Raw genomic sequence first — 57,102 nt, 5'->3', positions numbered from 1 at the left:
GTTGAAACGACCCGTGCAGCCGTTGCCGGCGGCGCAACCATCGTGCAGTTGCGCGACAAACATGCTCCGACCGCAGCCATGATCGAGACAGGCCGCGCCCTCAAGCAAATTCTGCACGGAACGAATGTCCGGCTGATCGTCAACGACAATGTCGAGGTTGCCATCGCCATTGGCGCGGATGGCCTCCATATCGGCCAGGAGGATATGAATGCAGCCGATGCCCGCCGGATGATCGGGCCGGACATGATCCTCGGCCTCTCGGTGGAAACGGAAGCCCTCGCCTCCTCCGTAGATGCCGGCATCGTCGACTATGCCGGGATCGGCCCGGTCTTTTCAACGCCCACCAAGCCCGACCACAAGCAACCGATCGGCTTCGACGGACTTGCCCGCATCGTCAGGCGTTGCCCGGTTCCATCAGTCGCGATCGGTGGCCTCAAGGCAGAGCATGCTGCAAACGTCTACTCGGCCGGCGCCGGTGGTCTCGCGGTCGTCTCGGCCATATGCGGCCAACCGGACTCGCAAGCCGCGACAGCCCTCATCGCGAAAGCCATTAAGGAGGCCCGCCAATGATCCGCAACGTTCTATCCATTGCCGGCTCCGATCCCTCGGGTGGCGCCGGTATCCAGGCCGACTTGAAAACCTTCTCCGCCCGCGGCGTTTATGGGATGGCAGCCCTCACCGCCCTGACGGCGCAGAACACGCAGGGCGTCTCCGGCGTCCATCCCGTGCCTCCACATTTCGTCGCGGATCAGATCAATGCGATCTTTGCCGACGTCCATGTGGATGCCGTCAAGATCGGCATGATCGCCAATGCCGCCATCGCCAATGCCGTCGCAGACATTCTGACGCGACATCGCGATGTGCCCGTCGTCCTCGACCCGGTCATGATCGCCAAGGGCGGCGCCGCCCTGCTGGCTGCCGATGCCGTTGACGTGCTGACCACGCGGCTGCTGCCGCTGGCGACGGTCATTACACCGAACCTGCCCGAAGCGGCTGCGCTGTTGCACGACGTGGAGGCGAGAAGCCGCGGAGACATGGCACGTCAGGCACTCGCGCTGGCAGCGCTCGGGCCTTCGGCTGTCCTCGTCAAGGGCGGCCATCTCGAGGGTGACGAAAGCCCGGATGTGCTGGCAAGCGCCGGCCGCGTGGCCTGGTTCGAAGCCGAGCGGCTGCCGACCAAGAATACGCATGGGACAGGTTGCACGCTCTCCAGCGCCATCGCTGCGGAGATCGCCAAGGGCCTGCCGCTTCCCGAAGCTATCGCGGTCGGCAAAACCTATCTTGCTGCCGCGGTTGCTGCCGCAGGCCAGCTTTCCGTTGGGAGCGGCCACGGACCAGTGCAGCATTTCCATGCACTCTGGCCAAACAAATAAGGAGTAGAGAAATGAGTCTTTCACTCAAGGACCAAGTCGTCATCGTTTCCGGCGCCGGGCGTGGTCTCGGCGCCGCCATAGCGAAGGCCTTTGCCCGGGAAGGAGCGAAAGTGGCGATCAATTATCGCGCAAGCCGCGAGAGCGCAGAAGCGCTTGCAGCGGAGCTCGGCGATCATGCAAAAGCTTTTCAAGCCGATATTCGCGACGTGGAAGCCACCAAGCGGCTTGTTTCCGACGTTGCCAAGCATTTCGGAACGCCGACGACCATCGTGCACAATGCGCTGGCCGATTTCAGCTTCAACGGTGATGCGCGCTCGAAACTGGATGCCTTGAGTTGGGCAGAGATGGCTAAGCAGCTGGAAACCGCCCTGCAGGGCGGCTTGAACCTGATACAGGCGGCGCGACCGGCAATGGCTGAGGCAGGCTTCGGCCGGATCGTCACCATCGGCACCAACCTCTTCCAGAATCCGGTGGTGCCCTATCATGATTATACCGCGGCCAAGGCGGCATTGCTGTCGCTGACCCGCACGGCTGCCGCGGAACTCGGCCCGCTAGGAATCACAGTCAACATGGTCTCTGGCGGCCTCTTGCGTACGACGGATGCGAGCAGCGCCACGCCGGAAGCCGTCTTCGATATCATCGCCGCGAATACACCACTGCGCCGTGTCACATCGCCGGAAGAGGCGGCCGACGCAGTGCTCTTCTTCGCAAGCCCCTGGGCACGCGCCGTGACCGGGCAAAATCTGATCGTCGACGGCGGTCTCGTCTTCGGATAACGGCTCGAGAACGAAAAAGGCGCTGCCTTGAAAGGCAGCGCCAATTAAGCCTTCGCAGCCGGTTAGAACCGTCCGCTCACGCCCATCCCATGGTCAGCACGCCGAATATGATGACCGCGCCGAGCACGACGCGGTAGATGACGAAAGGCCAGGTCGAAAAGCGCTCCAGGAAGCGCATCAGTCCCCAGATGGTGATGAAGGACGATATGCTGCCAACAATCAGTCCGACGAGCAGGACCGACCAGGCCTCCATCGGGATGTGAGCTTTGTAGAGTGTGAACAGCTCCTTCAAGCCGGCGAGCGCAATGGCCGGCAAGCCCAACAGGAACGAGAACCGTGCCGCCTCCTCGCGCTTCAGGCCAAGGAACAGCGCACCAGTCAGTGTCGAACCGGAACGCGAGACACCGGGAACAAGCGCACCGACTTGTGTGATGCCGACGAAAAGAGCATCGATCAGCGTCATCTGCTCGATATCTTTCCGGTGGCGGCTGTAGAGTTCCGCGATCGCCAGCAACAAGCCCATGACCAGGCAGGCGATACCGATCACCCAGAGGCTGCGGAACGACGTGCCGCAGGCATTCAAGGAGGATGACAGGAGCAGGCCGGCGATCACGATCGGTACGGTCGCAATCACGATGGCGATCGCAAGGCGGATGGCGGGCGAACGCCAATCCCTTTGCCTGATCGCATCAAGAGATCCAAAGGTAACATAGCGAACGTCGCTCCAGAAATAGGAGACAATCGCGGCTAGGGCGGCAAGCTGCATCGTAGCCGAGAAGGCAGAACCTGGGTCCTGCCAGCCGAGCAAGGCTGGCACCAGGCGCATGTGGGCAGTGGACGAAACCGGCAGCAGCTCCGTCAATCCCTGCACGACGCCTAGAATTGCGATCTTGGCATAGCCCAGGGCGACAAAGCCCGTGTCCACGCCTTGCGTACAAACATCAGCCACGTTTTGATATCCTCAGTTGTTCATGGGGGCTTGCACCGGAGTGGTGCGACGAACTAGCTGTGAAACTGGTTCCAAATTTGAAATTGGCAACACCTGGCGAAGGTGTCGCCGATTTCGCATCGGGACAGGGCGAGGATATAGCCGCGCAGGCTGAACTCTATCTGAAATTGCCGGCTCGAATTTCGGAGTATTTCTAGCCTTCATCATCCGGCAACGACTGCATATAGCGGATCATGGTGTAGAAGCCGGCGAGAAGGACCAACGCACCTGCCGCATGATGCAGATTGTGCAGCATCGCATGATGATGCCTGAGTAGAAGGCAGCTCAGATTATAAAGGGTTATGGCGACTGCCGTCATGATGGAGGCAAGCAAAAGCGCCACGTTTCGCTGAAAGAAATGGATCATCACGCACACCTCATTTGTATGCCAACAGATTCTATAAGGATTGGGGAGGAATTACGACAAAGGCGCTAAGCCGCTATGCCCTCGCAGGGCGAAGACCGACGGGTTCATTTGGTATAAAGCGCCCGCGACCGCTCCAGATGTTTGAGCATCGCCTGCTCGGCTCCATCGGCATCGTTTTCAGCCAGGCGCGCAAGGATTTCCTCGTGTTCGACCAGCGTGAACTTTTCCTTGCCGGTCCAGATCAGCATGTCGGTGTGATAGGCTTTCAGCCATGCGAGCATCGCCTCGCTGACGGCGCCGAAGATCGGATTGCCGGAAATCTGAGCAATACGCGTATGGAACTGCATATCGGCAGAAATGAAGTCCTCCGCATGGCCAAGGGACGCGCGCTGCCGCTCGATGATCTCGTGAAGATCGTCAACATCCTTCTTGCTCGTGCGCTGGGCCGCCTCTCGCGCCATGCCGCGCTCGAAGAAGATGCGCGCACTCTTCAGCTGTTCGAGCGAGTCGGACGATTGCGACAACATGATCTTTGCGGTCAGATCGACCTGCCGGAAGATCGATTTCGCCGTGAGCTGCAGCACCTTCGCACGTTCGCCGTGGGAAATGTTGACCAGCCCCATATTGGCAAGTGCCTGCATGGCTTCGCGGATCGCCGGACGCCCGACACCGAAGCGCTCCATAAGAACGCGCTCGGACGGCATCTCATCCCCAGGCTTGAGCTCGCCCGATGTGATCAACCGTTCCAGCCGGTCGAATACTTCATCTGATAGCTTTCGACGTACAATTTGTTCGACAGGCTGGCTCATGGAATCCCGCTTTCCCAAAGCTTTTCTCCCTTATGCATTTTTGGCCGCCATGGCGGAAGCCCATACGAAACGCCTTATCGGCAACCGGGCAAAAAAATCGTTGCAGAAGTTGGAATACTCATTATACCAGATCACCAGTTTGCGCCACGCGAAAAATCGTCGGCGAGAGGAGCATTCATCCACTCATGACCATCACCATCACCTACCGTATCGAAACGCCCGGCAGCATCGAGGCGATGGCTCGCAAGATCGCCAGCGATCAGTCGACCGGCACCTTCGTCGCCGTGCCGGGCGAGACGGAAGAGCTCAAGGCGCGTGTGGCCGCACAGGTCACCGCGATCCGCACCCTTGCCGACACCGAACGCCCGACCTGGCCGGAAGCGGCGGAGGGCCATGGTCCGATCCATCGCGCCGATGTCGACATTGCCTTTCCGCTGGATGCGATCGGCACCGATCTTGCGGCACTGATGACGATCGCGATCGGCGGCGTCTTCTCGATCAAGGGCATGACCGGCATCCGCATCGTCGACATGAAGCTGCCAAACGCCTTTCGCGACGCGCATCCCGGCCCGCAATTCGGCGTACCCGGCAGCATGCGCCTGACCGGCGTCAGCGGCCGCCCGATCATCGGCACTATCGTCAAGCCGGCTCTCGGCCTTCGACCGAAGGAAACGGCAGCACTCGTCGGTGAATTGATCAGCTCTGGCGTCGATTTCATCAAGGATGACGAGAAGCTGATGAGCCCCGCCTATTCGCCGCTCAAAGAGCGCGTCGAAGCCATCATGCCGCTGATCCTCGATCACGAGCAGAAGACCGGCAAGAAGGTAATGTATGCCTTCGGCATTTCGCATGCCGATCCGGATGAAATGATGCGCAACCATGATCTGGTGTTAAAGGCCGGCGGCAATTGCGCCGTCGTCAACATCAACTCCATCGGCTTCGGCGGCATGAGCTTTCTGCGCAAGCGCTCCGGGCTGGTGCTGCATGCGCATCGCAATGGCTGGGATATCCTGACCCGTCATCCCGGCGCCGGTATGGATTTCAAGGTGTATCAGCAGTTCTGGCGCCTGCTCGGGGTCGACCAGTTCCAGATCAACGGCATCAGGGTCAAATACTGGGAGCCGGACGACAGCTTCGTAGAATCCTTCAAGGCCATCAGCACGCCGCTCTTCGACCCATCCGACTGTCCGCTTCCGGTTGCCGGTTCCGGTCAATGGGGCGGCCAGGCGCCGGAGACCTATCAGCGCACAGGCAGGACGACGGACCTCCTTTATCTCTGCGGCGGCGGCATCGTCAGCCATCCCTTCGGACCGGCGGCTGGCGTTCGCGCCATCCAGCAGGCCTGGCAGGCGGCGGTTTCGGACATTCCGCTTGAACAATATGCCAAGGACCATCCGGAGCTTGCCGCCTCGATCGCAAAATTCAGTGACGGCAAGGATGCCTGACAGCGATGTCCAATCTTCTTCTCAGCTATTACGGCGATGATTTTACCGGCTCGACCGACGTCATGGAGGCCCTTGCCTCGAATGGCGTGCCGACGGCGCTCTTTCTCGGCACTCCGAGCGAGGCCATGCTGGAGCGGTTCAAGGATTGCCGCGCCATCGGCATCGCCGGCACCAGCCGCAGCGAAGCGCCGCAATGGATGGACGAACACCTGACGCCTGCGTTCGAATGGCTGAAGAGCCTCGACGCTGCGATGTGCCACTACAAAGTCTGCTCGACGTTCGATTCCAGTCCCAAGATCGGCAACATCGGCAAGGCGATCGAGATCGGCAAGGCGCTCTTTAAGCAACCTGTCGTGCCTGTCGTGGTCGGAGCACCGCAGCTCAGGCGTTACACCGCCTTTGGCCATCTCTTCGCCGCCTATCAGGGACAGGTGTTCCGCATCGACCGCCACCCCGTCATGAGCCGGCATCCGGTTACGCCGATGGACGAGGCCGATCTGGCCCTGCATCTAAGCAGGCAAACATCCCTCCCCGTCAGCCTTGCAGACCTCGTTGCGATCCGGGCAGCCGATGCCGACGCACGGATCGATGCGCTGACGGGAGGCAAGGAAGGTATCCTGCTGCTTGACGTCGACAGTGCGGAAACCCAGGCTGCCGCAGGTCACCAGCTATGGCGTCTCGCAAACAAGGGCAACGCCTTCGTCGCAGGCTCATCCGGTGTCGAATATGCCCTTCTCAATGCCTGGCGCAACGAAGGATTGATCGGAGAGAAGCCGGATTTCGCTCCTCCGGGTAGGGTCGATCGCCTGGCGGTCGTCTCCGGCAGCGTATCGCCTACGACCGAACGTCAAATCCGCCGGGCTACGGCCGACGGATTTGACGGCATCGATCTCGATCCCTTGGCCCTTGTCGGAGAAAATGCCGAGCAGGCGCTGGACACAGCGGTCGCCGCGGGCGTGGCCAGCCTCAAGGCCGGACGCAGCGTCATCCTTCACACGGCACTCGGCCCTTCCGCCGACCGCGGCGGCGATATCGACCGCATTCCGAGCGCACGCCATCGCCTCGGCCAAGCCCTCGGTACGATCCTGCGACGGCTGATCGAACAGGAAAACCTGAGCCGCGCCGTCATTGCCGGCGGCGACACGTCGAGCCACGCGCTGAAGGAATTGCGCGTCGAGGCCCTGACAACACTTCTCCCTTTACCGCAAACGCCAGGTTCGCCGCTTTGCACGGCCCATGGCAGCTACGCACCCACCAACGGCCTGCAGATCGCGCTGAAGGGCGGACAGGTCGGTACCGATGATTACTTCGCGCAGATCCGCGACGGCAGAGGATCATAGCTGCGTCATTCTTCGGTGAATCAATGGCATGCTCATTGACTCATTATACCACTTACGATACCACACTCTGAAAGTGAACGAGGTACTAACATGACTGCAATTGCTCTTTTCGGCGCCGGCGGCAAAATGGGCTACCGGCTCGCCAAGAACCTGAAAGGCTCGCGCTTCGATGTGCGCCATGTCGAGGTCAGCGACGCCGGCAAGGCTCGCCTGAAGAATGATCTTTCCGTCGATTGCGTACCTGCCGACGCCGCGCTCGATGGCGCAGACGTGGTTATCCTTGCTGTGCCGGACACCGCGATCGGCAAGGTTGCCGCCGGCATCGTCGACAAGCTGAAGCCCGGCACGATGGTCGTCGCTCTCGACGCCGCCGCCCCCTTCGCCGGCCATCTGCCGCACCGTGAAGACCTCACCTATTTCGTCACCCACCCCTGCCATCCGCCGATCTTCAACGACGAGACCGACATGCAGGCCAAGAAGGACCATTTCGGCGGCCTCTTTGCCAAGCAGCATATCGTCTCGGCACTGATGCAAGGCCCGGAAAGCGCCTATGCTCTCGGCGAGGAAATCGCCAAGGTCATCTGGGCGCCCGTCATGCGCTCGCACCGCGTCACCGTCGAGCAGATGGCGATGCTGGAGCCGGGCCTTTCCGAAACCGTCTGCGCCTCGCTGCTCGTCATCATGCGTCAGGCCATGGATGAATGCGTTGCCCGCGGCGTTCCGGCAGAAGCCGCCCGCGACTTCCTACTCGGCCACATGAACGTGCTCGGCGCCGTCATCTTCAAGGAAGTCGACGGCGTGTTCTCCGATGCCTGCAACAAGGCAATCGAATTCGGCATTCCTGCCCTGATGCGCGACGACTGGAAGAAGGTCTTCGAGCCGCAGGAGATCGCAGAAAGCATCCGTCGCATCACCTGATCGACGTCCCCGGGGAGGGCGTCGCCCTCCCCTTGCTGCCCTGACGGGAACAGGGCCTGTTTCATAACTGGGAGGAGACCATGAAACTGACACGCAGACTGACACTTGCAGCGTTTGCCGGTGCGCTTACTCTGGGAACGGCGATGCCGGCCTTCGCGGCCGACCTGATCGCCATCATCACGCCGGCTTTCGACAATCCATTCTTCAAGGCAGAGGCCGTCGGCGCCGAGGCAAAGGCGAAGGAACTGGGTTACGAGACGCTCGTCATGACGCATGACGACGATGCCAACAAGCAATCGGAAGTCATCGACACAGCCATCGGACGCGGTGCCAAGGCCATCATCCTTGACAATGCCGGTGCGGATGCAACGGTCGCCGCTCTGAAGAAGGCCAAGGATGCCGGCATCCCCTCCTTCCTCATCGACCGCGAAATCAACGTCACCGGCATCGCCGTCGCCCAGATCGTTTCCAACAACTATCAGGGCGCGCAGCTCGGTGCGCAGGAATTCGTCAAGCTGATGGGCGAGAAAGGCAATTATGCCGAACTCGTCGGCCGGGAAGCCGACACCAATGCCGGCATCCGCTCGCAGGGCTATCACGACGTCATCGACGACTATCCGGACCTGAAGCTGGTCGCCAAGCAGTCGGCAAACTGGAGCCAGACCGAAGCCTACGCCAAGATGGAAACCATCCTTCAGGCAAATCCTGACATCAAGGGCGTAATTTCGGGCAACGACACCATGGCGATGGGCGCGATCGCCGCCCTGCAGGCCGCCGGCCGCAAGGATGTGATCGTCGTCGGCTTCGACGGTTCCAACGATGTGCGCGACTCCATCAAGGCCGGCGGCATCAAGGCGACGGTCATGCAGCCAGCCTATGCCCAGGCGCAGAAGGCGGTCGAACAGGCCGATGCTTACATCAAGAACAAGACGGCGCCGAAGGATGAGAAGCAATTGATGGATTGCGTCCTCATCAATGCCGACAACGCCGACAAACTTGAGACCTTCGCACTGAAGAACTGATGGCGGACCACTAGAGCCGGATGATTTTAGGTCTGTTCGACCTAAAATCTGAATCCGCTCTAGCATCAAAGAAGTAGAGCGTGATGTCGTCCGAAAACCGCCTACACTTTTCGGCATCACGCTCCGAGCTGGAGGGCGCGGAAGAACCGCGCTCTCCCGATGTCTTTCCTGCGAGATCGAGGTGCATTGCATGTTGAGGACCAGAGGCGCGCTCGTGGCCCTTGTTTTGGCCGCGGCATTGCCCGGCTGCAAGATTATCAAGACACCGACGCCCGAGGAAAAGGCGGCGGAGGCGGCAAAGAGCGCCTTCGACCCTGCAACCAAGGTTGACGCGATCTGGCAGTCCCAGGTACTGCCCGCCATTGATAAACGCGCGGGCGACATCAAGACGGTGTTGCAGGCCATAGCCGCAAATCCGGACGAAGCCGGCGCCAAATACGGAAATCCGCGAAAACAGGCCTCATCGCCCTGGACTTATGCCGTCAAGCTGAACGGCAAGATCGTCGCAGCCGACACCGCCTCGCGCGCCGGAACCCTCGATGTCGATGTGGATGGCGACGGGAAGGCGAACGCGAAGGTGCAGATTGGCCCGGCAATCCGTGGCACGGCGATCCGCGATGCGCTGGATTTCCTGGATTTCAACGAATTCAGGAACCAGATCGAATGGGCTCAGTTCGGCAAGGCCTTCAATGAGAAGGCAAACTCATCCTTTCTCGCCGCCCTGCCTCGCGACGGGCTGATTGGAAAGACAGTCACCGTAACAGGTGCGTTTCCGCTGCCCCCATCCGGTCAGCTTCCTCTGATCACCCCTTCGGCCTTGACCCTGGGGCAATGACCATGAGCGAAACGCCAAGCAACGACATCATCCTGCGCCTGGAGGACGTTTCCAAGGTCTATTCCGGCATCGTCGCCGTCAAGCACGCCAACCTCGAGCTGCATCGCGGCGCGGTCAATGTGCTCGTCGGCGAAAACGGCGCCGGCAAATCCACCTTGATGAAGATCATCGCCGGCGTCGAACGGCCGACCTCGGGCCGCATCCTGCTCGAGGGTGAGGAAGTCTCCTTCAGCAGCCCGGCCGACGCACAGGCTCGCGGGATCGGCATGATCTTCCAGGAACTCAATCTCTTCGCCAACATGACGGTGGCCGAGAACATCTTTGCAACGCGCGAAATCACCCGCGGCATCTTCGGTATCGATCACAAGGCGCAAATCGCAAGGGCCAACGAGTTTCTCGACCGGCTCGATGCCGGCATAGGCGCCGAGACCATGGTGGAGGACCTGCCGATCGGGCAGCAGCAGCTCGTGGAGATCGCCAAGGCCATCTCGCTTAATGCCCGTATCCTGATCATGGACGAGCCGACATCGGCGCTATCTGCGGCGGAAGTCGACATTCTGTTCAAGGTCATCGCAGAACTGAAGGCTCAGGGCGTTGCGATCGTCTATATTTCGCATCGGCTGGAAGAGCTGATGCGGATCGGCGATTACATCACCGTGCTGCGCGACGGGCAGATCACCGGCCAGGCCATGGTTCGCGATATCGACACGAAATGGATCGTCCGCTCGATGATCGGATCCGACGCGAAGGACTTCGCCAAGGACGGCGGCCATGCGATCGGCAAGGAAGCCTTCCGTGCCGAGGAGATCAGCCTGCCGCGACGCACGGGCGGCCTTGCCGTCGACCATGTCTCGCTGTCGGTGCGTGCCGGCGAAATCCTCGGCATCTACGGCCTGATGGGTGCCGGACGCAGCGAATTCTTCGAATGCGTGATGGGCCGGCACATGCATTCGACCGGACGGATCTACATCGATGGCGTGGAAGTGCGCGCACGCGATACCACCAGACGGATCCGGCAGGGTCTTGCACTGATCCCGGAGGACCGTCAGCGCGAGGGATTGGTGCAGGTCCTGTCCATCGCCAGCAATTTGACGCTTGCGAGCCTCGGCCGTTTCGCCCGGCTGTTTTTCCATATCGATCCTGGTGCCGAAAAGAACGCCATTCGCGACATGATCCGCGATCTTTCGATCAAGGCGCCCAATCCTGATTTCGAGGTCACCTCCATGTCAGGCGGCAACCAGCAGAAAGTCGTTATCGGCAAGGCTCTGATGACCGACCCGAAGGTACTTTTGATGGACGAGCCGAGCCGCGGTATCGATGTCGGCGCCAAGGCAGATGTCTTCCGCACCATGCGCAAGCTCGCCGGCAAGGGCCTGGCAATCTTGTTTTCAACCTCCGACCTTGAAGAGGTCATGGCACTTTCAGACCGCATCGCTGTGCTCAGCAACGGCAAACTCGTGGCCGTTCTCGACAGAAGCGAAGCGACGGAAGAAGCCATCATCGCGGCATCCGCCAAGGGACACGGACATACAGGGAAACTCGCGTCATGACCGCAGATACGTCCTCTACCTTTGCGACCAATCGCTCGAACGGTTCCGTTCTCCTAACGCTGATGAAGCTCAGGACCTTCATCGCGCTGTTTGCCGTCGTCATCTTCTTTGCGATCTTCGCACCGAACTTTACTTCGACCGCCAACATCATCCTGATGTCGAAGCATGTCGCGCTTAACGCCTTCCTCGCCATGGGCATGACCTTCGTGATCGTAACCGGCGGCATCGACCTTTCGGTCGGCTCGATCGTCGGCCTGTGCGGCATGGTGGCGGGCGCCCTCATCCTGAACGGTGTCGAACTGCCGATCGGATATACCGTCTACTTCAACATCTATGAGATCATTCTCATTACGCTTGCCGTCGGGCTATTGATCGGGCTCATCAACGGCCTGCTCATCACCAAGCTTAACGTTGCGCCCTTCATCGCTACGCTCGGAACGCTCTATATAGCCCGTGGCCTCGCGCTCCTGTCTTCGGACGGGCAGACATTCCCGAACCTGGTCGGGCGGCCGGAATACGATACGACCGGCTTTGACGTCTTCGGCGCCGGCCGTCTGCTTGGTCTGCCCGTTTCCATCTGGATCCTGATCGTGCTGGCGCTACTCGCCGCTTACGTCGCGCGTTCGACGCCGATCGGCCGGCACATCTTTGCCGTCGGCGGAAACGAGCGCGCCGCGCGCATGTCCGGCATCCGTGTCGATGTAGTCAAGATCTTCGTCTATATGTTCTCAGGCCTTTGCGCTGCCATCGTCGGTATCGTCATATCCTCGGAGCTGATGGCGGCGCATCCGGCGACCGGCGAAAGCTTCGAGCTGAACGCGATTGCGGCAGCGGTGCTCGGCGGCACCTCCATGTCGGGCGGGCGCGGCACCATAGGCGGCACGATCATCGGCGCCTTCGTAATCGGCATCCTTTCGGACGGCCTCGTGATGATGGGCGTCTCATCCTTCTGGCAGATGGTGATCAAGGGATGTGTCATCATCATCGCTGTCGTCGTGGATCAGGCGCAACGGCGCCTCCAGCAGCGCGTAACTCTCATGCAAATGGCAAAGGCAGGCTGAAATGGCAGAACTCAAGGGCGCACTGATCGGTTGCGGCTTCTTCGCAATCAATCAGATGCACGCGTGGCAGGACGTCGAAGGCGCCAGTATCGTTGCGATCTGCGACCGTGACCCGGAACGGCTGAAGCTCGTCGGCGATCAGTTCGGCATTGAGCGTCGCTATGCAGATGCCGCCGCGATGTTTGCCGATGGCGGCTTTGACTTCGTCGATATCGCAACGACGGTCGCAAGCCATCGCGCCCTGGTGGAGATGGCTGCATCCCACAGGATCCCGGCGATCTGCCAGAAGCCGTTCGCGAAAACATTGAGCGACGCCAAGGCAATGGTTGCAGCCTGTGCTACGGCCGGCGTGCCGCTGATGGTGCATGAGAACTTCCGCTGGCAGACACCCATTCAGGCCGTCAAGACTGTTCTGCAGTCGGGCGCGATCGGTGAGCCCTTCTGGGGACGTTTCTCCTTCCGCTCCGGCTACGATGTGTTTTCCGGCCAGCCTTACCTGGCCGAAGGCGAACGGTTCATCATCGAGGATCTCGGCATTCATACGCTCGACATCGCCCGCTTCATCCTCGGTGATGTCGCTTCGCTGACGGCCCGCACCAAGCGGGTCAATCCGAAGATCAAGGGCGAGGATGTCGCCACCATCCTGCTCGACCATGAGAGCGGCGCGACGTCGATTGTCGACGTCAGCTACGCCTCCAAGCTTGCGACGGAGCCTTTCCCCGAGACTCTGATAGAACTCGACGGCACGAAGGGTAGTATTCGGCTGTCGCAGGGATATCGCCTCGAGGTCAGCGGTCCCGATGGCGTGACCATATCCGATGCTTCACCCCGGCTTCTATCCTGGGCCTCGCGTCCCTGGCACAATATTCAGGAAAGCGTCCTGGCGATCCAGCAGCATTGGGCCGACCGCCTTGCCAATGGCGGCGAAACCTCCACGTCAGGCGCTGACAATCTCAAGACTATGGCGCTTGTCGAGGCCGCCTATGAGAGTGCGGCGAGCCTGCGCCCGGTTGACATCGGAGCCATGTTGCGATGATGACCGAGAGCGACCCATTCGAGCTCTATGGCACACGAGAGAGAGAAACACCGCCCGTGCGGTTGACCGCTGGCGGGCTTACCGCCGACTTCAAGGACGGCAATCTGCGGTCGATTTGCTATGACGGCACCGAAGTCTTGCGGGCCGTTTCCTATCTGGTTCGCGATCGCGATTGGGGCACCTATGCGCCTTCTATCGAAGATCTGCGGATCGCTCAGCGTGACGATGGTTTTTTGGTCAGTTACATCGCACGCTGCGCCGGACCTCGAAATACCGAGCTCGCAATTGACGTGCGGATCGCGGCAGAGGCGGGCGAAGCGCTGAGTTTCGAAGCAACAGCGCTTTCGGCCACCGGCTTCGAAACCAACCGCTGCGGCTTCTGCATCCTGCATCCGATCGTCGGCGTTGCCGGCATGCCTGTATCGGTCGAGCATGTCGATGGCAGCCGTAAGAGCACTCATTTTCCCGACCTGATCGAACCATGGCAGCCCTTCAAGGACATGCGGGCGATTACGCATAGCGTAACGTCGAACGTCACGGCCGAGTGCCGCATGGAGGGCGACACATTCGAAATGGAAGACCAGCGCAACTGGTCGGATGCCTCCTACAAGACCTATGTTCGCCCGCTTGCCCTGCCCTGGCCCTATCAAATTCCGGCTGGCGAGCCCATGCGGCAAAGGATCGTTCTTTCAATAGGCGATATGCGGCGCACTACCTCTGCGCCTGCGATGGTCGCGGATAGGCGCCCGATTAAGTTGAGCCTGGGAGAAGCCTCCGGCACCATGCCTGCGATCGGGCTCGTCATGACGCCCGAAGAAGCCGAGGCCACGCTCGCCGCGCGTAGTCGGCTGCGCGAAATCGCGCCGCAGGAATTACTCTTCCACTTCGATCCCGATGCCGGTCACGGGATTGGCGCCCTCAAATCCTTCACTGCCATTGCAGCGCTTCATTCCGGGCGGTCGACTCTGGAAATCGCATTGCCCTGCCGCCTTGCTCCGCTTGCCGAAGCACAGCAAATAGCGGCCTTGATGCGAGACGCCGGCTTCAAACCCGACGCTATCGTCATATCGCCTTCGGTCGATCGGCAGTCGACGCCCCCGGGCAGCAAATGGCCAGAATGCCCACCTCTTGAAGAGGTTTATGCCGCCGCTCACGCCGCCTTCCCCGACATTCGTCTCGGCGGCGGCATGCTGAGCTATTTTACCGAACTCAATCGCAAACGGGTGCCCGCCGATACGCTTGGCTTCGTCACCCATTGCACCAATCCGATCGTACATGCGGCGGACGATCTCAGCGTCATGCAGACCCTGGAAGCATTGCCCTTCATCACGCGCTCGGTGCGCGCCATCTACGGTGACAAGCCTTATCGTATCGGCCCCTCGACCATACCGATGCGGCAGAACCCCTATGGCAGCCGGACCATGGACAATCCCCATGGCGCGCGCATTGCCATGGCCAACACCGATCCGCGGCATAACGCCCGCTTCGGCGAGGCCTTTGCGTTTGGCTATGCCGCCCGCGTCCTCGATGCCGGATTGGAGTGCCTGACGCTTTCGGCACTGACCGGGCCTTTCGGCCTGATCGCCGGAGAAGAGGAGCCATCGGCAACGGGAACCACGCGACCGCTTTTTAACGTCGTCTCCACCTTGTCCCGCCTCGCCGGCAGCCGGTGGCAGGAGTGCCTGTCGTCCGATCAGACCGCCGTGCTCGCCTTCATAACGGTGCAGTCTGGAAAGGCTCGACAGCTTCACTTGGTCAACATCACATCCGCCTCGCAGCAGATCCAGCTGGGAAGATTCCGTCTGCTCGAGCAGCCCGGAAATACGAGGCTCACGCTTGATGCCTATGGCACTGCTTCCGCAACGTTGATGGATTGACCTTCATTCGCAGACGCGCAAGTTAGTCCCAACAATCGCAATGATTTGGGAGTATCGGCGTGAAGACGAAAAAATTGATCAACGAAGGCGCCGCCGCCGTCGATGAGATGCTGACCGGCATTTTGGCAGCTCATCCGCGCCATCTGCGTGCAGTCGACGGATCGCCGCGTTCGATCGTGGCGAACCATGGTCCACGGGCCGGCAAGGTCGGTCTGGTCATCGGCGGCGGGTCCGGGCACGAACCGACATTTCTCGGCTTTGTCGGCAAAGGGCTGGCCGATGCCGCCGCCATCGGCAATGTCTTCGCCTCGCCGCCGCCAGATCCGATCATCGAATGCGCAAAAGCCATCGATGGCGGTGCTGGTGTGCTGTTCATGTACGGCAACTATGCCGGCGACGTCATGAATTTCGACATGGCTGCGGAAATGCTTGCCATGGACGATATCGAGGTGCGTACCGTGCTGACGACGGATGACATCGCCTCTGCGTCCATCGATCAGAAAGAGCGCCGTCGTGGCGTTGCCGGCAACGTCTTCATCTTCAAGGCCGCAGGTGCTGCCTGTGATCTCATGTACGGTTTCGACGATGTTGAACGAGTGGCGCGCTGGGCAAATGAACGCACCTATACGATGGGTGTAGCGCTTTCGCCCTGTTCGCTGCCGCAGACACGCAAGCCGAACTTCGAGATCGGCGCCGATGAAATGGAAATCGGCATGGGCATCCATGGCGAGCCCGGCGTCGCCCGCGGGCCGATGCGATCGGCGGACGAGGTGACGAGCGAACTCGTCGGCAAGATCCTGGAGGAAATGAAGCCGGCTCGCGGTGATCGCGTCGCCGTGCTCGTCAATTCGCTGGGCTCGACGCCGCTCATGGAGCTCTACATCATGATGCGCAAGCTCAAGGCAATGCTCGACGACGCCGGCCTCGTTATCCACCTGTCGCTGGTCGGCAACTACTGCACATCGCTGGAAATGGCCGGCGCTTCGGTCACGCTCATGCATCTCGACGACGAACTGCAGCGGTTGATCGATCATCCCTGCGATTGCGCCATGTTCCGCTCCGGCGAGGGCTTGGCATGACCACGATCGGAACGGAAGAACTGAAGTTGTTTTTCGTGCGGCTCGCCGACGCAATGGCCCGCGAGAAAGATCGCCTCTGCGAGCTGGACGGCGTGATCGGCGATGCCGATCATGGCATCGCCATGGAGCTTGGCTTTGCCGCCGCCGCCAAAGCGGTTTCGGAACTGGATTCGTCGGCAGCCGACCCGACACTGGTCTTCAATACGGCCGCGAAATCCTTCCTCAACGCGGTCGGCGCCTCATCCGGACCGCTTTATGCGACATCGCTCATGCGTGCGGGTGCCGTCGCCAAGGGAAAATCTTCGTTGAGCGACGACGATATGGTCGAGGTATTTTCGGCCTTTGCGAGAGGTATTCAGGATCGAGGCAAGGCAGAGATTGGCGAAAAGACCATGGTCGATGCCTGGGCGCCCGCCGCCGCAGCCTGTCGCGCCGCCCGAGATCAAGGACTTTCACTTGCCGACTGTTTGGCCGCTGCCCTCAAAGCCGGTGAAACGGGTGCGGAAGCCACCAAAAGTATGATCGCGGCGAAAGGCCGGTCATCGCGCCTCGGTGATCGAGCCTTGGGACACATGGACCCCGGAGCGGCGTCGGCCGTCGTCGTCATGGCCTGTTTTCGCGATCACTTCCTGTGATACTGCTGATAAGCTCATCATACCAGTTGACATGTTGACAACGATTTGTCAAAACCGCCCTCAGCTTTGCTCAGAGGAGGACGGGAGATGGCTATCAGCTCGAAATATGCGCGTTGGTTCGGCGCCGCTGCGATGGCAGCGGCGGCTTTTTCGGCAACCAATGTTGCCGCGGAAGACCTGACGCTGTGGACGCTAAACTTCGACAATGGCGCGGCAAACGGCGCATTGAAGAAGGTGGCAAAAGACTTCGAGGCCGCCAATCCCGGCACCCATGTCGAAATCGTCCAGCGCGGCGTTGACGAACACAAGACCGCACTCCGCGTAGCCGCTGGCTCCAGCAAGGGGCCGGACATCTATTTCAGCTGGGCCGGGCTTGGCCTCGGCGGCGAATACGTGAAGGCAGGTCTCTCGCTGCCGCTCGACAAATACTACACCCAGTACAAGTGGAACGACGAACTGCTTCCCTCGGCCGCCGCCTTTGCCGATCTCTACCCGGGCGGCAAGCACGGCGTCCCCTTCACCTTCAAGGGCGAGGCGATCTACTACAACAAGAAGCTTTTCCAGAAGGCCGGCATCACTCAGGAGCCGAAGACCTACGAGGAATTGCTGGCGGCAGCGGACAAACTCAAGGCAGCGGGAATTCCCGCCTTCACCTTCGGCGGCTCGGTCAACTGGCACGTCATGCGCCTGATGGACGTGCTCTTGGAAACCAAATGTGGCGCCGACAAGCATGACGCGCTGATGGCCATGAAGTCCGACTGGACGAAGGAGCCCTGCGCCACCGAAGCCTTTACCGAATTTGCCAAGTGGACGAAGGATTACACGCTGAAGCCCTTCATGGGGATCAGCAACCAGCAGTCCTATACGCTGTTCGTTGCCGGCCGCGCCGCGATGATGCTCGAAGGCGACTGGCTGGTCAGCCAGCTGAGCGGCAGCAAGGTCAACCTCGACGATTACGGCGTCGTGCCGTTCCCGACGAACACAAACCGCCTCTATGGTTTTGCCGAGTACAACTACATCAGCACCAAGAGCAAAAACCCGGATCTTGCCGCCAAATTCCTCGACTATTTCCTGTCGACCAAGGTGCAACAGGATCTGGTCGGACAGATCAGCTCGATCTCGGTCAACAAGAATGTCCAGTACACCGACCAGAAGCCGCTCGAGGCGAAATGGCTCGATATCTTCAAGGCCTATAGCAAGGTCTACATGAACGGCGACCAGGCATTTCCGCTCGATGTCACCACCGAATACTTCCGGGTGATCAACGACGTCGCCTCCGGCAACATCCAGCCGGCCGATGCCGCCAAGCAGCTGCAGACCTTCATCGCTGGTCGCACCTGATCGATCGAGGGAGGCCGCCGTCCGATTGTCAATCGCGACGCACGGCTTCCCTCAACTTCATGCCCACGCGTCAGTTGCCGCCGGGAGCAATCAGAAATGTCATTCCGCAATCGAACACATGATCCCCGCGTCCAGGCAGCGATCCTGCTTGCACCGGCCATGCTGATCTACGCGATTTTTGCGCTTTATCCGATGCTGAACGTGGTGGTGCTGAGCTTCCAGAAGTGGAACGGCCTCGATCCGCAGCGTCCCTTCGTTGGCCTGGCAAACTACCAGTATATCTTCACCCAGGACCCGGTTTTCTGGGTTGCCTTCCGCAACACGGTGATCTGGACCATCATGTGCGTGATCTTTCCGCCCATGGTCGGCCTGCTGCTGGCGCTGAGCCTCAATCAGAAGCTTTTCGCCCGCAATACCTTCCGCGCCATCTTCTACCTCCCGGTCATCATCGCCCCGATCGCGGTCGCGACGATGTGGAAGTGGATGTACGATCCCTTCTTCGGTCTCTTCACCGAAATTTTGACCTCCATGGGTCTGCAGGACTGGATTCAGGACTGGCTCGGCGACAAGGATATCGCGCTCTACTCCGTCTTCGTCGCCTTCCTCTGGCAATCCGTCGGCTTCTCCATGGTCCTGTTTCTTGCGGGCCTGCAGAATGTCTCGCAGACGCTGGTCGAAGCCGCCCGCATCGACGGCGCCGGGCGCTGGAACATCTTCCGCTACGTGACCCTGCCCGCGTTGCGCACGACGCTGACCATCGTGCTGGTGCTCTCGGTCATCTCCTCGCTGAAGGCCTTCGACATCGTCTACGGCCTGACCGGCGGCGGACCGGCGCAATCGACGCAGATGCTGGCGCTCTGGGCCTTCACCCAGGCCATGCAGATCTTCGATTTCGGCCGCGGCGCTGCAATCTCGGTCGTTCTGCTGCTCATCACCATCGCCATCGTCATCCCCTACCTGCGCTGGACGCAAAAGCATGAGGAGGCCGAACAATGACGGCAGCATCGGCCACATCCATATCGGACGATTTCGAGACCATCGCGCCCGCCAAGCGCAAGCGGGACCCGGTGCTGATTGGCCTGTGGATCGCGTTGCTCGTGGTCGCGGCGATCTGGCTTGCGCCTTTCGTCTTCATCGTCTTTACCTCGCTGAAGACGCAGGCCGATGTGACTTCCACCGGCGCCTTCATGCCGCCGCTCGATCCAGCCTTTGAGAATTATTCAAGCGCCTGGGGCCGCGGCAATTTCGCCAATGCCTTCCTGAACAGCACTATTATCACCGTGATCAAGGTGCCGCTCGGGCTCATCCTCTCGGCGATGGCCGCCTATGCGCTTGCCAAGATCCGCATGCGGTTCAGCAAACTGTTGCTGCTCGCCATCGTCTTCGGCACGATGATCCCGTTTCAGGTCATGCTGGCCCCACTGTTCACGCTGGTCAATTCGCTCGGGCTGGTCGACACCTATCCGGGCGTTATCCTGCCCTATATAGCCTTCGGCGTGCCCTATCAGGTCTTTATCCTGCACGGCTTCTTCAAAGGCATTCCGAAGGAATTGTCGGAAGCCGCGCTGATCGACGGCGCAAGCCACTTCACCATCTTCCGCCGGATTTTCCTTCCGGTCTGCCTGCCGGTGCTCGCAGCACTGCTGATCCTCGATTTCGTCTCGACATGGAATGAATTCGCCATGGCGCTCGTGCTCTTGCAGGATCAGCATATGTGGACGTTGCCGCTTGGCCTCATGTCCTTCCAAGGCCAGTTTTCCAATGATTACGGCCAGTTGAATGCGGCAATCGTCATGACCGTGCTGCCGGCCACCATCGTTTATCTGATCTTCCAGCGCTACTTCGTCTCCGGCCTCACCTCCGGCGCAGTCAAGGGCTGAGCGGTCGAACCATCCATACATCTTCCGAGGAGAACATCATGTCCAACGCGTCCGTCGAAAAATGGGGAGTTTTCGAAGCGGCTTTCAACGGTCCTTCCGGCGGCAATCCCTATCTCGATGTGGCATTCGAAGCCGTTTTCAGCCAGAACAGCCGCGAGGTCCGCGTGCCCGGCTTCTATGACGGGGACGGCGTCTATCGCGTTCGCTTCATGCCCGACAATGAAGGTGAGTGGTCGTTCCGCACGCGCTCGCAGACATCGGAACTGGATGGCAAAACTGGCTCCTTCGTGGCCACGAAGCCATCCGAAGGCAACCACGGCCCCGTGCACGTCCATAACAAATTTCACTTCGCCTATGCCGACGGCAAGCCATTCCTGTCCTTCGGCACCACCTGCTATGCCTGGACGCATCAGCCGCTCGAAATGCAGGCACAGACCCTTGAGACGCTGAAAAAATCACGCTTCAACAAGATCCGCATGGGCGTTTTCCCGAAGGACTATCCTTATAACGTCAACGAGCCGCTTTACGCCTGCTTCGAAAAGGGCGCTGACGGCAAGGAAGACTTCGATCGTCCGAACCCCGTCCTCTTCCGTCATTTCGAGAGCCAGGTCGCAGCCCTTTGCGAGCTCGGCATCGAAGCGGATATCATCATGTTCCACCCCTATGACCGCTGGGGTTATGCCGACATGTCGGCCGAGCAGGATTTCCGCTACGTCGCCTATCTCGCAGCACGCCTTGCCGCCTATCGCAACGTCTGGTGGGCGCTGGCCAACGAGTATGACTTCCTCCTCGACACCAAGCCGCTGCAGCAGTGGGACCGCTACTTCCACATTCTCGAAGAAAACGATCCCTACGGCCATCTGAAGTCGATCCATAACGGCGAGCCGACGATGAACTTCGATCATCGCAAGCCCTGGGTCACCCATACCTGCATCCAGAACTGGGATGTAAAGCGCACGCAGGAATGGCGTGAGGCCTATGGCAAGCCTGTCGTCAACGACGAGCCGGAATATGAGGGCAACATCATCCAGTCCTGGGGCAACTTGACGGCTGAGGAGCTGGTGCATCGCTTCTGGATCACGGTTATGCGCGGTGGCTATGCCGGTCACGGCGAAACCTATTCGCATCCGGAAGATCTGATCTGGTGGGCGAAGGGCGGCGAACTGCGTGGCGAAGCCTGGAAGCGCATCGGCTTCCTGCGCGATCTGTTGGAGCAGGATGTCGTCAATGGCCTCGAACCGATGGCCTCGTTCGGGGAATGGCCATGGACGCGCGTTTCCGGCGCGCGTGACGGCGAGCTCCGTTACATTTATCTCGGCGAACATCAGCCCGTCATCTGGTCCACCGGCCTGCCGAAGGACGGGACCGACTATGACGTCGACGTCATCGACACATGGAATATGACGATCACGCCCGCCAAAAAGGTGGAAGCACCGATCCCGCATCCGACGCGCCATGGCGCGATCGTGCGCGGCGGCAAGGCAGATGCCGCCTTTGGCGTGGAACTGCCGGGCAAGCCATACCAGGCGCTCCGCATCCGCAAGAAGCATTGATCGATCCAGAAGGGAAGAATGTCATGTCCGGATTGACCATCAAGAACGTCAGGAAATCCTACGGCGCGGTAAACATCATCCATGGAGTCGATGTCGATATCTCTGACGGTGAGTTCGTCATTCTCGTTGGCCCCTCCGGCTGCGGCAAGTCCACGCTGCTGCGCATGATTGCGGGCCTTGAGGATATCACCGGCGGACAAATCTCGATCGGCGGCCGGGTCGTCAACGACCTGCCGCCGAAGGATCGCGACATCGCCATGGTCTTCCAGAACTATGCGCTCTATCCGCAGATGACTGTGGCGCAGAATATGGGCTTTGCGCTGCAGCTTGCCGGCGCGAAGCGTGCCGAAATCGACGAGAAGGTCGGCGAAGCCGCAAAGATACTGGGCCTGCAGCCGTTGCTGGATCGCAAACCCGCTCAGCTTTCCGGCGGGCAACGCCAACGCGTCGCCATGGGCCGCGCCATCGTGCGCGACCCCAAGGTCTTCCTGTTCGACGAACCGCTTTCCAACCTCGATGCCAAGCTGCGCGTGAAGATGCGCGCCGAAATCAAGGCGCTGCATCAGCGCCTGAAGACAACGATCGTCTACGTGACCCACGATCAGATCGAAGCCATGACCATGGCTGACAAGATCGTCGTACTGCAGGGCGGAAAGGTGGAGCAGGTCGGCTCGCCGCTCGAGCTTTACGATCGCCCGAGAAATGTCTTTGTCGCCGGCTTCCTCGGCTCGCCGGCGATGAATTTTCTAGAAGGCAGGATTACCGGCGGCGCCTCGCCCGCTTTGGTGCTGCCGACCGGCACCGGCATCGAACTCGCCAGCGCTCCGGCTCAGTCGGATGGCCGGGAGGTTGTTTTGGGTATACGCCCGGAAGATCTTTCCTTCGGCTCCGAAGGCAGTGTGACCGCAACCGTTACGGTCGTCGAACCCACAGGCTCGGAAACGCATGTTGCGCTTGATCTGGAGGGCAAGGAATTGACTTGGGTGATGAGAGAACGGGTAGAGCTGACGCCTGGTCAGAAGATACAGCTCTCCCTGAAGACCCCGAACCTGCATTTCTTCGACAAGGCTAGCCAGCAACGGCTGTAGAGGATAGCCGAAGCGCGCTGGCTGGCCCGGATTACTCGGCTGCGCGCTTTTGAGTGCCGCTCATAACGGAAAAGACCCGCTTGATGAACGCCTCGCCATCGAATTGACGTGCAGCGCCCTCGGCCACATGGTCCGGGCGATCGAAGATGAACGCTTCAAGATTGACGATCGGTAGGTTCAATCGTGTGCGCACGTCCCCGATCATCGCCGTATGCGTGACGACAAGCTTGCAGCCGTTCGGTTCGAACCATTCCCGAATGCCCGTCGCCGGTATGGCGGTCACCGACAATCCCTGCTCCATCAAAACCGAGCCGATGCGGGACGCAACTTGCTGGTTATCGAGACAGATCAGCACATCGGCCTGTGAGGGGGACGGTACATGGTTAGCCTGCATCAAGTGACCTCTCGTTCGAACACGAGCGGAATATACCGATTCGGGCGTGACAGGGTGTTATGAGTTGTTACATTTTGTTTCAGAACGATGACAACTCCGACGACCGCGTCGAAGCTAAGCATTCTATCAATTACTAGAGAATATCACCTCAAGATATTGATAAATATATTCATTATAAATCCTTACGAATCCGCCGAGGCGATGCTGATGGCTATCGCCCACTAGGCCAGCGCACGACGCCGGCGGCTATGTCTGAGATCGATGGCCGTGTGCCAGACGATGGTCGCGAAGATAATCGCTCCACCGATAAAAGTGGCAACCGGCGGCATCTCCGAGAAGAACAGCCAGACCCAGAACGGCGTCAAGACGATCTCCATCGAACTGATGAGGGCCGCATCGGCGGCCGGCATTTTTCTCGAACCGAAGAGGAAAAGGACGAAGGCGAGCGCAAAATTCGTCGCGCCGAAAGCCGCCAACAGCAGCCAGTTTTGAATGTCCACCGAGCTCGTCGATGCAAAGGGGACGAAGACGACGAATGTCAAAAGCCCGCTGACGACACTCGACGGCAGGATCGGGATACTGGGGTCCATGCGCGGGATGACGATGATGAGGGCGAAAGTGACCGTCATGCCGAGCGCCAGCAGATCGCCGACACCCGTACCGCCGCCGATCGAAGAGGCAACGATGACCGCAACGCCGATGAGGCAGATGCCGCCGGCAATCAAGGTCCGCTTCGCCACCCGTTCTTTCAGCATGGTCCAGCTGAGAAAAGCAGCGATGAACGGCGCCGTCGCATAGATCATGGTCACGTTTGCGACCGTGGTCGTATAAAGCGCGCCGATGAAGCACGCCTGGCTGATGGTCTGGCAGGCCAGCATCGCCAGCCCGGCAGGATGAAAGATCGATGCCCATTGCCGCCGTGAAAACCCGCCTTCGAGGAAAAAGCTTGGAATCAGCAGGAACAGGCCGCCGAACAGCGACCGCCAGGCGATCGCCGTCCATATGTCCGTGGTCAAAAGGCGCGCGTAGATGCCGCTGCAGCTCCACGCAAGCATTGCTGTCGCCACAAGTATAACGCCCCTCTCATAGTCGCTGGCAAAAGCGGAGCGGGCGGGAAACTGGAATGTCATGTATGGACTCGAGGAACGAAGCAGAAGGAACGCTCCCTGTGTGCGCCGATATTTGACATCAGGCAAACGAATAGTAGAGATAGTAGCTATCAGAAATATTTGTGGCCTGCCATGCGCGAACCGATCGAAAGCGACCTGCTGCGGACCTTTCTCGTCATCACCGAGACATCCAATTTTTCCACGGCCGCTCAAAGGATCGGCCGCACCCAATCGGCCGTCAGCGCCCAGATCAAACGGCTTGAGGATACGATCGGCGAAACGCTCTTCGAAAGAAGCGCCCGCGGGGCCGTCCTGACCCGCGCCGGCACTCAATTGCTTCCCTATGCACAGCGCGTGATCGAGCTTCTGAACGAGGCGGCCGCGAATATCCGCACGAAGCCGCTGGACGGACCGGTCCGGATCGGCATTCCCGAGGAATACAGCCAGACCATTCTTCCCGCCGCCTTGGCGGCCTTTGCCATCAGGCATCCGGCCGTCGAAGTCACTGTCTCCTGCGACTACACAGCGCATAATCTGGCAGCGCTCGAAAAAGATGAGCTGGACCTGGCCGTCGTCTTCGACTGGAACAACCAAAGCAAAGGCGAAGTTCTCTGTATCGATCCAACGGTCTGGGTGACATCGTTGGTGCATCGTGTGCATGAGGCAACACCTCTACCCATCGCCGTTTATCGGGATTCGACATGGTGCCGCGATTTTGCGCTGAAATCATTGGAGCAAATCGGGCGGCGTTATCGTATCGCCTTCATCGCCGATACGAGTTCCGGCTTGAAGAACGCTGTCTCCGCCGGGCTCGCCGTGACGACGCTGTCACGCAGCAACATTCCGCATGGCTGCCGGGAGCTAACAGGCGACGACGGCTTCCCGCCGGTCGATTCCTCACGCGTCGTGCTTCGCCGCAACCCCTATCATTCGAGCGAGGCGATCCGCGAATTGGCGGAAATGGTGCGCGAGGCCTTCCAGCCTATGTCGGCTCTGCTGCAGCCATAGAGCGCCGACGCAGCCTGCGGCGCGTACCAGACGGGCTTTCGGAAAAGCTGGCACGATAGCTGCGGGAAAAGGCCGATGCCGAGTTGAAGCCGGTTGCGTCGGCAATCTCGGTAAAAGAGGCTTTCGTCTCGATGACCTTCCGTCGGGCCGCATTCAGCCTGAGCGCCAGATAGTGCACATGCGGCGGCGCGCCGATGCTCTCCTGAAAGAGTGCCTGGAGATGACGGGCACTGACGCCAATGCGACGGGCAAGACGCGTAAGCACCAGCGGCTGCTCGATATGATCCTCCATCAGGCGGATGGCCTGGGCCACGCGCGGATCGCGCATGCGCAGGCCGGCCGTCGATGGCGAAAGCTCCCCTGCGCTTTGCGTGCTTGCCGGCTCGTAGATGAACAGGCGGCTGACTTCGAGCGCCAGCGAATAGCCCTGCCGCCGCCGGATGATCTCCAGCATCAGATCGACCGTCGGCAACGATCCCGCTGTGGTAATCCGCTTGCCGTCGATGACGTAGCGGTCCTTAACGGCGCGGACCTGCGGATAGGCCAGCGCAAAATCGTCATAGTCTTCCCAATGGACGGCAGCAGAGACATTATCGAGCAGGCTCGCCTCGGCAAGCAGCCAAGTGCCGGACTCAATGCCTGTGACCATCGATCGATGGCGGGCCGTTTGCGACAACTGCATCTTCAACGCCTGCGTCGCGCTGCGCCGCCAATTGTAGCTCGCCAGCACGAAAAGCGGCGTCGTGTCGGATGTCGGTCGGAAGCTGGAGGATGCTGGCACCGGGATGAGGCTCGTCGTTTCTGCGGGAGAACCATCCGGCGTGAAGAGGCGCCAGCGATAAAGCTCCGCTCCGGAAATGCGATTGGCCCCGCGCAAGGGTTCGATGACCGAAGCGATCAAGATCAGGTTCGTCTCCGGAAGGATCAGGAGGTCGATATCGAGCGTCTCATTGGCTGATGTCAGCATTGCCCATTCCCTCGATCATTCCGAAACTGTATCGAATAGTTCCGATAATGCAAAGCATGAAGATGTCTCATGGCTCGTAATGTCTTCAATACGAGGGAGAACAAAAATGCCTCTTGCGATGAATCGCGATGTCTTCATCACCTGTGCCGTCACCGGCGCCGGCGACACGGTTTCCAAATCCAGCCATGTTCCGATCACTCCCAAGCAGATCGCCGACTCCGCGATCGACGCCGCCAAGGCTGGGGCGGCAGTGGTTCACTGCCATGTCCGCGATCCGGAAACGGGCGCTGCCAGCCGCCGCAACGAACTTTACAGGGAAGTCACCGACCGCATTCGTTCTGCCGATATCGATGTCGTGCTGAACCTGACCGCCGGCATGGGCGGCGACCTGATTTTCGGCGATGTCGAGAGCCCTCTTCCGCTGAATGCCAAGGGCACCGATATGGCAGGCGCCACCGAGCGCGTCAGTCACGTTGCCGAGTGCCTACCCGAAATCTGCACGCTCGATTGCGGCACGATGAACTTCAATCTTGGCGACTACGTTATGACCAACACGCCCTCGATGCTCAGGGCCATGGCGAAGAAGATGACCGATCTCGGCGTTCGTCCCGAGATCGAGGCCTTCGATACCGGTCATCTCTGGTTCGCCAAGCAGCTTGCCGAGGAGGGCTTGATCGAGGATCCGGTCCTCATCCAGCTCTGCATGGGCATCCCCTGGGGGGCGCCCGATGACCTCAATACCTTTATGGCGATGGTCAACAACGTTCCCAAAAGCTGGACCTTCTCGGCCTTTTCCATCGGTCGCAATGCCATGGCCTATCCGGCGGCCGCGATCCTTGCCGGCGGCAATGTCCGCGTCGGTCTGGAAGACAATCTCTATGCCGGCAAGGGCATGCTCGCGACCAATGCGCAGCTTGTCGAAAAGGCGGTGCAGGTGGTCGAGGGCATGGGCGCGCGCATCATCGGCCCCGAAGATGTCCGCAAGAAGCTGAAACTGACGAAGCGCTGAGGCCCCGATGACCAAGATCAACAAGGCGGCCTGTATCGGCGGCGGCGTCATCGGCGGCGGATGGATCGCCCGTTTCCTGCTCGCGGGCATCGATGTCGATGTCTACGATCCGCATCCGGAGGCAACCCGCATCGTCGGCGAAGTTCTGGCCAATGCCGAAAAGGCCTATGCGATGCTGACCGGCGCACCGCTTCCGCCGCGCGGCGGGCTCACATTCAGGGATACGCTGGAAGCGGCAGTCGATGGTGCCGACTGGATCCAGGAGAGTGTACCCGAACGGCTCGATCTCAAGCGCAAGGTATTGACGCAGATCGATGCCGCCGCAAGGTCCGATGCGCTGATCGGCTCGTCCACGTCGGGCCTGTTGCCGACGGACCTGCAACGCGACATGCGTCACCCCGAGCGCCTCTTCGTCGCCCACCCCTATAATCCGGTCTATCTGCTGCCGCTCGTGGAAATCGTCGGCGGCGAAAAAACCAGCGCCGCCACCATCCAGGCTGCTATGAAAAGACTGCCGCCCATCGGCATGAAGGGCGTGCATATCGCCAAGGAAATCGAGGCTTTCGTCGGCGACCGCCTGCTGGAAGCGCTCTGGCGCGAGGCGCTGTGGCTAATCAAGGATGATATCTGCACCGTCGAGACGTTGGACGATGTCATCCGCTACTCCTTCGGCCTGCGCTGGGCGCAGATGGGCCTGTTCCAGACCTATCGCATCGCCGGTGGCGAAGCGGGCATGCGTCATTTCCTGGCGCAGTTCGGCCCGGCATTGCAGTGGAACTGGACGAAGCTGATGGATGTCGTCGATCTCGATGATGCCCTCGTCGAAAAGATCGGCCAGCAGTCAGACGAACAGGCCGACGGCCTTTCGATCCGCGAACTCGAACGCATCCGTGACGAAAATCTCGTCGGCATCCTTCAGAGCCTGAAAGGCAGCCATGGCGGCAAGGGCTGGGGCGCCGGCAAGCTGCTGAAGGAATTCGAGCAGCATCTTTGGGCCGGCGGCGGCGGCGCGAAGCAGGCGCTGGACCTTACAAAACCACTGCGCTTGATCGACACCAAGGTCAGCCCGGCCTGGGTCGACTATAACGGCCATATGACCGAACACCGCTATCTGCAGGTCTTCGGCGACACGTCGGATGCGCTGCTGCGCCTGATCGGCGTCGATCTCGCCTATGTCGAGCGCGGCCACAGTTACTATACGGTGGAGACCCATATCCGCCATATCGGCGAAGCCAGGCTCGGCCAAGCCATCCATTCGACTTGCCAGATCGTGGGGGCTGACGAAAAGCGGCTGCATGTCTTCCATGCGCTGCACGACAGTGCGAGCGGCGACATCATCGCCACGGCGGAACAGATGCTGCTGCATGTGGATGCCAAGGCTGGCAAGGCCGCTGCCGCACCGGAGGAGGTGCTCAGCAAATTGGAGCCGATTGCCGCCGCGCACGCAGCCTTGGCCATGCCGGAGGGAGCCGGCCGTCATGTGGGACAAAAACGCTAGGAGGAAGCGATCGTGAATTTCGGACTCAGCGAAGAACAGGAGATGATCGTCAGGACGGTCAGGGACTTCGTCGAGACGGAGATCTATCCGCACGAAAACGAGGTCGAACGCACCGGCCTTGTACCGCCCGATCTTGGGCAGGATATCAAGCGCAAATGTATCGAGCTCGGCTTCTATGCCTGCAATTTCCCGGAGGAAATCGGCGGTGCCGGGCTTGATCACCTCACCTTTACCCTGGTCGAGCGCGAGCTCGGCCGCGGTTCCCTTGGGCTCACCGTCTTCTTCGGCCGTCCATCCGGTATCCTGATGGCCTGCGAGGGCGAGCAACGCGAGCGCTATCTCCTCCCGGCGGTGCGTGGCGAGAAAATCGACGCTCTCGCCATCACCGAACCCGATGCCGGCTCCGATATGCGCGGCATGAAATGCGCGGCACGGCAGGATGGCGACGATTTCGTGCTCAACGGCACGAAGCATTTCATCTCGCATGCCGATGTTGCCGATTTCGTCATCGTCTTCGCCGCGACCGGCGAGGAAGAGACGCACCGTGGCGTCAAGAAGAAGATCACCGCCTTCCTGGTCGACCGCGGCACGCCGGGCTTCGACATTCTCAAGGGCTACGACTCGGTTTCGCATCGCGGCTACCACAATTCCATCCTGAGCTTCACCGACTGCCGCCTGCCGAAATCGCAAGTGCTGGGAGAGGTGCATCGCGGCTTCGATCTTGCCAATCAATGGCTCTACGGAACGCGCCTGACAGTTGCCGCCACCTGTGTCGGCCGGGCGCGCCGCGTCTTCGATCTGGCCCTGCCCTACGCCGCGGAACGCAAGCAATTCGGCAAGCCGATCGGCGCGAACCAAGGCGTGTCGTTCAAGCTTGCCGACATGATCACCGAGATCGACGCCGCCGACCTGCTCACGCTGTCGGCCGCCTGGAAGCTCGACGCCGGCATCCCAGCCAACCGCGAGATCGCCTCGGCCAAGCTCTACGCCTCGGAAATGCTCGCCCGCGTTACCGACGAGGCAATCCAGATCTTCGGCGGCATGGGATTGATGGACGACCTGCCTCTTGCCCGCTTCTGGCGTGACGCACGCGTCGAACGCATCTGGGACGGCACGTCGGAAATCCAGCGGCACATCATCAGCCGCGACCTGCTTCGGCCGTTCGGAGCATGAGCCCATGACGCAACGCTCGCTCGACCGCCTAATCAGACCCAGAACCATCGCCGTCTTCGGAGGCAGGGAGGCGCGGCGCGTCATCGAGCAATGCGACCTCATGGGATTTTCTGGCGAAATCTGGCCGGTACATCCGACACAAGACAGTGTGCTCGGCCGGCGCTGCTATCGCTCGGTTACCGAATTACCGGATGCGCCGGATGCTGCCTTCGTTGGCGTCAACCGGACGCTGACTATCGACATCGTCAGGGATCTAGCAGCCAGAGGCGCCGGCGGCGCCGTCTGCTATGCCTCGGGCTTCAGCGAAGCGGTGGCGGAACTGGCCGATGGCGGGGATTTGCAGCAGGCGCTTGTCGAGGCAGCCGGCGCCATGCCGATTGTCGGGCCGAATTGCTACGGCATGATCAACGGCCTGGATGGCGCCCTGCTCTGGCCGGATCAGCATGGTATCGTCAGAACCGAGCGCGGCGTTGCGATCCTTACCCAATCCTCCAATATCGCCATCAATCTCAGCATGCAGAGGCGCGGCCTGCCGATCAGCTATCTGATGACGGCAGGTAACCAGGCACAAACCAGCCTGTCGGACCTTGCCCGGGACGTCCTTGAAGACCCACGCGTCACGGCCGTCGGCCTGCACATCGAAGGCTTCGGCGATATCCGGGCGCTGGAGGCGCTCGCAACACGCGCCCGAGAGCTGAAGAAGCCCGTTATCGCGCTGAAGATTGGCAAATCCGAACAGGCACAGCGCGCCACCGTCTCGCACACGGCCTCGCTCGCCGGCAGCGACGCGGTGGCCGGCGCCGTCCTCGACCGCCTCGGCATCGGCCGCGTCGCGACGTTGCCCGAACTCATCGAAACGTTGAAACTCCTGCATGTCGCCGGTCCGCTCGACAGCAATGCGATCTCCTCGATGAGCTGTTCGGGCGGCGAGGCCTCGCTGATGGCCGATGCCGCCGTCGGCCGGAATGTCGAATTTCGCGCGCTGAAACCCGAACAGATTCCAGCCCTGCGCGCAACCCTCGGCCAGATGGTGACGCTCTCCAATCCCCTTGATTATCACACCTTCGTCTGGGGCGATCTGGCACGGCAGACGGAGGCTTTCAGCGCCATGTTCGCCGGCGGCTATGCCCTCAATCTGCTGGTGCTCGATTTTCCCCGCGAAGATCGCTGCGACGGCGCGGACTGGATGATCACTGTCTCTGCCGTTGCCGCCGCCGCCAAGCAGACCGGTGCCCGCGCCGCCATTCTGGCGACGCTGCCAGAAAACATGCCCGAGGCGATCGCCGGGCAATTGATCGAAGCCGGCATAGTACCGCTCTGCGGCATCAGCGAAGCGCTGGCGGCGGCAGATATCGCCAGCGGCATTGCCAACGCATGGAAGAAGCCGCAGCCGCTCCCGCTTCTCAGCGCACGCGCCGAGGCGGGTGAAGTCGAGACCTTGAGCGAGGCCGAAGCCAAGGCCGAGCTTGCGACCTCAGGCCTTGCAGTTCCGCTAGGCATGACCGCCAAAACGGCAAGCGAGGCGGCCGACCGTGCGGAGCAACTCGGTTTTCCCGTCGCGCTCAAGGCGCTTGGCGTCGAGCACAAATCCGAAGTCGGCGCCGTCAAGCTCAACCTATGGGATAGGAACGCGGTCAGGGATGCGGCCGAAGGCATGGCTATGGTCGCTCATGGCTTCCTCGTCGAACGGATGGTCGACCGCCCCATCGCGGAGCTCATCGTTGGTGCCGTCCGCGATCCGGTCGTCGGTCTGACCCTGACGATCGGTGCCGGTGGAGTCCTGGTGGAATTGCTTGAAGATTCCGTCGTTTTGCCGCTTCCGGCGACGAAAGCCGAGGTCTTGGAGCGGATTTCGCGGCTGAAGGTCCGCAAATTGATCGAAGGCTATCGAGGCAGTTCAGCAAGCAGTCTCGAAATCGTTGCCGACGCCGTCCTATCAGCGGCAGAATATGTCGTAAAGAATGCCGCAAAGCTTGAAGAACTGGACATTAATCCATTGATGGTCCTACCAGAATCTCGCGGCGCCGTTGCCGCGGATGCTCTCATCCGGCGAAGGAGGTAGCAGAAGTTGCAAGACCCCATTCGAACCCGATGCGACAACGGCATCCTTGAGGTCATTATCGACCGGCCGAAGGCCAATGCCATCGATCTGGCAACGAGCCGCAAGATGGGACTGATTTTCCGCGACTTCCGCGACAATCCGGATCTGCGGGTCGCCATCGTCACGGGTGCCGGCGAGAAATTCTTTTCCGCCGGCTGGGATTTGAAGGCTGCAGCGAATGGCGACGCAGTCGACGGCGATTATGGCGTCGGCGGTTTCGGCGGGCTACAGGAGCTGCGAGATCTCAACAAGCCCGTCATCTGCGCCGTCAACGGTATCTGTTGCGGCGGCGGGCTGGAGATCGCGCTGTCGACCGATCTCATCATCGCCGCCCCGCACGCCACCTTCGCTTTGCCCGAGATCCGCTCGGGCACCGTCGCCGATGCCGCATCGATCAAACTGCCGAAGCGCATCCCCTATCACGTAGCCATGGACATGCTGCTCACCGGCCGCTGGCTGAATGTCGAGGAAGCCCATCGCTGGGGCTTCGTCAACGAGATCGTCATGGCCGACAAGCTGATGGACAGGGCCTGGGAACTGGCCCGCCTGCTCACAAGCGGGCCGCCGCTCGTCTACGCGGCGATTAAGGAAATCGTTCGTGAAGCGGAGGGCTCGACGTTTCAGACTGCCATGAACAAGATCACCAAACGGCAGTTTGCGACCGTCGACGTCCTTTATTCGAGCGAAGATCAATTAGAAGGCGCACGGGCTTTTGCGGAGAAGCGAGCCCCAATCTGGAAAGGAAGGTAGAGGCGGCAGCAACCGCTAAATTTCCCACATGCTCGCGGGCGACAGGCTTCAGGCGGAAGAGGAACCGAGACCTGAAGTGGCTTGTTCGGGAGCTTTGTCAACACGGCAAGAAGAAGGAACAGGGGAATGAACGATTACACGAAATATCTGGCAAGCCGCGTCACCGCGGGCGGGCTTAGCCGCCGCGAATTCATGGGACGCGCCATGGCAGCGGGCGTGACTTTAACGCTCGCCGACAAACTCTTCACCGAAAGTGCAATGGCGGCCGAACCGAAGCGCGGTGGTCATCTGAAGCTTGGCCTGGAAGGCGGTGCCGCGACCGATTCCAAGGACCCGGCCAAATTCCTGTCGCAGGTCATGTTCTGCATCGGCCGCTGCTGGGGCGACATGCTGGTGGAATCTCATCCGCTAACTGGTGCCGCCGTTCCGTCGCTCGCAGAATCCTGGGAGCCGTCGAAGGATGCCGCCACCTGGACTTTCAAGATCCGCAAGGGCGTGAAGTTCCACAACGGCAAGGATCTGACGATTGACGATGTTGTCGCCACGCTCAAGCGCCATACGGATGCGAAGTCGGAATCCGGCGCCCTCGGCGTCATGAAGTCGATCAAGGAGATCAAGGCCGATGGCGACAATCTCGTCCTGACGCTGACCGAAGGCAACGCCGACATGCCGTTGCTGCTGACTGACTATCATCTCGTCATCCAGCCGAACGGCGGCTATGACGATCCCCTCGCCTCGATCGGCACCGGTCCCTACAAGCAGGTCAGCTTCGAGCCGGGCGTGCGCGCCACCTTCGAACGTAACAAGGACGACTGGCGCACCGATCGCGGCTTCGTCGATTCGGTCGAGATCATTTGCATGAACGACGCGACGGCGCGTATCGCCGCTCTGTCGTCGGGTCAGGTCCACTACATCAACCGCGTCGACCCGAAAACCGTCGATCTTCTGAAGCGCGCGCCGACCGTCGAAATCCTGTCTACAGCCGGCCGCGGTCACTATGTCTTCATCATGCATTGCGACAAGGCGCCCTTCGACAACAACGACCTGCGCCTGGCACTGAAATACGCCATGGACCGCGAGACGATGGTCAAGAAGATCCTCGGCGGTTACGGCAAGGTCGGCAACGATTTCCCGATCAACAGCACCTATGCTCTCTTCCCCGAAGGGATCGAGCAGCGTACCTACGATCCCGACAAGGCTGCCTTCCACTACAAGAAGTCCGGCCACAGCGGCTCGGTCCTCTTGCGCACGTCGGAAGTCGCATTCCCCGGCGCTGTCGATGCGGCCGTTCTCTATCAGGAAAGCTGCAAGAAGGCGGGGATCAACATCGAGGTCAAGCGCGAGCCGGGCGATGGCTACTGGACGAACGTCTGGAACGTCCAGCCCTTTTCCACCTCCTACTGGGGCGGTCGCCCGACGCAGGACCAGATGTATTCCACCGCCTATCTCTCGACGGCGGACTGGAACGACACGCGCTTCAAGCGCCCGGACTTCGACAAGCTTCTGCTTCAGGCCCGCTCCGAACTGGACGAAGCCAAGCGCAAGGAGCTTTACCGCGCCATGGCGATGATGGTGCGCGACGAAGGCGGTGTCATCCTGCCGATGTTCAACGATTTCGTGAACGCCTCCACCAAGCAGGTGAAGGGCTATGTCCACGATATCGGCAACGACATGTCAAACGGCTACGTCGCGACCCGCGTCTGGCTTGACGCCTGATGCCCGAAGCCGGGCGAAAACGCCCTCATCTCTGACACAGCCGGGACCGCGAAAGGCTTTCGCGGTCCTCCCGACGTTTCAAGCAATTCCCGGAAAAAGCGCAGCTGTTTTCCGTTCGGAATTGCGTAAAACAACAAGATTGAGCGGCTCAACGATTCCCTGAAACTGGAACCGCTCTAAGTGCGAGGCATCGGCCATGTCCAATCCGCCCCCCGGCACAGTTCTGCCCGGGCTGAGGTTCAAGCAGCGTTTTCCGCTGCTGTCCCTCATTATCGAGCGTTGCGTGCTCAGTATCATCCTGCTGTTTGCGGTATCCGTTTTGATCTTCGGCGGCCTCGAAGCCTTGCCCGGCGATTTTGCAACCACCTATCTCGGCCAGTCGGCGACGCCGCAGGCGGTCGCCAATATCCGCGAGGAACTCGGCCTCAACCGGCCTGTTGTCACTCGCTATGTCGAATGGCTCGGCAACGCCGTTAAGGGCGATTTCGGCACCTCCTGGGCCAGCAAGAACTCCGTCAGCGAGCAGATCGGCAAGCGGCTCGGCAATTCGCTGTTTCTGGCCGGCTTTGCTGCCTTGATCTCGGTGCCGCTGGCCGTCTGCCTGGGTATGTTGGCCGTCCATTTCAGGAATCGCATGCCGGACAAGATCATCAACGTCATTTCGCTCGCGGCAATCTCGCTGCCGGAATTCTTCATCGGCTATCTCCTCATCATGTTCTTTTCCGTCAAGTTCGGCATCGCGACATTTCCGGCGACGGTGTTTGACGGCATGGGCTTCGTCGACCGGCTGAAGGCGATCGCGCTTCCGACCGCGACCCTGGTGCTGGTCGTGCTTGCGCATATGATGCGCATGACCCGCGCGGCCATTCTGTCCGTCATGTCCTCGGCCTATATGGAAACCGCCGAGCTGAAGGGGCTCTCCGCCTTTCGCGCCATCGTCAAACACGCCGCTCCCAATGCGCTGGCGCCGATCATCAACGTCATTGCGCTGAACCTTGCTTATCTCATCGTCGGCGTTGTGGTCGTCGAAGTCGTCTTCGTCTATCCCGGCATGGGCCAGTACATGGTCGATGCGGTGACGGTACGCGATATGCCTGTGGTCCAGGCCTGCGGCCTGATCTTCGCCGCCGTCTACATCTTCCTCAACATGACGGCCGATATCCTCGCCATCGTCGCCAACCCACGTCTGAGGCATCCGCGATGAGATTGAGAGACATCCCCATCACCGCCTGGATCGGCATCATCGGTATCCTGATCGCCTTCATCTGCGCCATCTTCGCTCCCTGGATCGCCCCTTACGGCGAGACGGAAGTCGTCGGCAATGTCTGGCAGCCCGCCGATGCGCAATATTTCTTCGGTCTCGACAATCTCGGCCGCGATATCCTGTCGCGCCTGATCTACGGCACCCGTACGACACTGTTCGTCGCGCTGACGGCGACGATCATCTCTTTCTCGCTCGGCATCATCTTGAGCTTCACCGCCGCCGTCTCGCGCGGACTGATCGACACGGTCTTCTCGCGCTTCAACGACCTGATGATGTCGATCCCGACGCTTATCTTTGCGCTCGTCGTGCTTGCGGTCCTGCCGCAGAATCTGATCGTGCTGATCCTCGTCATGGCCATCCTCGATTCCACTCGCGTCTATCGCCTCGGCCGCGCCGTGGCGCTCGACGTCGCGGTTATGGAATTCGTCGAGGCGGCCAAGCTTCGTGGCGAAGGCAAGATCTGGATCATCTTCCGCGAGATCCTGCCGAATACGCTGTCGCCGCTGCTGGCGGAATTCGGGCTGCGCTTCGCCTTCTCGATCCTGTTCCTCTCGACACTGTCCTTCCTCGGCCTCGGCATCCAGCCGCCGGCAGCCGACTGGGGCGGCATGGTCAAGGACAACAAGGACGGTATCATCTTCGGCATTTCAGCCGCCCTCGTGCCGGGCTCCGCCATTGCGGCGCTCGCAATCTGTGTCAATCTGGTGGTCGACTGGCTCCTAAGACGCACCTCCAGCCTCAAGGGAGGGCGTGGCGATGCCTGAGCTTCTTTCCGTTCGCGATCTCAAGATCGAGGCGACCAGCTATCCGCCCGGCGAGCCGCCGAAACGCGTCACCATCGTCGACGGCGTTTCCTTCGATCTGCAAAAGGGCAAGGTGCTTGGCCTGATCGGCGAGTCCGGTGCCGGCAAATCGACCATCGGCCTTTCTGCGCTCGCCTATGGACGCGGTGGCGCCGAGATTACCGGCGGCCAGGTACTGCTCGATGGCGTCGACATCCTGCCGCTCGGCAAGTCCGGCATCCGCCGGATTCGCGGCGCGCGGGTCTGCTACGTCGCGCAATCCGCCGCGGCCGCCTTCAATCCCGCGCATCGCCTGGGAGATCAGGTGATCGAGGCGACAGTGAAACACGGCCTGATGACGAAGGAGGAGGCCAGAAAGCGGGCGCTCTATCTTTTCAGCGTGCTTGGCCTGCCCAGCCCGGAAACATTCGGCGAGCGCTACCCGCATCAGGTCTCCGGCGGCCAGCTGCAGCGCGCCATGACCGCCATGGCGCTCTGCTCAAACCCGGAACTGATCGTCTTCGACGAGCCGACGACCGCGCTCGACGTCACCACGCAAATCGATGTTCTTGCGGCGATCAAGCACGCCATTGAGGAAACCCATACGGCGGCACTTTACATCACCCATGACCTTGCCGTCGTCGCCCAGATCTCCGATGACATCATGGTGCTGAGGCACGGCAAGACGGTGGAATATGGCAGTGTCCAGCAGATCATCGAGGAGCCCAGGCAAGACTATACCCGCGCCCTGGTCAATGTCCGCCAGGAGGCGCGAGCCGAAGCTGCGGATCAATCGAGCGCACTTTTGAAAATCGAGAATATCAGTGCACAATACTCCAATGGTTTCAGGGTATTGCATGACGTTTCTCTACATGTTCCTAAAGGCCAGACATTGGCCGTCGTCGGCGAATCCGGTTCCGGCAAATCGACGCTCGCCCGCGTGATTACCGGCCTGTTGCCGCCGAGCGACGGGCGGATCTCCTTCGACGGCAAGCCGCTGACGCCGGCCTTGAAAAACCGCTCGCGGGAGGAACTGCGGCGCATCCAGCTGATCTACCAGATGGCCGATACTGCGATGAACCCACGCCAGACCGTGCGCGATATCATCGGTCGCCCGCTGACCTTCTATGATGGCCTGCATGGCGCGGCGAAGACGGCGCGCGTCAAGGAATTGCTCGACCAGATCGAGATGGGCAACGGCTTCATCGACCGCTATCCGGCCGAGCTTTCCGGCGGCCAGAAGCAGCGCGTGGCCATCGCCCGTGCGCTTGCGGCCAAGCCGGAACTCATCCTCTGCGACGAGCCGACCTCGGCGCTCGATCCGCTGGTCGCCGAAGGCATTCTGAAGCTGCTCTTGAAGCTGCAGGAAGAGGCGCGTCTCTCCTACGTCTTCATCACCCACGATATCGCCATCGTGCGCGCCATCGCCGACAGCGTCGCCGTGATGCACCGCGGCAAACTCGTTCGCTTCGGACCGAAATCCCAGGCGCTTTCGCCGCCCTTCGACGATTACACCGACCTGCTCTTGAAATCCGTACCCGAGATGGAGATCGGCTGGCTGGAGCGCGTGCTGACGACGCGGAAAATGGAAAGCGCCGGAAATTGAAGCTTCGGCGCTTTCAATCTAGCCGCTCAATACCGATCCGCTTTCGTGCCAATCGAGAGCTCAGCGCATAAGGCGGGCGCTGAGTTCGCGGGCGAGCGTGGCTGCGTTGCGTCCTACAATCATGCTCTGATGGTTGCCGGCGACATCAACCCAGTCCGCATGAACGAGCAAGCGCCCCCATATGGTCTTGGGATCGCAGTCGACCGGAGAGCCTTGCAGGCTGCGATAGAAAGTCAGCTCCCCGTCGTAACGGCTCGGTTTGTAAAGGCCCTTCATCCGCAGGAGTTGTCTGGCAGCCGCATCATAAAGCGGCGGATAATCGCCCATCCATTGGGGCGCCAGTTCCGGATAGTAGGCCGTATGCGGGTCGGCGTAGCGGAAAGAAAGGGGCTTCAGTTTTTTTGCGAGAAGTTCCCGTCGCTCGATAGTTGGTCTGCTGGCCTGAATCGGTGCTTGCCGAGGCGGTTGAGAAGCGACTTTCTTTAGATTCTTCTTTCTGGTTCGGGCTCGTCTCCAGCGTTGCCACATGAATCTGCCCCAGGCCATCAGCGGCCACTCCTGCTCGCCAAAGGGGGTGTCGAGCATTCCGAGGAACGCAACCTTTTGCCCCTGCGCCCTCAAGGCGCGAGCAAGCTCCAAGGCAAAGACACCGCCGAAAGAATAACCGAGCAATCGATAAGGCTCTCCGATCCCGGCTGCTTGCAACGCTTTCAGCGTGCTTTGAACCTCGTCTTCCACGGTTGCCGGCTGTTGACGATCGCGGTCGAATGCTGTCAGCGCAACGCCGAGGATCGGTCCTGGAAAGCTGATCTCCCCGATAAGCTGCTGCATTTCCAGAAAGCAGCTTGCGCCTCCGGCAAATAGCAGCAAAGGCGCCGCGCCTTCTCCGCCTCGGAGCTCTATGATTTTCGGCGAGACCGAAAGGTCTTCGTGATTGGAAATCGCAAAGCCAAGCGCTTCAAGGGTGCGGTGACGATAGAAGACATTGACATCCATCTCTTCTCCCGTTTCGTTCCACCAGCGCTTTATAAAATTCAAGACACGGTTGACCGAAACAGCATCAGGAATGTCTGCGTCGCGATTCAAATTGTTTTTCGCTTCCTGACGAAACAGATCATCAAAGGAGGCATGCAGGCCGGAATCTACATCCGTTCTCGTCGAGAAAAGCATCTAGGCATCCCCAAAATGTCGAAGTATGCGTCACTAAACGATATGATGACTGTTATTCTTATAAAGCGATCCTTAATATATTCCGTAGAAGCACAACTTTTTCTTGTGTTCGAGATTTTTCACTGTCGAAAAACCTGCAAGGGCTGAAAAGGAACCCTTCGGCAATCGGAGTCGTCAATACTCGGCTGGCACCGCATATACTTCGGCTGAAGGATCCGTGAGGAACGAGCGTACCGTGGGCGGCAGTTGCCGCGATGACAACGGCAAGGGTCCGCAACGCGAGAGAAGTTCGCGCAGATCGGGCTCAGCGCCGACGTGGCGCCAGATCATCCGCGACGCATAGGGCAGGTTTTCCCTTCGCCAGGAGACCCCCATGGTCGTTCCGCGTAGATAGACGCGCTGGTGCTCGTCGAATGGCAACAGGATCGTCTGCGACAGCATGGAGTTGGGGCCGACGACGCGCTCCGTAATGAAGATCCGGTTCCTGTAGAACGCCGCCAAGCCTACATATTTCGAGAATTGCTGGATACCGTTTCCAGGGTCGCGCAGGCGTTCCATTGACTTGACGTGCACCAGTCCAGCCTGCTCGACAAGACGACTGCACGAGCAAACGACCATTCCGGGCCAGGACGGCGAGCGATGATAGGTCTGGAAGTAACCGACATGACGCCTGAGTGCGATCAGATTTCCCGGAAACGCCTTGAGGAGCTCTGAACTTTCGTTGAGACCCAAAGCCGGCTTGCGAAGGCGTTCGCGAAAGAGTTTGGGCGCAATGAGGAAATCGGCGGCGTCGAGATCGAAATACTTCGCGATGCGCGCCATGTTATGGGCTGACGGCCTCGTCTGGCCATTGATATAGCGGTTGAATTGCTGCCGATTGATATCAATTGCACGGCATAGCTGCGAAATCGAACGCTGTGTTGCACAGGCGATCTTGAGGTTCTCGACCAGGTAAGGCATCAGCAGCTCCGTCTTGGAAAGACTAGCGTAAACTCGCTTAAAGATGCGTCAAGTCGCGAAATTGCGTCGGCCCGCTCGGCCTCTACGTTTCCACCTACAAAAATGGAAACGAGGGAACTGTCATGACGCATGAAAAGGATCAATCTTCGCAGCTGAAAATCGGCCGCCGCCACTTCCTCGGCGGTGCCGTCGCGCTGGGCGCCTTGCCGGCCCTCGCCTCCGGCCTCCTGATGCCGCGCGATGCCCGGGCGCAGGAAGCGAAGCGCGGTGGTCATTTGAAGCTGGGCCTGAAGGGCGGCGCCACCAGCGATGCGCTCGACCCGGCGACCTATAGCGCATCCGTATTGTTCGTCATTGGCCGCCTCTGGGGCGATACGCTGGTCGAATCGGATCCCAAGACCGGCGCTCCCTTGCCGTCGCTGGCATCTTCCTGGACGCCATCGGCGGACGCCTCCGTCTGGACCTTCAAGATCCGCAATGACGTGCAGTTTCACGACGGCAGCAAGATGACCGTCGCCGATATCGTCGCGACGCTGAAGCGGCACGCGGACAAGAATTCACAGTCGGGCGCCCTTGGGCTGATGGCCTCAATTACGGGCATTGAAGAAAAGGCGGGTGATCTTGTTCTGACGCTAAGCGAAGGCAATGCGGACCTGCCTCTGCTTTTGACCGACTACCACCTGATCATCCAGCCGAAGGGCGGCGTCGACAAGCCTGCGGCAGCTGTCGGTACAGGCCCTTACATTCTGAAGAGCTTTGAACCCGGCGTTCGCGCAACTTTCGAGAAGAACTCCAAGGATTGGCGCCCTGATCGCGGTTTTGTCGACAGCGTGGAAATCCTCGTCATCAACGACAACACCGCCCGCATTGCAGCGCTTGCCTCCGGCCAAGTGCATTTCGTCAACAATGTCGACCCGAAGACCGTTCCGATGCTGCAGCGGGCACCGACCGTCGATATCGTCCGGAACGCCGGCAAGGGCTTCTATTGCTTCCTGATGCATTGCGACACAGCACCCTTCGACAACGCCGACCTTCGGCTCGCGCTGAAATATGCCATCGACCGCCAGTCGATCCTCGATAAGGTGCTTGGCGGCTACGGCACGATCGGCAACGACTATCCGGTCAATTCCAACTACGCCCTCGCCCCGACCGATATCGAGCAGCGGCCGTATGATCCGGACAAGGCCGCCTTCCACTTCAAGAAATCGGGTCTCGATCGCCCTGTTCAGTTGCTCACCTCCGATGCAGCCTTTCCTGGCGCCGTGGATGCGGCGATCCTGTTCCAGCAAAGCGCGCGCAAAGCCGGAATCACGATCGACGTGAAGCGCGAACCGGAGGACGGCTACTGGACCAATGTCTGGAACAAGCAGCCCTTCTGCGCCTCATTCTGGGGCGGCAGGCCGACACAGGATTCGCGCTATTCCACCTCCTACCTGTCGACGGCGGAATGGAACGACACCCGTTTCAAGCGCCCTGACTTCGACAAGCTGGTGCTGCAGGCAAGATCCGAACTCGACGAAACCAAGCGCAAGGTGCTTTATCGGCAACTGGCTCTGATGGTGCGAGACGATGGCGGTCTCATCCTGCCCGTCTTCAACGATTACATCATGGCCTCTTCGAAGACGCTGAAGGGATATGTCGACGACATCGGCAACGATATGTCCAACGGCTACATCGGCAGCCGCGTGTGGTTTAATGCATAAATCTCATCGGGATATATGATCATGGCTGAGCGCAGCTTCACTACCATCGAAAATCAGTGGATCACCCTCAGGGACGGTACACGGCTTGCCGCGCGCATCTGGATGCCGGATGGCGCGGAGAGCGATCCCGTGCCGGCGGTCTTCGAGTTTCTGCCCTATCGCAAGCGCGACGGGACGAGTCCGCGCGATGAATCGACCTATCCGGTCTTTGCCGCAGCCGGCATCGCCGGTGTCCGTGTCGATATCCGTGGCTCCGGTGAGTCCAGCGGCATCATCGATGGCGAGTATACCGAACTCGAGCTTGCCAATGCCTGCGAGCTGATTGCCTGGATTGCAGCACAGCCCTGGTCGAACGGTTCTGTCGGCATGATGGGTATATCCTGGGGCGGTTTCAACTGCCTTCAGGTCGCGGCCCTGAAACCACCGGCGCTGAAGGCGGTCATCTCGATCGCCTCCACGGTCGATCGCTACAATGACGACATCCACTACAAGAACGGCTGCCACCTCTCCGCCCAGCTCTCCTGGGCGGCGACCATGCTCGGCTATCAATCGCGTTCTCCCGATCCGGCCATCGTCGGCGACGATTGGCGCGATATGTGGCTGGAGCGGCTCGAGCAGGAACCCTTCTTCATGGAGGAATGGCTAGAGCATCAGCGCCGCGACGATTTCTGGCGGCATGGGTCCATCTGCGAGGATTTTGCCGGCTTCGATATTCCCGCCATCGTCATCGCCGGCTGGGCGGATGGCTATCGCAACACGCCGCTGCTGGCGGTCGAAGGGCTTGGGGATAAGGCAAAGGCACTGATCGGCCCGTGGGTTCACAAGTACCCGCACTTCGCCTGGCCGAAGCCGCGCGCCGATTTTCACGGCGAAGCTATCGCCTGGTGGAACCACTGGCTGCGCGGCGAGCGCAACGGCGCGGAGGCCATGCCATCCGTGCGCGCCTATATTCTCGATGCCGCCAAACCGGCAAAACGCCGCGATTTCGATCCCGGTTTCTGGATCGCCAAACGAGAATGGCGCCAACCGGAGATGCAATGCTTCTACGTCGAGCAGTTCGGCACGTTGATGGAAGGCATGCCGATCCCGCACGCGCCGGAGCACCCCGTCTATCTGCGCTCGCCGCTCGACACCGGCACAGCCTCGGGCGAATGGTTCACCCTCAAGCCGGATGCGGAGATGGCAATCGACCAGCGCGGTGACGATGCTGGGTCGCTGACTTTCCAGACCGCACCGCTGGTCGAGGATCATGATTATCTCGGCCGTCCGGTCGTCACCTTGACACTGCGGTGCGACGCCGAAACCGCCAATCTCTGCGCAAGGCTCGTCGATATCCATCCGGATGGCACCGCAACGCGCATTTCCTTCGGCGTGCTCAATCTCGCCCATCGCGACGGCAATGCCGCGCCGGAGCCGTTGATTAAGGGGCAGCAGGTTAGAGTGACCCTGACGCTCGATGCCTGCGGCTATCGTTTCCGCAAGGGGCACCGCATCCGTCTGTCGTTGTCGACGGCCTATTGGCCGATGGTCCTGCCGCCTCCGGAAGACCCTGGTCTGACGATCGATATCGCCTCCATCGGCCTTGGCCTGCCGCAGCTCGGCGCGCACGAGCTCATCGAGGTCAAGCAGCCCGACAATCCCGATCCGCTGCCGAAATATATCGAACACGCGCCGGGCTTGACGAAACGGCAGGTGGTGCGCGATCTCTCAGCCGGCGTCACCCGCTACGAGATCCATGAGGACACCGGCCTCTCCGAGCATCCCGGCACCGGCCTTTCGACGCGGCAATCGCGCGAGGAGAGCTGGTCGATCGCGCCGGATGACCCGCTGTCGATGACGGGTATCTCGACATGGACGTGCGACATGCAGCGTCCCGGCTGGTTCGTCCGCACGGTGGCGGCATCGTCCATATCCTGTACGGCAAAGGATTGGGTCGTCAGCGCCTCGGTCGTTGCCTATGAGGGAGAGACCGAGATCTTCCGGAAGATATTCGAGGAGAAGCGTATCGCCCGCGACCTGATGTAGGTCAGCGGGAGCCAGCAAACCGGCTTGCCGCCGCACATATGGCGGCAAAGCCGGCGCGCGCGCCCTCGCTCATATGCCGTGCCCGCAGCCAGGCATGCACCATCTGGGGCTCCTCGCGGAACCACACCTCGACGCCGGCCTGTGCAAGACGCGCCGCATAATTGCGGCCGTCGTCGCGCAACGGATCATAGTGCGCCACGGTGATGAAGGCGGGAGGAAGGCCGGCTACGGATGACAAAGCAAGCGGCCCGGAGACCGGATCGCCTTCCGGCGCCTGCAGAATGGTGCGGTAATAGGCGACATCGGCCGTCGTCAGGCCCGGCGCCTCGGCCATTTCTTCATAGGAGCCGGAGACCAGATCACCACCGAGCGCGGGATAGATCAAGATCTGCCCGACAATTCCCGAAAGCCCCTCGGCATTCGCCCGCACCGCCAGCCCTGCCGCGAGATTGCCGCCGGCACTGTCGCCGATCAACACGACCGACTTCTTCTCGGCCAGCATTTGCTTGAGAACACCGAAGCAATCATCCGTCTGTGCCGGCCAGCGATATTCCGGCGCCAGCCGATAGTCGACCGAGATCAGTTCAGCACCGGCATGATCGGCAATTTCGGCGCAGATCGCGTGATGGCTCTCAAGCGAGCCCACGACAAAGCCGCCGCCGTGGAGATAGAGCAGGTTCGTTGTCGTACGGATATTGGCGGGCTTGTAATGCCTGACGCGAATCGTTCCGGATACGACGCCATCGGTGGTCCGCATACCCTCGGGCAAGGGGCGATCGAAACGGGCGCACAAGGCATCATACCATTGACGCTGCTGCGCAATGGAGGCCGTTACCGCATCCGGCGGATAGAAGGAATCGCAGATCTCCATGAACTGCAAAATGCCGGCTTCGCTCGGCATGGGACGCTCAGCAGACGCCATCGGATATCCTCGATTCGTGCCAATCAGCCGAGGATAGCGCGGCGATGCAACCGAATGCTTATCTGCCTACGGCCAGCATCACCGCGTTGGCGACATCTGTTGATTGCGGCGGAGTTCAATCAGCCGCGAATACGCTGCTAGACGGCAAGGAAAAGCCCGTCGGCATCTGCATGCACTGTGCATTAGACCAGGTGAGCGCCGCAAGCGCGAGTGCCGCGCCAATCACAAGCCGAATCATAAGCTCTTTTCCGTCCCCGTTTGACGCGGCCCGCGAGGTCAAAATGCCTCGCCGGCCGGGCGTTTCGTTTGGTAGACCTGTGTCGTCGGGCGAAACAGGATCTCGTTGATATCGACGTCTTGCGGCTGACTTATGGCGAAAGCGACGGTGCTGGCAAATGCCTCCGGCGATATCGCGCTTTTATAGACCTCGTTGATACGGGCCGCGACATCTGGATCGGTGATCGTATCTGGCAGTTCGGTTGCGACAGCACCGGGAGAGATGATCGTCGTACGGATATTGTGGGCCTTCACCTCCTGCCGCAGCCCCTCGGAAAGCGCCCGCACGGCATGCTTCGTCGCCGAATAGACTGCGCCGCCCGGCCCGACCTTATGCCCGGCCACCGAAGAAACGTTGATGATATGCCCGCTCTTCTGCTCCGTCATGTAAGGAAGGACGGCAGCAATGCCGTAGAGCACGCCCTTGATGTTGACGTCGATCATCCGGTCCCATTCGTCGATGTGAAGGCGCTCCAGCATCGAGCTCGGCATCAGACCGGCATTGTTGATGAGCACGTCGATGCGGCCGTTCTGCCTGACAGCATGGTCCACAAGCGCCTTCACCTGCACGCGATCCGTCACATCCGTCTGGATGACGGCATCTTCGCCAAGCGAAAGCTCGCTTGCGAGCGCCCGCAGGCGATCGATGCGCCGCGCGCCGAGAACGAGCCTGGCGCCATCCCTGGCAAGACGGCGGGCAGCGGCCTCGCCTAGGCCGCTGCTGGCGCCCGTGATGACGACGACCTTGTCCTTGATACCTTCCACCATCGTCTTCGACCTCATTTTCCCTGATATTGTTCGTCCGTCACATGCTCCATCCAATCCACCACCTTGCCGTCGAGATGTTCCTGGATGGCGATGTGGGTCATGGCTGTCGTTGGCGAGGCGCCGTGCCAGTGCTTCTCGCCCGGCTCGAACCAGACGACGTCTCCGGGGCGGATCTCCTCGATCGGGCCGCCCTCGCGCTGAGCGAGACCAAAACCTGCGGTGACGATCAGGGTCTGGCCGCGCGGATGGGTATGCCACGCAGTCCGTGCGCCGGGTTCAAACGTGACGCTGCCGGCCGCAGCGCGCCGCGCGTCATTGGCGGCAAAGACCGGGTCGATGCGTACGGTGCCGGTGAACCAGTCCGAAGGACCTTTGCCCGATGGCTGCGTCCCGTTTCTCTTGATATCCATGATGACATCCTTTCTTGCGATGAGCCGCAATGGCTCGACTGTATAGGGCTAATCTAGCCCGCAATTTTCGGAGCAGTAGTGGGTCACGCCCGCATAGACTTATGAATCCAAGCGATAAATGTCGCGTCTCGCCATCGCCGGCCGACACATCGGAACGCCTGCTAAAGCTGCATTTACGCCTCTCAATCCCATACGGGCGCTATGTGACTCGTTCATTCCATGATAAGAGCATCGCCCGACATATGAGAGACACTCATAGATGCTACGCGAAAACGTCACCGACCTGCTATTCTTTCTTGCCGTCGCCAGAGAGCGGAGCTTTACGCGGGCAGCCGCCCAGCTCGGCGTTTCGCAATCGGCACTTAGCCACACGGTGCGGCAGCTGGAGGAGCGCATGGGCGTCAGGCTTTTGACCCGGACCACGCGCAGCGTCAGCCCGACACCAGCGGGCGAGCGCCTGCTGCAGTCCCTCACGCCGCGCTTCCAGGAAATCGAGGCCGAACTCTTCGCCGTCACCGAACTGCGTGAAAGGCCGGCCGGCACGATCCGGATCACATCGGTCGACTATGCCGTCGATACCTATATCTGGCCGAAGCTTGCCGGCGTGCTCAAGCATTATCCCGACATCCACGTCGAGATCATCAATGACTACGGCCTGACCGATATTGTGGCAGAACGTTTCGACGCCGGCGTTCGCTTGGGCCAGACGGTCGCCAACGGCATGATCGCCGTGCGTATCGCTCCCGATCAGGCTTTTGCGGTGGTCGGCTCTCCATCCTATTTCGAGGGACGCAATAGACCGATCATCCCTCAAGACCTGACCGCCCACAAATGCATCAACCTGCGCCTTCCGACCCATGGTGGCAATTATGTTTGGGAGTTCGAAAAGGGTAGCGACGAACTACGGGTACGCGTCGATGGCCAGATGACATTTAACGGCATTCGCCAGGTTCTGGCGGCCGCGGTCGATGGCTACGGTTTGGCCTATGCGCCCTACGATCTGGTACAGCCAGATATCGAAAGCGGTCGGCTTATTCGTGTGCTTGAGGATTGGTGCCCGCCCTGGACGGGCTACCATCTCTATTATCCGAGCCGCCGCCAGCCGTCCTCCGCCTTTGCGGTGGTGCTGGAGGCGTTGCGCTATCGTGGCTGATGGCCGGATTCACGACGCCATCAGCGCGCGAATGCTGCGATCTGCCGATTGCAGCAGCTCGAAAGATTCGTAACGGCGCTCATGCAAGGCCTTGATGGCATCGTCCGCCGGCTCGAACCTCTTCGCCAGTCGCGACATGGTGGCCATGGCTTCCAAGAGCGAGCCAGAATGCCTACTAGCCGTGGCGCCGAGCATAGCGGCACCCAGAAGAACGGGCTCCTCCGTGTCGGCGACGGCGACCGGCCTGCCTGTTGTATCCGCCAGAAGCTGGCGCACAAGGCCGCTCTGGGCAGCGCCGCCACTCGCGATGATGAGATCGCAGGCTATGCCATCCTGCTCCAGCTTTTCGAGCAGCTGTTTGAGACCATAGCCGATACCGCAAAGGCCGGCGACGTAGAGAGCGATCAGATCGTCGATACCGGTCTCCAGGCCTAGACCGGAGATGACGGCGCGCGCATCGGGATCCGCATAGGGTGACCGGTTGCCGAGGAATTCGGGAACGACCTGGATCAATTGCGCGAGCTTCACAGCGTCGGACGCGTGGCCGCTTGCCTTCATGGCCTGCCGGTCGAGCCAGGCCACGAGCGAAAGGCCTTCCGCTTCGGCTTTCTGGCGAGCTTCGCCGGCTGCCGGATGCATGGTAACGAGATGATCGATCGCAGCGCCTGCTGCGGATTGACCGCCCTCGGTCAGCCAGAGGCCAGGCACCATGGCCGAAAAATACGGACCCCAGACACCGTCGACGAACACGGCTCCTTCACTCGACGCCATCGAGCAGGCCGAGGTGCCGAAGATATAGGCGAGCCGATTCCTGACATCGCCCTCGCCGTCCGGCCCCTGCCCGCCCAACGTGCCAACACCACCGGCATGGGCATCGATCAGCGAAGCACCGACCGGCGTGCCAACAGTCAGGCCGAGATCGCGGGCGGCAGCTTCGTTCAGACCCTCACCCAAGGCAGTCCCCGGCTCGACGATCTCGGTGCCGATGCGCACAAAGCCTTCGTCCGCCAGCTCACCGAGCCCGATATCCTTGAAATATTGCCCATCCCAGCGTTTCTCATGGGCAAGATAGGTCCACTTGCACGTCACCGTGCACATCGATCTCTGCAGCGAGCCCGTCGCGCGCCAGGTCAGATAATCGGCGAGATCGAAGAAATGGTCTGTCGCAGCGAAAGACTCTGGCAAGTTTCGCTTCAGCCACAGGAGCTTCGGCGTTTCCATCTCGGGCGAGATGCGGCCGCCGACATAACGCAGAACCGCATGATTTCCGGCATTGATCTCTGCGGCCTCACCGGCGGCGCGATGATCCATCCAGACGATGATGTTGCGATCGGCATCCCCCGATGGCCCGACAGCGACGGCCTTGCCGTCCGCCTTGACCGCAACCAGCGAGCAGGTCGCATCGAAGCCGATGCCGGCGATATCGCCGGCCGCTATCCTCGCCGTTGCAATAGCCTCCTTGACGCTGTCGCAAACGGCGTTCCATATCTGCTCGCTCGACTGCTCGACGATGCTGCCGGCCTCGTGCCAGATGGTGATCGGCCGCTTGGCGGCGGCGAGCAGATGGCCATGTGCGTCGAAAATCCCGGCCCGGGCGCTGCCTGTGCCGACATCGATGCCGATGAAATAAGGTGCCGTCATCAGAGATCCGTACTCAAGGGCAGGATCACCAGATCCCGGATTACGATGTTCCGCGGTCTCGATAGCATGAAGACCACAGCTTCCGCCACTTCCGTCGCCTCCATGAGGCCGCCGGCGGCAATCGCTTCGTCCAATTTCGCCTGCGGCCAGTCGCTGATCAGCGCCGTCACCACCGGCCCCGGCGCCACGGCGCCGACGCGGATGCCATGCTTGGCAACTTGACGCCGCACCGTGTGCGTGAAGGCCTGGATGGCATGCTTCGATGCCGTGTAAATCGGCTCCCAGACCACAGGCACCAGCCCGGCGATCGAACTCGTCATGATGATGTCGCCTGTCTTGCGCTCGATCATGTGCGGCAGCACCATGCGAACCGAACGGAAGGCTGCGTTGATATTCAGATCCAGCATCCGATCCCAGGCATCGGGATCGCCTTCCGCGACCTCGCCGCCGATATAGGCACCGGCATTGGCATGGAAGATATCGAGCTTGCCGAACCTGTCGAGAATCTGCGGCAACATGGTCGCCACGCTCTCGGGCTTCAGAAGATCGACGACGACCGGATGGGCGTTCGGCCCAAGTTCGGCGCAAAGGCTTTTCAGACTATCTTCCGCCCGGTCGACAAGGGCGATGCTGGCGCCCTCGTTCAGTAGCGATTTGGCGCATTCCAGGCCAATTCCAGACGCAGCCCCGGTGATGGCGGCGACCTTGCCGGCAAAATCCTGTCTCATAACAATCCTTACCTTCTTGAAGAAATCAGCCGCGCCCATGCGAGGCGCGGGAGCGGCGGGCGAGCGAGTCGACGATGACGGCAATGGCAAGAACTGCGCCCGTGATCATGTAGCGAAGTGCCGACGACAGATCGAGCATGGTGAGGCCGCTCGCGATCGACTGGATGACGATGATGCCGAGCAGGGCCGAATAGGCGCTGCCGCGACCGCCGAAGAGGCTGGTCCCGCCGATAACGGCCGCCGCGATCGCATTCAGATTGACGTCGCCGGTGCCTGCCTGCTGGCTGGCCGAGGCCAAGCGCGCTGCCGCAAGCACGCCGCCGAGCGCTGCAAACATCGCGCAGAGCACGAAGGCGCTGGTATAGATCCGCCGCACGTTGATGCCGGCACGCCGTGCCGCCTCGCGATTGCCGCCGACGGCCGACATCGACCGGCCCCATTGGGTGCGCGTCAGCGCATAATTCATGACGATGGCGAGCACCACGAACAGGGCGAACATCCAGGGAATGCCGCGGTCCTGATTGAGATAGAAAGCCACGAATTCCAAGGCCACGGTAATGACGGCTGCCTTTACCAGCAGACCGCCGACGGAGGGCGCCGAGAGGTTTGCCTGCTTGCGCCGCCGCACGGCGCTCAGACCAGTAACCAGCATCACCGTACCCGGAATGAGCGCGAAGACATAGGCAAGCGGGCGTGGAATGACTAGCAACTGGCCGAAATTCACAATGGCCGAGCCATAGGGCAGATTGATCGAGCCAGTCGCGCCGAGCAGATAAAGCTGCATGCCGAGCACGGCGAGAAGGCCCGCCAATGTGGCAACGAAGCTCGGCATGCCCAGCCGGTTGAACAACACGGCATAGATGGCACCAATGACGCCGCCGACGACAAGGGCCGCCAGGATCGCCAGGGCCACCGGCCAGCCTTCGTTCACCCAGAGCATGCCGACCATGGCCGAGGCAAAGCCGCTGATCGATCCGACCGAAAGATCGATTTCGCCGACCATCAGTACGCAGACGATGCCAAGCGAAATGATGCCGACCGTCGAGGCGTCGAACAGCAGGTTGGCGAGATTGTTGCTGGACAGGAAGGTCGGATTGAGCGTGCCGAACACCGTCCAGATGATGACGAGACCGACGACGACGGGCAGCGAGCCCAGATCGCCGGAACGCACCTTGTCGATGAAGGAGCGGATGGTCGCCGCAAGCCCGGTGTCGTGGTTGACGCGGACATCGCTGCGGTCGAGCAGCAGGGTCGATTGCTTGCCGTTCTCGCTCATGGCCGGCCCTCTTCTCTTGCTTCCTGTTGGGCCTGCCGCCGCCCTGCCCGGCGCGACACGGCGTTTTCCGTGGCTCCGGTGATGGCGCTGACGAGCTCCTGATTTGACGTGTCGGGATAGAAGATCCCGTTGTTGCGGCCGAGGCGCAGCACGACGATGCGGTCGGCGACGGCGCGCACGTCCTCCATGTTGTGGCTGATCATGATGACACCGAGCCCCTTGTCGCGGACGCGCTCTATGAGGTTCAGCACCTCGGCAGTCTGCGCAACGCCAAGGGCTGCGGTCGGCTCGTCGAGCATGATGAGTTTCGGCTCGAGCAGCAGCGAGCGGGCAATTGCCACCGTCTGTCGCTGGCCCCCGGAAAGCGATGCGATCGGGATGCGCACGCTCGGGATGCGCGCCGCAAGCTCGTTTAACAGCGTCCAGGCGCGAACCTCCATCGCGGTTTCGTCGAGCTTCAGCGGGCTCATTTCCCGGCCGAGAAAGATGTTGGCGACGACATCGAGGTTCTCGCAAAGCGCCAGATCCTGAAAGACCGTGGCAATGCCGAGATCGAGCGCGGTTGCGGGATCGCTGAGCGTCACCTGTTTGCCGCGGAACATGATCGTACCGGCACTCGGCTGGTGGACCCCGGCCAGAACCTTGACCAGCGTCGATTTGCCGGCACCGTTGTCGCCGACAAGCGCCACGACTTCGCCGGCATGCACATCGAGGTTGATATCCGTCAGTGCCGAGACGGCGCCGAAGTGTTTGGAGATCCCTTTGAGGCTGAGCACAAGCTCGCCGTCCGGGGCTCTATGATCGGAAGCGTCACTCATGACCAGCCGCCTTCTCGGGTTGGAATGCTATTGGTCTCCGGCCACCGAAGCGGCCGGAGCTTGGGAGGCAGAACTCAGCTGCCGATGCCGAGCTTCTTGCAGCCATCGGCATATCGATCGTTGCAGAGCTGATCCGGCGTCTGGATCGGCTTGCCGTTGACAGTCTTGTCGATGATCTCGGCCTTGAGGTTTTCGGACGTGACCAAGGCCGGCGTGAAGAGCTTGGTCGGCGTGTCGAAGAGCTTCGTGTCAGCCTTCGGCGTCTCGCCAGAGAGCAATTCGATCGCAACATTGGCGGCGGCAGCGGCCACGATCTCGCTCGGCTTGGAGATCGTGTTGTACTGGTCGCCGGAAATGATAAGCTGCAGGCCGGCAATCGTCGCATCGTTGCCGGTTACCGGCGGCACCGGATCAAAGCCGGCGGCCTTGAAGGCAGCAACGGCTGCCCCACCCGTACCGTCATTGGCGGCGACGACGCCAAGGATTTTCTTGCCGAAGCGGGTGATCTGGCCGCTTGCCCATTGCTGCGCCTTCGGCGGCGCCCATTCCGGCGTGTCGAATTCCGCCAGCACCGGATAGCCGCCGTCGGCGAGACCGGCATGGATACCCTTCTTGATCAGGCCGGCGGCCGCGTCGGTCGGCGAGCCGTTGATTTCGAGGAGACCACCATCGCCCGCCTTCACGCCCTTCGCCTTCAGGTGATCGACCAGCGATTTGGCGATCATCTTGCCGATCTCTTCATTGTTGAACGAGACATAGTAGTCGGCGGCGGCCGACGGGATCGGACGGTCGTAGGCGATGACCTTCACGCCCTGGCTTTGCGCGAGCTTGACCAGCGAAGCAGCAGCTGTTGAGTCCACCGGGTCGAGCACGATCGCCTTCGCACCCTGTGAGATTGCCGAATTGAACTGTTGCTGCTGGCGCGAAGCGTCACCATTGGCATTCTGGTAGATGACCTTGCAGCCGGCGCAGAGCTTCTTCATTTCGGCCTGGAAGCCAGGGAAATCGTGCTCTTCATAGCGCGTGGAGCTCTGGTCGGGCATGAGGAAGGCGACGGTCGCATCCGTCACCTTGGTAGACTGCGCAAAGGCGGAGGTGCCGGCCAGAAGACCGACCGCAAGCGCCGTAGCGCCGGCGATTTTCAGTGCGAAATGGTTCATTGGAATTTCTCCGTTCCAAATGGTAATGGTTTCCCTCGATCATCACGGCTGTCCGCACGCGATGCTCTTGTTTGGTGCCCGCCGATAACGGCCAGCCGGCCGATGTGGCGGTAAATTTCGGACAAGCCTTCTCCTTCGAGCGGCAAAGATGCCTGCCCGTTCGCTTGTCCTGAATTCTGTCTTTCCTCCCTGTCCTCCCTTGTGTTAGGCGGCCTCCACCGCGCGTGCGTGCTGTGCCAGGAGCGATCGGAATCGGGAGGGCGCCATGCCCTTCTGATCCAGAAAACGCCGATTGAAGTTCGAGATATTGTTGAAGCCTGCCGCAAAGCAGATGTCGGTGATCGTCATCTCTGCCTTGCTCATCAGGAGATGGCAGGCAAAGTTGATGCGCAGGCGATTGACATATTGCACCAGCGCCATGCCGGTATGGCGACGGAAGCTGCGCGAAAAGGCGCTCGGGCTCTGGCCGGTCAGCTCGGCAAGATCGCATTCGCTGAACGGCTCGGTCAGATGCGCGTTGATATAGGCCAGCGCCTGGTTGACCCCCGCCGACATGAAGCCGGATGGGTCCGGCTGGTAGCCGGCACTGGCGAGCGTGCGTGTGCCTTCGGCGCGGCTCATGGCGTCGAGGATATTCATGAAAAGCTCGATACGACGAATGCCCGTCGCCTCCACCAGCTCGCCAAGGATCGGGCCGACGATGGCGGCAGTCTGAGGCGTAAAGAGCGCACCGCGGCGGCTCGTCTCAAGAATACCGGCGCAGGCCGAGAGTTCCGGAAAGACCTTGCTGGCATCGGCAAAGAAGGATTCGGAAAATTGCAGGACGCGGCAGCGCAGCGGCAGGGTGACGCCGACAGGCACGTCGCTGACCCAATTATGCGGCAGGTTCGGTCCCGTCAGCACCAGATTGCCCGGCTCGAACTCGCCGATGAAGTCACCAATGAAATATTGGCCCGTCGTCGCGACGACATGGTGGATTTCATATTCGGGATGAAAATGCCAGCGAACCGTACGGTAGGGATAGCCGTGCTCCCAGGCCTTGAAGGATTCTCCACTGCCGATGGCGACCACTTCCAAATCGGGGTTCATCGGCAAGCCTCCTTTCATCCGTCCGCGTTGCTGCGGCTACGGCGCCTCCTCCCAGAGGCCATCGCGTCTTCCATGTCATAAATCTACCCCGTGCAGCTGCCTGCCGCTACTACGCCCTGTACGCCCGACTGATACTTTTTTGACATGAAGGGTGGTATCTTTGGTCAAATGTGCAGTGCGGCATTGGCACTGTATCGCCAAAGCAGTCCTATCCGGTCGGAAGCGGGATCAATCGATGTCGTCGCGAATACAGGCCTTGAACTGTCCGGGCGCAACCTCGCGCAGTTGCGGCACCGTCGCGGCGCAGGCTTCGAGCGCTAGGGGACAGCGCGTGCGGAAGACGCAGCCGCTTGGCGGATTTGCCACGCTTGGAATATCGCCCTTCAGGATTTGCCTGTTACGCCTGCGATCCGGGTCCGGCGACGGAATGGCCGAGAGCAGAGCGCGCGTATAGGGGTGAGACGGTCTGGTGTAGAGATCGGCACTCGCGGCAATCTCCATGATCTGGCCGAGATAGAGCACGATGACGCGGTCGCAGAGATATTCGACCACGGCAAGATCATGCGAGATGAATAGCATGGTAAGCGACAGCCGCTGCTGAAGGCCGCGCAGCAGATTGATGACCTGCGCCTGAATGGAGACATCCAGTGCCGAGACGGGTTCGTCGGCAACGAGAAATTCCGGCCCGAGCGCAAGCGCGCGGGCAATCCCGATCCGCTGGCGCTGGCCGCCGGAAAATTCATGGGCATAGCGATTGATGGCCTCTGCCGGTAGATCCACCTGCTCAAGCGCTGCCCGCGCGCGATCCAGCCGATCGAGACGGCTGCCGATACGCTGGATCTTCAACCCTTCCGTCAAGATCTCGCCGATGGTCATGCGCGGCGAGAGACTGGCGAAGGGGTCCTGAAAAATATACTGCATGCGCGGCCGCATCCGCCTGAGATCACTGGCCCCGAGTTTGGTCACTTCCGTGCCGTCGAAACGCACGCTGCCCGCAGAAGGCTCGACCAGCCTCAGGATAGACCTGCCGATCGTCGTCTTGCCGCTGCCGGATTCGCCGACAAGCCCCACCACTTCCCCTTTCCCGATGTCAAAGGAGATATCGCGAAGGATGGAAAGCTTTGCGCCACGAGACACATAATCCTTGGCAAGATCGCGGATGGAGACGAGCGCTTCGGTCATCTAAATCTCCCGCCAGCGGATACAGCGGCTCGCATGGCTCGCCTCGACCCTTTCAAGAGCGGGTACCGCCTCGCTGCAGGCCTGGATTGCATGCGCGCAGCGCGGCGCGAAAGCACAGCCCGAAGGCATTCGCGTCAGCCCCGGCACAACGCCTGGGATGGCATAGAGTTGCTCGCCCGCCTGCCGCATCCGCGTGGCCTCGCCGAGCCGTGGCATGGAGGCTAGCAAACCGCGCGTGTAGGGATGCCTCGGATTGCGAAACACCGCTTCCGTCGGCCCCTCCTCGACGATCCGGCCGGCGTACATGACGGCGACCCGATGGGCGATCTCCGCCACCACGCCGAGATTATGCGTGACAAACAGGATCGCCATGCCGCGTTCGCGCTGCAGACGTTGCAGGAGATCGAGGATCTGCGCCTGTATCGTCACGTCGAGCGCCGTTGTCGGCTCGTCGGCGATCAAAAGCACGGGATCGCAGGCAAGCGCCATGGCAATGGTCGCGCGTTGCCGCATGCCGCCGGACAACTCATGCGGATATTGCCTGACGCGGCGTTTGGCATCGGGAATTCCGACGCTCTCCAGCAGGGCGATCGCCTCGCGCATCGCTGCTGCGCGATCGGCCTTGCGATGGATGCGGATCGGCTCAGCGATCTGGTCGCCAATCGTCAGCACCGGATTGAGGCTCGACATCGGCTCCTGAAACACTATGCCGATATCGCCACCGCGGATCTCGCGCATGTGGCGATCATCCAGCGTGGCGAGATCGCTGACGATACCCTGCCGATCCCGCAATCTGATGGCGCCGGCCGCGATCTTCCCGACATTGCGTGTAAGAAGCCGCATCACGGAAAGGCTCGTCACCGACTTGCCCGAACCAGACTCGCCCACCAGCGCCAGCGTTTCGCCGGCATCGATGGTCAGGTCGATATCGCGCACGGCGGTCAATTCGCCACCGCGGGTGCGAAAGACTGTCCTCAGCCCCCTGATATCGAGAACGGGTTGGGCTGCTGGCGTCATCATACTCCGAGCAGCCCTACGTTTTTCAGGATCGCATCGATCCTGGCTGTTTCGTCGGCGTTCAGCGCGGCACGCGGGCGGGGCATGACAGCGCTGTCAATGATGCCAAGGCTCTTCATCGCAGCCTTGAAAGCGCCGATGCCGGCCGCGCCGCCGCTAACGCGCCCTTGCGCGACCCAGACGATCTCGAACAGGCGGCAAAGCCTCTCCTGCTCGCGCCGAGCCGCTGCCCAGTCGCCACGTTGGGCTGCATCCCAGAGCCGGACATAGCCATGCGGATCGACATTGGCGATGCCGGGCACGACACCATGCGCACCCATCAGGAGCGCATTGTCGACGACGATTTCGGAGCCGGTCATCAGGAAGACGTTCTCGTGATCGGCAAGATCGAGCAGCGCATAGCGGAAATTGCCATCGTCGCCGCTGGAATCCTTCAAACCGATGATGGCCCCCT

The 57,102-nt window shown here is 60.8% G+C and carries 52 protein-coding genes (2 of these 52 running past the window's edge); 32 read left to right on the top strand and 20 right to left on the bottom strand.

From position 1 onward, the window contains the following. The 3 genes in view from thiE to AC13Q5_RS18600 are tightly spaced (at most 11 nt apart) and all read left to right on the top strand, a layout consistent with a single transcriptional unit that may run on beyond the window. Nucleotides 1–570, top strand: the 3' portion of a protein-coding gene (gene thiE, locus AC13Q5_RS18610) for a thiamine phosphate synthase (protein WP_488502708.1). The gene continues 66 nt to the left of window position 1, outside the view; the window shows 570 of its 636 coding nt (coding positions 67–636); its start codon lies beyond the left edge, outside the window; it ends in the stop codon at nt 568–570. Beyond that, the gene (thiD, locus tag AC13Q5_RS18605; protein WP_488502707.1) at nt 567–1,373 is read left to right on the top strand and encodes a bifunctional hydroxymethylpyrimidine kinase/phosphomethylpyrimidine kinase; all 807 of its coding nucleotides are present in this window, start codon (nt 567–569) and stop codon (nt 1,371–1,373) included. The genes thiE and thiD overlap by 4 nt, the downstream gene beginning before the upstream one ends. Nucleotides 1,374–1,384: 11 nt before the next feature. Beyond that, a complete protein-coding gene (locus AC13Q5_RS18600) occupies nt 1,385–2,149 on the top strand; it encodes a 3-oxoacyl-ACP reductase (protein ID WP_488502706.1) in 765 nt (254 codons plus the stop codon). Between the two features lie 76 nt (nt 2,150–2,225). On the opposite strand, the gene AC13Q5_RS18595 is transcribed toward AC13Q5_RS18600, so the two are convergent. The 3 genes from AC13Q5_RS18595 to AC13Q5_RS18585 all read right to left on the bottom strand — a co-directional run bounded on the left by AC13Q5_RS18595 (nt 2,226) and on the right by AC13Q5_RS18585 (nt 4,313). Continuing rightward, complete coding sequence (locus AC13Q5_RS18595; RefSeq protein ID WP_488502705.1) at nt 2,226–3,098, bottom strand: undecaprenyl-diphosphate phosphatase; 873 nt, start codon at nt 3,096–3,098, stop codon at nt 2,226–2,228. Nucleotides 3,099–3,291: 193 nt separating this feature from the next. Then, nucleotides 3,292–3,504: a hypothetical protein gene (locus AC13Q5_RS18590; protein WP_488502704.1), complete on the bottom strand. Its 213-nt coding sequence runs from the start codon at nt 3,502–3,504 to the stop codon at nt 3,292–3,294. Between the two features lie 104 nt (nt 3,505–3,608). Then, nucleotides 3,609–4,313 carry a transcriptional regulator NanR gene (locus AC13Q5_RS18585; RefSeq protein WP_488502703.1) on the bottom strand — a complete coding sequence of 235 codons (705 nt, stop codon included), beginning with the start codon at nt 4,311–4,313 and terminating at the stop codon, nt 3,609–3,611. Nucleotides 4,314–4,498: 185 nt separating this feature from the next. Here AC13Q5_RS18585 and oiaX point away from each other — a divergent pair, with 185 nt between their 5' ends. From oiaX to AC13Q5_RS18505, 16 genes are all read left to right on the top strand, one after another. Beyond that, on the top strand, nt 4,499–5,758 hold the full coding sequence (gene oiaX / locus AC13Q5_RS18580; RefSeq protein WP_488502702.1) for a 3-oxo-isoapionate-4-phosphate decarboxylase OiaX: 1,260 nt from the start codon (nt 4,499–4,501) through the stop codon (nt 5,756–5,758). 5 nt (nt 5,759–5,763) lie between these two features. Then, nucleotides 5,764–7,098 carry a four-carbon acid sugar kinase family protein gene (locus AC13Q5_RS18575; RefSeq protein ID WP_488502701.1) on the top strand — a complete coding sequence of 445 codons (1,335 nt, stop codon included), beginning with the start codon at nt 5,764–5,766 and terminating at the stop codon, nt 7,096–7,098. Between the two features lie 90 nt (nt 7,099–7,188). Then, entirely contained in the window at nt 7,189–8,016 is an 828-nt protein-coding gene (locus tag AC13Q5_RS18570; protein ID WP_075854211.1) for a phosphogluconate dehydrogenase C-terminal domain-containing protein, read from the top strand. Nucleotides 8,017–8,096: 80 nt separating this feature from the next. Then, the gene (locus AC13Q5_RS18565; protein ID WP_075854210.1) at nt 8,097–9,038 is read left to right on the top strand and encodes a D-ribose ABC transporter substrate-binding protein; all 942 of its coding nucleotides are present in this window, start codon (nt 8,097–8,099) and stop codon (nt 9,036–9,038) included. Nucleotides 9,039–9,228: 190 nt separating this feature from the next. After that, nucleotides 9,229–9,873 (top strand): DUF2291 family protein, encoded by a 645-nt coding sequence (locus AC13Q5_RS18560; protein WP_488502700.1) that lies wholly within the window; start codon nt 9,229–9,231, stop codon nt 9,871–9,873. After that, nucleotides 9,870–11,423 (top strand): sugar ABC transporter ATP-binding protein, encoded by a 1,554-nt coding sequence (locus AC13Q5_RS18555; RefSeq protein WP_349959731.1) that lies wholly within the window; start codon nt 9,870–9,872, stop codon nt 11,421–11,423. The genes AC13Q5_RS18560 and AC13Q5_RS18555 overlap by 4 nt, the downstream gene beginning before the upstream one ends. Then, nucleotides 11,420–12,484, top strand: coding sequence for an ABC transporter permease (locus AC13Q5_RS18550; RefSeq protein ID WP_457878459.1), 1,065 nt, complete (start codon nt 11,420–11,422; stop codon nt 12,482–12,484). The genes AC13Q5_RS18555 and AC13Q5_RS18550 overlap by 4 nt, the downstream gene beginning before the upstream one ends. A gap of 1 nt (nt 12,485) precedes the next feature. Continuing rightward, on the top strand, nt 12,486–13,520 hold the full coding sequence (locus AC13Q5_RS18545; RefSeq protein ID WP_488502699.1) for a Gfo/Idh/MocA family protein: 1,035 nt from the start codon (nt 12,486–12,488) through the stop codon (nt 13,518–13,520). After that, nucleotides 13,517–15,397, top strand: coding sequence for a D-apionate lactonase (gene apnL, locus AC13Q5_RS18540; protein WP_488502698.1), 1,881 nt, complete (start codon nt 13,517–13,519; stop codon nt 15,395–15,397). Before AC13Q5_RS18545 ends, apnL begins: the two co-directional genes overlap by 4 nt. A 59-nt stretch (nt 15,398–15,456) precedes the next feature. After that, nucleotides 15,457–16,476: a dihydroxyacetone kinase subunit DhaK gene (locus AC13Q5_RS18535; protein ID WP_488502697.1), complete on the top strand. Its 1,020-nt coding sequence runs from the start codon at nt 15,457–15,459 to the stop codon at nt 16,474–16,476. Further along, on the top strand, nt 16,473–17,111 hold the full coding sequence (gene dhaL, locus AC13Q5_RS18530; RefSeq protein WP_488502696.1) for a dihydroxyacetone kinase subunit DhaL: 639 nt from the start codon (nt 16,473–16,475) through the stop codon (nt 17,109–17,111). Before AC13Q5_RS18535 ends, dhaL begins: the two co-directional genes overlap by 4 nt. Before the next feature lie 87 nt (nt 17,112–17,198). Next, a complete protein-coding gene (locus AC13Q5_RS18525; protein WP_075854202.1) occupies nt 17,199–18,452 on the top strand; it encodes an extracellular solute-binding protein in 1,254 nt (417 codons plus the stop codon). 96 nt (nt 18,453–18,548) lie between these two features. Then, nucleotides 18,549–19,448 (top strand): carbohydrate ABC transporter permease, encoded by a 900-nt coding sequence (locus tag AC13Q5_RS18520; protein ID WP_075854201.1) that lies wholly within the window; start codon nt 18,549–18,551, stop codon nt 19,446–19,448. Continuing rightward, on the top strand, nt 19,445–20,332 hold the full coding sequence (locus AC13Q5_RS18515) for a carbohydrate ABC transporter permease (RefSeq protein ID WP_488502695.1): 888 nt from the start codon (nt 19,445–19,447) through the stop codon (nt 20,330–20,332). Before AC13Q5_RS18520 ends, AC13Q5_RS18515 begins: the two co-directional genes overlap by 4 nt. Before the next feature lie 38 nt (nt 20,333–20,370). Next, a complete protein-coding gene (locus tag AC13Q5_RS18510) occupies nt 20,371–21,885 on the top strand; it encodes a DUF5060 domain-containing protein (RefSeq protein ID WP_488502694.1) in 1,515 nt (504 codons plus the stop codon). A gap of 23 nt (nt 21,886–21,908) precedes the next feature. Further along, complete coding sequence (locus tag AC13Q5_RS18505; protein ID WP_488502693.1) at nt 21,909–22,973, top strand: ABC transporter ATP-binding protein; 1,065 nt, start codon at nt 21,909–21,911, stop codon at nt 22,971–22,973. A gap of 31 nt (nt 22,974–23,004) precedes the next feature. On the opposite strand, the gene AC13Q5_RS18500 is transcribed toward AC13Q5_RS18505, so the two are convergent. Continuing rightward, nucleotides 23,005–23,367, bottom strand: a complete 363-nt coding sequence (locus AC13Q5_RS18500) for a hypothetical protein (RefSeq protein ID WP_075854197.1) — start codon at nt 23,365–23,367, stop codon at nt 23,005–23,007. A 221-nt stretch (nt 23,368–23,588) separates the two neighbouring features. Then, the gene (locus tag AC13Q5_RS18495; protein ID WP_075854196.1) at nt 23,589–24,497 is read right to left on the bottom strand and encodes a DMT family transporter; all 909 of its coding nucleotides are present in this window, start codon (nt 24,495–24,497) and stop codon (nt 23,589–23,591) included. Nucleotides 24,498–24,608: 111 nt separating this feature from the next. On the opposite strand from AC13Q5_RS18495, the gene AC13Q5_RS18490 reads away from it, so the two are divergent. Beyond that, the gene (locus tag AC13Q5_RS18490; protein WP_075854195.1) at nt 24,609–25,484 is read left to right on the top strand and encodes a LysR substrate-binding domain-containing protein; all 876 of its coding nucleotides are present in this window, start codon (nt 24,609–24,611) and stop codon (nt 25,482–25,484) included. On the opposite strand, the gene AC13Q5_RS18485 is transcribed toward AC13Q5_RS18490, so the two are convergent. Next, nucleotides 25,459–26,451, bottom strand: a complete 993-nt coding sequence (locus AC13Q5_RS18485; RefSeq protein ID WP_457878447.1) for a GlxA family transcriptional regulator — start codon at nt 26,449–26,451, stop codon at nt 25,459–25,461. The two genes, AC13Q5_RS18490 and AC13Q5_RS18485, sit on opposite strands and share 26 nt — an antisense overlap. Nucleotides 26,452–26,557: 106 nt before the next feature. Here AC13Q5_RS18485 and bcoG point away from each other — a divergent pair, with 106 nt between their 5' ends. The 9 genes from bcoG (at nt 26,558) to AC13Q5_RS18440 (ending at nt 38,350) form a co-directional block, all read left to right on the top strand. After that, entirely contained in the window at nt 26,558–27,460 is a 903-nt protein-coding gene (gene bcoG / locus AC13Q5_RS18480; protein WP_015342966.1) for a 3-dehydrocarnitine:acetyl-CoA trimethylamine transferase BcoG, read from the top strand. A 7-nt stretch (nt 27,461–27,467) separates the two neighbouring features. Then, the gene (locus AC13Q5_RS18475) at nt 27,468–28,958 is read left to right on the top strand and encodes a carnitine 3-dehydrogenase (protein WP_488502692.1); all 1,491 of its coding nucleotides are present in this window, start codon (nt 27,468–27,470) and stop codon (nt 28,956–28,958) included. A gap of 12 nt (nt 28,959–28,970) precedes the next feature. Then, nucleotides 28,971–30,131: an acyl-CoA dehydrogenase family protein gene (locus AC13Q5_RS18470; protein WP_488502691.1), complete on the top strand. Its 1,161-nt coding sequence runs from the start codon at nt 28,971–28,973 to the stop codon at nt 30,129–30,131. A gap of 4 nt (nt 30,132–30,135) precedes the next feature. Continuing rightward, the gene (locus AC13Q5_RS18465) at nt 30,136–32,193 is read left to right on the top strand and encodes an acetate--CoA ligase family protein (protein ID WP_488502690.1); all 2,058 of its coding nucleotides are present in this window, start codon (nt 30,136–30,138) and stop codon (nt 32,191–32,193) included. Nucleotides 32,194–32,199: 6 nt separating this feature from the next. Beyond that, entirely contained in the window at nt 32,200–32,982 is a 783-nt protein-coding gene (locus AC13Q5_RS18460; RefSeq protein WP_488502689.1) for a carnitinyl-CoA dehydratase, read from the top strand. A 126-nt stretch (nt 32,983–33,108) separates the two neighbouring features. Continuing rightward, nucleotides 33,109–34,698, top strand: coding sequence for an ABC transporter substrate-binding protein (locus tag AC13Q5_RS18455; protein WP_075854189.1), 1,590 nt, complete (start codon nt 33,109–33,111; stop codon nt 34,696–34,698). Nucleotides 34,699–34,894: 196 nt separating this feature from the next. Beyond that, on the top strand, nt 34,895–35,902 hold the full coding sequence (locus tag AC13Q5_RS18450) for an ABC transporter permease (protein WP_075854188.1): 1,008 nt from the start codon (nt 34,895–34,897) through the stop codon (nt 35,900–35,902). Then, a complete protein-coding gene (locus tag AC13Q5_RS18445; protein WP_075854187.1) occupies nt 35,899–36,726 on the top strand; it encodes an ABC transporter permease in 828 nt (275 codons plus the stop codon). The genes AC13Q5_RS18450 and AC13Q5_RS18445 overlap by 4 nt, the downstream gene beginning before the upstream one ends. Beyond that, a complete protein-coding gene (locus AC13Q5_RS18440) occupies nt 36,719–38,350 on the top strand; it encodes an ABC transporter ATP-binding protein (protein WP_488502688.1) in 1,632 nt (543 codons plus the stop codon). The genes AC13Q5_RS18445 and AC13Q5_RS18440 overlap by 8 nt, the downstream gene beginning before the upstream one ends. A 60-nt stretch (nt 38,351–38,410) precedes the next feature. Here the strand turns inward: AC13Q5_RS18440 and AC13Q5_RS18435 are convergent, their stop codons facing one another. Further along, nucleotides 38,411–39,520 (bottom strand): thioesterase domain-containing protein, encoded by a 1,110-nt coding sequence (locus AC13Q5_RS18435; protein WP_488502687.1) that lies wholly within the window; start codon nt 39,518–39,520, stop codon nt 38,411–38,413. Nucleotides 39,521–39,694: 174 nt separating this feature from the next. Further along, nucleotides 39,695–40,480, bottom strand: a complete 786-nt coding sequence (locus AC13Q5_RS18430; protein WP_457878439.1) for a helix-turn-helix domain-containing protein — start codon at nt 40,478–40,480, stop codon at nt 39,695–39,697. A 122-nt stretch (nt 40,481–40,602) separates the two neighbouring features. Between AC13Q5_RS18430 and AC13Q5_RS18425 the strand changes: the two genes are divergently transcribed. Next, complete coding sequence (locus AC13Q5_RS18425; RefSeq protein WP_488502686.1) at nt 40,603–42,183, top strand: ABC transporter substrate-binding protein; 1,581 nt, start codon at nt 40,603–40,605, stop codon at nt 42,181–42,183. Nucleotides 42,184–42,204: 21 nt separating this feature from the next. Continuing rightward, on the top strand, nt 42,205–44,208 hold the full coding sequence (locus AC13Q5_RS18420; protein WP_488502685.1) for a CocE/NonD family hydrolase: 2,004 nt from the start codon (nt 42,205–42,207) through the stop codon (nt 44,206–44,208). A 1-nt stretch (nt 44,209) separates the two neighbouring features. On the opposite strand, the gene AC13Q5_RS18415 is transcribed toward AC13Q5_RS18420, so the two are convergent. The 3 genes from AC13Q5_RS18415 to AC13Q5_RS18405 all read right to left on the bottom strand — a co-directional run bounded on the left by AC13Q5_RS18415 (nt 44,210) and on the right by AC13Q5_RS18405 (nt 46,584). Continuing rightward, nucleotides 44,210–45,130 carry an alpha/beta hydrolase gene (locus tag AC13Q5_RS18415; RefSeq protein WP_488502684.1) on the bottom strand — a complete coding sequence of 307 codons (921 nt, stop codon included), beginning with the start codon at nt 45,128–45,130 and terminating at the stop codon, nt 44,210–44,212. A 276-nt stretch (nt 45,131–45,406) separates the two neighbouring features. After that, nucleotides 45,407–46,174 carry an SDR family oxidoreductase gene (locus tag AC13Q5_RS18410; protein WP_488502761.1) on the bottom strand — a complete coding sequence of 256 codons (768 nt, stop codon included), beginning with the start codon at nt 46,172–46,174 and terminating at the stop codon, nt 45,407–45,409. Between the two features lie 11 nt (nt 46,175–46,185). Beyond that, nucleotides 46,186–46,584, bottom strand: a complete 399-nt coding sequence (locus AC13Q5_RS18405; RefSeq protein ID WP_075854181.1) for a (R)-mandelonitrile lyase — start codon at nt 46,582–46,584, stop codon at nt 46,186–46,188. 259 nt (nt 46,585–46,843) lie between these two features. On the opposite strand from AC13Q5_RS18405, the gene AC13Q5_RS18400 reads away from it, so the two are divergent. After that, the gene (locus AC13Q5_RS18400; protein WP_457878435.1) at nt 46,844–47,737 is read left to right on the top strand and encodes a LysR family transcriptional regulator; all 894 of its coding nucleotides are present in this window, start codon (nt 46,844–46,846) and stop codon (nt 47,735–47,737) included. A 9-nt stretch (nt 47,738–47,746) separates the two neighbouring features. Here the strand turns inward: AC13Q5_RS18400 and AC13Q5_RS18395 are convergent, their stop codons facing one another. The 9 genes from AC13Q5_RS18395 to AC13Q5_RS18355 form a co-directional block, all read right to left on the bottom strand. After that, nucleotides 47,747–49,378, bottom strand: coding sequence for an FGGY-family carbohydrate kinase (locus AC13Q5_RS18395; RefSeq protein ID WP_488502683.1), 1,632 nt, complete (start codon nt 49,376–49,378; stop codon nt 47,747–47,749). Then, nucleotides 49,378–50,106, bottom strand: a complete 729-nt coding sequence (locus tag AC13Q5_RS18390; RefSeq protein ID WP_488502682.1) for an SDR family oxidoreductase — start codon at nt 50,104–50,106, stop codon at nt 49,378–49,380. The genes AC13Q5_RS18395 and AC13Q5_RS18390 overlap by 1 nt, the downstream gene beginning before the upstream one ends. A gap of 25 nt (nt 50,107–50,131) precedes the next feature. Further along, nucleotides 50,132–51,382 (bottom strand): sugar ABC transporter permease, encoded by a 1,251-nt coding sequence (locus AC13Q5_RS18385; RefSeq protein ID WP_457878433.1) that lies wholly within the window; start codon nt 51,380–51,382, stop codon nt 50,132–50,134. Continuing rightward, nucleotides 51,379–52,200 (bottom strand): ATP-binding cassette domain-containing protein, encoded by an 822-nt coding sequence (locus AC13Q5_RS18380; protein ID WP_488502681.1) that lies wholly within the window; start codon nt 52,198–52,200, stop codon nt 51,379–51,381. The genes AC13Q5_RS18385 and AC13Q5_RS18380 overlap by 4 nt, the downstream gene beginning before the upstream one ends. A gap of 74 nt (nt 52,201–52,274) precedes the next feature. Then, a complete protein-coding gene (locus AC13Q5_RS18375) occupies nt 52,275–53,360 on the bottom strand; it encodes an ABC transporter substrate-binding protein (protein WP_488502680.1) in 1,086 nt (361 codons plus the stop codon). Between the two features lie 204 nt (nt 53,361–53,564). Beyond that, nucleotides 53,565–54,449, bottom strand: a complete 885-nt coding sequence (locus AC13Q5_RS18370) for a cupin domain-containing protein (RefSeq protein ID WP_488502679.1) — start codon at nt 54,447–54,449, stop codon at nt 53,565–53,567. Between the two features lie 228 nt (nt 54,450–54,677). Next, nucleotides 54,678–55,631 (bottom strand): ABC transporter ATP-binding protein, encoded by a 954-nt coding sequence (locus AC13Q5_RS18365; protein ID WP_488502678.1) that lies wholly within the window; start codon nt 55,629–55,631, stop codon nt 54,678–54,680. Further along, nucleotides 55,632–56,648, bottom strand: a complete 1,017-nt coding sequence (locus AC13Q5_RS18360) for an ABC transporter ATP-binding protein (protein ID WP_488502760.1) — start codon at nt 56,646–56,648, stop codon at nt 55,632–55,634. Further along, on the bottom strand, nt 56,648–57,102 hold the 3' end of the coding sequence (locus tag AC13Q5_RS18355; RefSeq protein WP_488502677.1) for a dihydrodipicolinate synthase family protein. Its footprint extends 466 nt past the window's final position; 455 of the gene's 921 nt are visible here — the last part of the coding sequence; its start codon lies beyond the right edge, outside the window; it ends in the stop codon at nt 56,648–56,650. Before AC13Q5_RS18355 ends, AC13Q5_RS18360 begins: the two co-directional genes overlap by 1 nt.

This window comes from Martinezella sp. CNPSo 3964 (genome assembly GCF_057784375.1).
The sequence above is the reverse complement of the archived record's forward strand: the minus strand, read 5'-3'. Positions and strand labels throughout refer to the sequence as shown.

What these genes read in the sequence shown, in the direction of transcription:
- thiD (WP_488502707.1), top strand. Translation starts at nt 567, where the DNA reads ATGATCCGCAACGTTCTATCCATTGCCGGCTCCGATCCCTCGGGTGGC.
- AC13Q5_RS18600 (WP_488502706.1), top strand. Translation starts at nt 1,385, where the DNA reads ATGAGTCTTTCACTCAAGGACCAAGTCGTCATCGTTTCCGGCGCCGGG.
- AC13Q5_RS18590 (WP_488502704.1), bottom strand. Translation starts at nt 3,504, where the DNA reads ATGATCCATTTCTTTCAGCGAAACGTGGCGCTTTTGCTTGCCTCCATC.
- AC13Q5_RS18585 (WP_488502703.1), bottom strand. Translation starts at nt 4,313, where the DNA reads ATGAGCCAGCCTGTCGAACAAATTGTACGTCGAAAGCTATCAGATGAA.
- oiaX (WP_488502702.1), top strand. Translation starts at nt 4,499, where the DNA reads ATGACCATCACCATCACCTACCGTATCGAAACGCCCGGCAGCATCGAG.
- AC13Q5_RS18575 (WP_488502701.1), top strand. Translation starts at nt 5,764, where the DNA reads ATGTCCAATCTTCTTCTCAGCTATTACGGCGATGATTTTACCGGCTCG.
- AC13Q5_RS18570 (WP_075854211.1), top strand. Translation starts at nt 7,189, where the DNA reads ATGACTGCAATTGCTCTTTTCGGCGCCGGCGGCAAAATGGGCTACCGG.
- AC13Q5_RS18565 (WP_075854210.1), top strand. Translation starts at nt 8,097, where the DNA reads ATGAAACTGACACGCAGACTGACACTTGCAGCGTTTGCCGGTGCGCTT.
- AC13Q5_RS18560 (WP_488502700.1), top strand. Translation starts at nt 9,229, where the DNA reads ATGTTGAGGACCAGAGGCGCGCTCGTGGCCCTTGTTTTGGCCGCGGCA.
- AC13Q5_RS18555 (WP_349959731.1), top strand. Translation starts at nt 9,870, where the DNA reads ATGACCATGAGCGAAACGCCAAGCAACGACATCATCCTGCGCCTGGAG.
- AC13Q5_RS18550 (WP_457878459.1), top strand. Translation starts at nt 11,420, where the DNA reads ATGACCGCAGATACGTCCTCTACCTTTGCGACCAATCGCTCGAACGGT.
- AC13Q5_RS18545 (WP_488502699.1), top strand. Translation starts at nt 12,486, where the DNA reads ATGGCAGAACTCAAGGGCGCACTGATCGGTTGCGGCTTCTTCGCAATC.
- apnL (WP_488502698.1), top strand. Translation starts at nt 13,517, where the DNA reads ATGATGACCGAGAGCGACCCATTCGAGCTCTATGGCACACGAGAGAGA.
- dhaL (WP_488502696.1), top strand. Translation starts at nt 16,473, where the DNA reads ATGACCACGATCGGAACGGAAGAACTGAAGTTGTTTTTCGTGCGGCTC.
- AC13Q5_RS18525 (WP_075854202.1), top strand. Translation starts at nt 17,199, where the DNA reads ATGGCTATCAGCTCGAAATATGCGCGTTGGTTCGGCGCCGCTGCGATG.
- AC13Q5_RS18520 (WP_075854201.1), top strand. Translation starts at nt 18,549, where the DNA reads ATGTCATTCCGCAATCGAACACATGATCCCCGCGTCCAGGCAGCGATC.
- AC13Q5_RS18515 (WP_488502695.1), top strand. Translation starts at nt 19,445, where the DNA reads ATGACGGCAGCATCGGCCACATCCATATCGGACGATTTCGAGACCATC.
- AC13Q5_RS18510 (WP_488502694.1), top strand. Translation starts at nt 20,371, where the DNA reads ATGTCCAACGCGTCCGTCGAAAAATGGGGAGTTTTCGAAGCGGCTTTC.
- AC13Q5_RS18505 (WP_488502693.1), top strand. Translation starts at nt 21,909, where the DNA reads ATGTCCGGATTGACCATCAAGAACGTCAGGAAATCCTACGGCGCGGTA.
- AC13Q5_RS18500 (WP_075854197.1), bottom strand. Translation starts at nt 23,367, where the DNA reads ATGCAGGCTAACCATGTACCGTCCCCCTCACAGGCCGATGTGCTGATC.
- AC13Q5_RS18495 (WP_075854196.1), bottom strand. Translation starts at nt 24,497, where the DNA reads ATGACATTCCAGTTTCCCGCCCGCTCCGCTTTTGCCAGCGACTATGAG.
- AC13Q5_RS18490 (WP_075854195.1), top strand. Translation starts at nt 24,609, where the DNA reads ATGCGCGAACCGATCGAAAGCGACCTGCTGCGGACCTTTCTCGTCATC.
- AC13Q5_RS18485 (WP_457878447.1), bottom strand. Translation starts at nt 26,451, where the DNA reads ATGCTGACATCAGCCAATGAGACGCTCGATATCGACCTCCTGATCCTT.
- bcoG (WP_015342966.1), top strand. Translation starts at nt 26,558, where the DNA reads ATGCCTCTTGCGATGAATCGCGATGTCTTCATCACCTGTGCCGTCACC.
- AC13Q5_RS18475 (WP_488502692.1), top strand. Translation starts at nt 27,468, where the DNA reads ATGACCAAGATCAACAAGGCGGCCTGTATCGGCGGCGGCGTCATCGGC.
- AC13Q5_RS18465 (WP_488502690.1), top strand. Translation starts at nt 30,136, where the DNA reads ATGACGCAACGCTCGCTCGACCGCCTAATCAGACCCAGAACCATCGCC.
- AC13Q5_RS18455 (WP_075854189.1), top strand. Translation starts at nt 33,109, where the DNA reads ATGAACGATTACACGAAATATCTGGCAAGCCGCGTCACCGCGGGCGGG.
- AC13Q5_RS18450 (WP_075854188.1), top strand. Translation starts at nt 34,895, where the DNA reads ATGTCCAATCCGCCCCCCGGCACAGTTCTGCCCGGGCTGAGGTTCAAG.
- AC13Q5_RS18445 (WP_075854187.1), top strand. Translation starts at nt 35,899, where the DNA reads ATGAGATTGAGAGACATCCCCATCACCGCCTGGATCGGCATCATCGGT.
- AC13Q5_RS18440 (WP_488502688.1), top strand. Translation starts at nt 36,719, where the DNA reads ATGCCTGAGCTTCTTTCCGTTCGCGATCTCAAGATCGAGGCGACCAGC.
- AC13Q5_RS18435 (WP_488502687.1), bottom strand. Translation starts at nt 39,520, where the DNA reads ATGCTTTTCTCGACGAGAACGGATGTAGATTCCGGCCTGCATGCCTCC.
- AC13Q5_RS18430 (WP_457878439.1), bottom strand. Translation starts at nt 40,480, where the DNA reads ATGCCTTACCTGGTCGAGAACCTCAAGATCGCCTGTGCAACACAGCGT.
- AC13Q5_RS18425 (WP_488502686.1), top strand. Translation starts at nt 40,603, where the DNA reads ATGACGCATGAAAAGGATCAATCTTCGCAGCTGAAAATCGGCCGCCGC.
- AC13Q5_RS18420 (WP_488502685.1), top strand. Translation starts at nt 42,205, where the DNA reads ATGGCTGAGCGCAGCTTCACTACCATCGAAAATCAGTGGATCACCCTC.
- AC13Q5_RS18415 (WP_488502684.1), bottom strand. Translation starts at nt 45,130, where the DNA reads ATGGCGTCTGCTGAGCGTCCCATGCCGAGCGAAGCCGGCATTTTGCAG.
- AC13Q5_RS18410 (WP_488502761.1), bottom strand. Translation starts at nt 46,174, where the DNA reads ATGGTGGAAGGTATCAAGGACAAGGTCGTCGTCATCACGGGCGCCAGC.
- AC13Q5_RS18405 (WP_075854181.1), bottom strand. Translation starts at nt 46,584, where the DNA reads ATGGATATCAAGAGAAACGGGACGCAGCCATCGGGCAAAGGTCCTTCG.
- AC13Q5_RS18400 (WP_457878435.1), top strand. Translation starts at nt 46,844, where the DNA reads ATGCTACGCGAAAACGTCACCGACCTGCTATTCTTTCTTGCCGTCGCC.
- AC13Q5_RS18395 (WP_488502683.1), bottom strand. Translation starts at nt 49,378, where the DNA reads ATGACGGCACCTTATTTCATCGGCATCGATGTCGGCACAGGCAGCGCC.
- AC13Q5_RS18390 (WP_488502682.1), bottom strand. Translation starts at nt 50,106, where the DNA reads ATGAGACAGGATTTTGCCGGCAAGGTCGCCGCCATCACCGGGGCTGCG.
- AC13Q5_RS18385 (WP_457878433.1), bottom strand. Translation starts at nt 51,382, where the DNA reads ATGAGCGAGAACGGCAAGCAATCGACCCTGCTGCTCGACCGCAGCGAT.
- AC13Q5_RS18380 (WP_488502681.1), bottom strand. Translation starts at nt 52,200, where the DNA reads ATGAGTGACGCTTCCGATCATAGAGCCCCGGACGGCGAGCTTGTGCTC.
- AC13Q5_RS18375 (WP_488502680.1), bottom strand. Translation starts at nt 53,360, where the DNA reads ATGAACCATTTCGCACTGAAAATCGCCGGCGCTACGGCGCTTGCGGTC.
- AC13Q5_RS18370 (WP_488502679.1), bottom strand. Translation starts at nt 54,449, where the DNA reads ATGAACCCCGATTTGGAAGTGGTCGCCATCGGCAGTGGAGAATCCTTC.
- AC13Q5_RS18365 (WP_488502678.1), bottom strand. Translation starts at nt 55,631, where the DNA reads ATGACCGAAGCGCTCGTCTCCATCCGCGATCTTGCCAAGGATTATGTG.
- AC13Q5_RS18360 (WP_488502760.1), bottom strand. Translation starts at nt 56,648, where the DNA reads ATGACGCCAGCAGCCCAACCCGTTCTCGATATCAGGGGGCTGAGGACA.